General features: G+C 61.3%; 47 protein-coding genes and 2 riboswitches (2 of these 49 cut by a window edge). Of the genes, 26 read left to right on the top strand and 21 right to left on the bottom strand.

The annotated features are described in order from the left end of the window. The 5 genes from zigA to X566_RS16405 all read left to right on the top strand — a co-directional run. Positions 1-265: the end of a zinc metallochaperone GTPase ZigA gene (gene zigA / locus X566_RS16425; RefSeq protein ID WP_034469410.1), read on the top strand. 944 nt of this gene lie to the left of the window's left edge; 265 of the gene's 1,209 nt are visible here — the last part of the coding sequence; its start codon lies off the left edge, out of view; its stop codon occupies positions 263-265. 135 nt (positions 266-400) lie between these two features. Then, positions 401-614: riboswitch (cobalamin riboswitch) on the top strand. A 227-nt stretch (positions 615-841) separates the two neighbouring features. Beyond that, positions 842-2,680: a TonB-dependent siderophore receptor gene (locus X566_RS16420; RefSeq protein WP_244434810.1), complete on the top strand. Its 1,839-nt coding sequence runs from the start codon at positions 842-844 to the stop codon at positions 2,678-2,680. A 112-nt stretch (positions 2,681-2,792) separates the two neighbouring features. Continuing rightward, positions 2,793-4,736: a TonB-dependent siderophore receptor gene (locus X566_RS16415; RefSeq protein WP_081740276.1), complete on the top strand. Its 1,944-nt coding sequence runs from the start codon at positions 2,793-2,795 to the stop codon at positions 4,734-4,736. Continuing rightward, positions 4,730-5,752 carry an iron ABC transporter permease gene (locus tag X566_RS16410; RefSeq protein WP_051444269.1) on the top strand — a complete coding sequence of 341 codons (1,023 nt, stop codon included), beginning with the start codon at positions 4,730-4,732 and terminating at the stop codon, positions 5,750-5,752. The genes X566_RS16415 and X566_RS16410 overlap by 7 nt, the downstream gene beginning before the upstream one ends. Further along, positions 5,749-6,528 carry an ABC transporter ATP-binding protein gene (locus tag X566_RS16405; RefSeq protein ID WP_034469824.1) on the top strand — a complete coding sequence of 260 codons (780 nt, stop codon included), beginning with the start codon at positions 5,749-5,751 and terminating at the stop codon, positions 6,526-6,528. The genes X566_RS16410 and X566_RS16405 overlap by 4 nt, the downstream gene beginning before the upstream one ends. Positions 6,529-6,552: 24 nt before the next feature. On the opposite strand, the gene cobD is transcribed toward X566_RS16405, so the two are convergent. Next, positions 6,553-7,536: a threonine-phosphate decarboxylase CobD gene (cobD, locus tag X566_RS16400; protein ID WP_034469408.1), complete on the bottom strand. Its 984-nt coding sequence runs from the start codon at positions 7,534-7,536 to the stop codon at positions 6,553-6,555. A gap of 27 nt (positions 7,537-7,563) precedes the next feature. On the opposite strand from cobD, the gene X566_RS16395 reads away from it, so the two are divergent. Then, on the top strand, positions 7,564-8,397 hold the full coding sequence (locus tag X566_RS16395) for an ABC transporter substrate-binding protein (RefSeq protein ID WP_081740275.1): 834 nt from the start codon (positions 7,564-7,566) through the stop codon (positions 8,395-8,397). Between the two features lies 1 nt (position 8,398). Next, a complete protein-coding gene (gene cbiB, locus X566_RS16390) occupies positions 8,399-9,370 on the top strand; it encodes an adenosylcobinamide-phosphate synthase CbiB (protein WP_034469407.1) in 972 nt (323 codons plus the stop codon). Here cbiB and X566_RS16385 read toward each other — a convergent pair. The 6 genes from X566_RS16385 to X566_RS16360 are packed head-to-tail and all read right to left on the bottom strand — an operon-like array spanning position 9,343 to position 17,158. Then, positions 9,343-10,830 (bottom strand): cobyric acid synthase, encoded by a 1,488-nt coding sequence (locus X566_RS16385; RefSeq protein ID WP_034469406.1) that lies wholly within the window; start codon positions 10,828-10,830, stop codon positions 9,343-9,345. The genes cbiB and X566_RS16385 overlap by 28 nt on opposite strands. A 2-nt stretch (positions 10,831-10,832) precedes the next feature. Beyond that, complete coding sequence (gene cobO / locus X566_RS16380) at positions 10,833-11,465, bottom strand: cob(I)yrinic acid a,c-diamide adenosyltransferase (RefSeq protein WP_034469405.1); 633 nt, start codon at positions 11,463-11,465, stop codon at positions 10,833-10,835. Then, positions 11,462-15,178: a cobaltochelatase subunit CobN gene (gene cobN, locus X566_RS16375; RefSeq protein ID WP_034469404.1), complete on the bottom strand. Its 3,717-nt coding sequence runs from the start codon at positions 15,176-15,178 to the stop codon at positions 11,462-11,464. Before cobN ends, cobO begins: the two co-directional genes overlap by 4 nt. 8 nt (positions 15,179-15,186) lie before the next feature. Then, the gene (cobW, locus tag X566_RS16370; RefSeq protein WP_034469403.1) at positions 15,187-16,200 is read right to left on the bottom strand and encodes a cobalamin biosynthesis protein CobW; all 1,014 of its coding nucleotides are present in this window, start codon (positions 16,198-16,200) and stop codon (positions 15,187-15,189) included. 2 nt (positions 16,201-16,202) lie between these two features. Further along, a complete protein-coding gene (gene cobU, locus X566_RS16365; protein WP_034469401.1) occupies positions 16,203-16,733 on the bottom strand; it encodes a bifunctional adenosylcobinamide kinase/adenosylcobinamide-phosphate guanylyltransferase in 531 nt (176 codons plus the stop codon). Next, positions 16,730-17,158 carry a DUF1636 domain-containing protein gene (locus X566_RS16360; protein WP_051444268.1) on the bottom strand — a complete coding sequence of 143 codons (429 nt, stop codon included), beginning with the start codon at positions 17,156-17,158 and terminating at the stop codon, positions 16,730-16,732. The genes cobU and X566_RS16360 overlap by 4 nt, the downstream gene beginning before the upstream one ends. A 103-nt stretch (positions 17,159-17,261) precedes the next feature. Continuing rightward, positions 17,262-17,471, bottom strand: a riboswitch (cobalamin riboswitch). Between the two features lie 94 nt (positions 17,472-17,565). On the opposite strand from X566_RS16360, the gene cobT reads away from it, so the two are divergent. Further along, the gene (gene cobT / locus X566_RS16355; protein WP_034469397.1) at positions 17,566-18,627 is read left to right on the top strand and encodes a nicotinate-nucleotide--dimethylbenzimidazole phosphoribosyltransferase; all 1,062 of its coding nucleotides are present in this window, start codon (positions 17,566-17,568) and stop codon (positions 18,625-18,627) included. 10 nt (positions 18,628-18,637) lie between these two features. Further along, positions 18,638-19,390 carry an adenosylcobinamide-GDP ribazoletransferase gene (locus tag X566_RS16350; RefSeq protein WP_034469394.1) on the top strand — a complete coding sequence of 251 codons (753 nt, stop codon included), beginning with the start codon at positions 18,638-18,640 and terminating at the stop codon, positions 19,388-19,390. A 17-nt stretch (positions 19,391-19,407) separates the two neighbouring features. Here X566_RS16350 and X566_RS16345 read toward each other — a convergent pair whose 3' ends face one another. Beyond that, a complete protein-coding gene (locus X566_RS16345; RefSeq protein ID WP_051444267.1) occupies positions 19,408-19,920 on the bottom strand; it encodes a tyrosine phosphatase family protein in 513 nt (170 codons plus the stop codon). A gap of 472 nt (positions 19,921-20,392) precedes the next feature. Between X566_RS16345 and X566_RS16340 the strand changes: the two genes are divergently transcribed. The 4 genes from X566_RS16340 (at position 20,393) to panD (ending at position 26,854) form a co-directional block, all read left to right on the top strand. Continuing rightward, positions 20,393-21,628, top strand: a complete 1,236-nt coding sequence (locus X566_RS16340; protein ID WP_409337836.1) for an efflux RND transporter periplasmic adaptor subunit — start codon at positions 20,393-20,395, stop codon at positions 21,626-21,628. Positions 21,629-21,656: 28 nt separating this feature from the next. Beyond that, on the top strand, positions 21,657-24,821 hold the full coding sequence (locus X566_RS16335; RefSeq protein WP_051444265.1) for an efflux RND transporter permease subunit: 3,165 nt from the start codon (positions 21,657-21,659) through the stop codon (positions 24,819-24,821). Positions 24,822-24,871: 50 nt separating this feature from the next. Next, positions 24,872-26,110: an aminotransferase class I/II-fold pyridoxal phosphate-dependent enzyme gene (locus X566_RS16330; RefSeq protein ID WP_206538710.1), complete on the top strand. Its 1,239-nt coding sequence runs from the start codon at positions 24,872-24,874 to the stop codon at positions 26,108-26,110. A 387-nt stretch (positions 26,111-26,497) separates the two neighbouring features. After that, positions 26,498-26,854 (top strand): aspartate 1-decarboxylase, encoded by a 357-nt coding sequence (gene panD, locus X566_RS16325; RefSeq protein WP_034469392.1) that lies wholly within the window; start codon positions 26,498-26,500, stop codon positions 26,852-26,854. Positions 26,855-26,893: 39 nt separating this feature from the next. On the opposite strand, the gene X566_RS16320 is transcribed toward panD, so the two are convergent. From X566_RS16320 to X566_RS16290, 7 genes are all read right to left on the bottom strand, one after another. Then, positions 26,894-27,937: a histone deacetylase family protein gene (locus tag X566_RS16320; RefSeq protein WP_034469390.1), complete on the bottom strand. Its 1,044-nt coding sequence runs from the start codon at positions 27,935-27,937 to the stop codon at positions 26,894-26,896. Positions 27,938-27,961: 24 nt separating this feature from the next. Continuing rightward, on the bottom strand, positions 27,962-29,635 hold the full coding sequence (locus tag X566_RS16315) for an ABC transporter ATP-binding protein (RefSeq protein ID WP_051444263.1): 1,674 nt from the start codon (positions 29,633-29,635) through the stop codon (positions 27,962-27,964). Further along, entirely contained in the window at positions 29,632-30,471 is an 840-nt protein-coding gene (locus tag X566_RS16310) for an ABC transporter permease (RefSeq protein ID WP_034469388.1), read from the bottom strand. The genes X566_RS16315 and X566_RS16310 overlap by 4 nt, the downstream gene beginning before the upstream one ends. Beyond that, positions 30,468-31,460, bottom strand: a complete 993-nt coding sequence (locus tag X566_RS16305) for an ABC transporter permease (protein ID WP_152539937.1) — start codon at positions 31,458-31,460, stop codon at positions 30,468-30,470. The genes X566_RS16310 and X566_RS16305 overlap by 4 nt, the downstream gene beginning before the upstream one ends. Before the next feature lie 15 nt (positions 31,461-31,475). Next, on the bottom strand, positions 31,476-33,074 hold the full coding sequence (locus tag X566_RS16300) for an ABC transporter substrate-binding protein (protein WP_034469385.1): 1,599 nt from the start codon (positions 33,072-33,074) through the stop codon (positions 31,476-31,478). Between the two features lie 11 nt (positions 33,075-33,085). After that, a complete protein-coding gene (locus X566_RS16295; RefSeq protein ID WP_034469807.1) occupies positions 33,086-34,465 on the bottom strand; it encodes an aminotransferase in 1,380 nt (459 codons plus the stop codon). A 391-nt stretch (positions 34,466-34,856) separates the two neighbouring features. Further along, entirely contained in the window at positions 34,857-36,194 is a 1,338-nt protein-coding gene (locus tag X566_RS16290; RefSeq protein WP_034469383.1) for an aspartate aminotransferase family protein, read from the bottom strand. 145 nt (positions 36,195-36,339) lie between these two features. Here X566_RS16290 and X566_RS16285 point away from each other — a divergent pair, with 145 nt between their 5' ends. The 4 genes from X566_RS16285 to X566_RS16270 all read left to right on the top strand — a co-directional run bounded on the left by X566_RS16285 (position 36,340) and on the right by X566_RS16270 (position 40,699). Further along, complete coding sequence (locus X566_RS16285) at positions 36,340-36,891, top strand: cupin domain-containing protein (RefSeq protein WP_034469380.1); 552 nt, start codon at positions 36,340-36,342, stop codon at positions 36,889-36,891. A gap of 195 nt (positions 36,892-37,086) precedes the next feature. Then, positions 37,087-38,340 (top strand): D-amino acid dehydrogenase, encoded by a 1,254-nt coding sequence (locus X566_RS16280; protein ID WP_034469805.1) that lies wholly within the window; start codon positions 37,087-37,089, stop codon positions 38,338-38,340. 214 nt (positions 38,341-38,554) lie between these two features. Beyond that, entirely contained in the window at positions 38,555-39,562 is a 1,008-nt protein-coding gene (gene galE, locus X566_RS16275; RefSeq protein ID WP_034469378.1) for a UDP-glucose 4-epimerase GalE, read from the top strand. Positions 39,563-39,775: 213 nt separating this feature from the next. Next, positions 39,776-40,699 (top strand): WecB/TagA/CpsF family glycosyltransferase, encoded by a 924-nt coding sequence (locus tag X566_RS16270; RefSeq protein WP_051444261.1) that lies wholly within the window; start codon positions 39,776-39,778, stop codon positions 40,697-40,699. A 72-nt stretch (positions 40,700-40,771) separates the two neighbouring features. Here X566_RS16270 and X566_RS16265 read toward each other — a convergent pair whose 3' ends face one another. Further along, on the bottom strand, positions 40,772-42,844 hold the full coding sequence (locus X566_RS16265; RefSeq protein ID WP_081740274.1) for a GumC family protein: 2,073 nt from the start codon (positions 42,842-42,844) through the stop codon (positions 40,772-40,774). 307 nt (positions 42,845-43,151) lie between these two features. On the opposite strand from X566_RS16265, the gene X566_RS16260 reads away from it, so the two are divergent. The 3 genes from X566_RS16260 (at position 43,152) to X566_RS16250 (ending at position 47,223) form a co-directional block, all read left to right on the top strand. Next, a complete protein-coding gene (locus X566_RS16260; RefSeq protein ID WP_160170487.1) occupies positions 43,152-44,525 on the top strand; it encodes a lipopolysaccharide biosynthesis protein in 1,374 nt (457 codons plus the stop codon). Positions 44,526-44,575: 50 nt separating this feature from the next. Beyond that, complete coding sequence (locus X566_RS16255) at positions 44,576-45,685, top strand: glycosyltransferase family 4 protein (RefSeq protein WP_034469375.1); 1,110 nt, start codon at positions 44,576-44,578, stop codon at positions 45,683-45,685. 83 nt (positions 45,686-45,768) lie between these two features. Next, complete coding sequence (locus X566_RS16250; protein ID WP_244434808.1) at positions 45,769-47,223, top strand: hypothetical protein; 1,455 nt, start codon at positions 45,769-45,771, stop codon at positions 47,221-47,223. Positions 47,224-47,235: 12 nt separating this feature from the next. Here the strand turns inward: X566_RS16250 and X566_RS16245 are convergent, their stop codons facing one another. Continuing rightward, positions 47,236-47,577: a VanZ family protein gene (locus X566_RS16245; protein ID WP_034469370.1), complete on the bottom strand. Its 342-nt coding sequence runs from the start codon at positions 47,575-47,577 to the stop codon at positions 47,236-47,238. 350 nt (positions 47,578-47,927) lie between these two features. Here X566_RS16245 and X566_RS16240 point away from each other — a divergent pair, with 350 nt between their 5' ends. From X566_RS16240 to X566_RS16215, 6 genes are all read left to right on the top strand, one after another. Next, positions 47,928-48,869, top strand: coding sequence for a hypothetical protein (locus X566_RS16240; protein ID WP_051444259.1), 942 nt, complete (start codon positions 47,928-47,930; stop codon positions 48,867-48,869). Positions 48,870-48,893: 24 nt separating this feature from the next. After that, positions 48,894-50,009: a GNAT family N-acetyltransferase gene (locus tag X566_RS16235; protein WP_034469365.1), complete on the top strand. Its 1,116-nt coding sequence runs from the start codon at positions 48,894-48,896 to the stop codon at positions 50,007-50,009. Between the two features lie 17 nt (positions 50,010-50,026). Beyond that, positions 50,027-51,385, top strand: coding sequence for a lipopolysaccharide biosynthesis protein (locus tag X566_RS16230; protein WP_034469363.1), 1,359 nt, complete (start codon positions 50,027-50,029; stop codon positions 51,383-51,385). A gap of 117 nt (positions 51,386-51,502) precedes the next feature. Then, positions 51,503-52,450 carry a 2-hydroxyacid dehydrogenase gene (locus tag X566_RS16225; RefSeq protein WP_034469360.1) on the top strand — a complete coding sequence of 316 codons (948 nt, stop codon included), beginning with the start codon at positions 51,503-51,505 and terminating at the stop codon, positions 52,448-52,450. Positions 52,451-52,699: 249 nt separating this feature from the next. Further along, positions 52,700-53,239: a hypothetical protein gene (locus X566_RS25335; protein ID WP_244434807.1), complete on the top strand. Its 540-nt coding sequence runs from the start codon at positions 52,700-52,702 to the stop codon at positions 53,237-53,239. 491 nt (positions 53,240-53,730) lie between these two features. After that, positions 53,731-54,357, top strand: a complete 627-nt coding sequence (locus X566_RS16215; RefSeq protein ID WP_034469359.1) for a TetR/AcrR family transcriptional regulator — start codon at positions 53,731-53,733, stop codon at positions 54,355-54,357. A 61-nt stretch (positions 54,358-54,418) separates the two neighbouring features. Here the strand turns inward: X566_RS16215 and X566_RS16210 are convergent, their stop codons facing one another. The 4 genes from X566_RS16210 to X566_RS16195 all read right to left on the bottom strand — a co-directional run. After that, positions 54,419-55,669 (bottom strand): cytochrome P450, encoded by a 1,251-nt coding sequence (locus X566_RS16210; RefSeq protein ID WP_034469358.1) that lies wholly within the window; start codon positions 55,667-55,669, stop codon positions 54,419-54,421. A gap of 48 nt (positions 55,670-55,717) precedes the next feature. After that, positions 55,718-56,038, bottom strand: a complete 321-nt coding sequence (locus tag X566_RS16205; protein WP_034469357.1) for a 2Fe-2S iron-sulfur cluster-binding protein — start codon at positions 56,036-56,038, stop codon at positions 55,718-55,720. Positions 56,039-56,078: 40 nt separating this feature from the next. Continuing rightward, positions 56,079-57,308: an NAD(P)/FAD-dependent oxidoreductase gene (locus X566_RS16200; protein ID WP_034469356.1), complete on the bottom strand. Its 1,230-nt coding sequence runs from the start codon at positions 57,306-57,308 to the stop codon at positions 56,079-56,081. 239 nt (positions 57,309-57,547) lie between these two features. Next, on the bottom strand, positions 57,548-57,671 hold the 3' end of the coding sequence (locus X566_RS16195) for a hypothetical protein (protein WP_051444258.1). Its footprint extends 308 nt past the window's final position; only the last 124 of its 432 coding nucleotides appear in the window; its start codon lies beyond the right edge, outside the window; the stop codon is at positions 57,548-57,550.

The raw sequence follows: 57,671 nt of genomic DNA, 5'->3' as shown, positions 1-57,671 counted from the left end.
AATGGGATTCTGGTGGGCGAACATTCCCGTGGAGCGCTGGCCCAGCGATCCATACTGGCGCCAGACGTTGAAGAAGAATTGGAACGCGCTTTACGGTGATCGCCGCCAGGAGATCGTCTTCATCGGCACGGATATGGATGAACAGGCCATCCGCGCGCGGCTCGATGCATGCCTCGTCGCGGGGGAGCCCGGGATGAACATCAAGGCGTGGTCGAAGCTCAGCGATCCGTTTCCGAAATGGCGCCGCGCTGACGAAGCGGCCTGATCGACGAACGTTGCGATGGCCCATGCGATCCGGCGGATCTCAGCGTGGGCCATTTGCGATGTCTCTAAATTATCACACACCGCCGCGCTGCGCTCGCACTGTCTCCGCGGGCGTTTGACAGGTTAAAGTCGATTACCTATAGTCCGTCGCGACGGTTCCCCTTGGGGATTAAACGGGAACGCAGAAGCCGAACGCTCCGACACTGAGCACACGGCGATGCTGCGGCTGCCCCCGCAACTGTGAGCGGTGAATCTATCGCCAAAAGGCCACTGGAAAGGACCTTTCCGGGAAGGCGGCGGTGGATACTGATCCGTGAGCCAGGAGACCTGCCGTCGGACGTGGTCACACGCGAGCATATCGATCGGGGTGCGTCGGTAGGTGCCGAATCCGCTGTCTGTCACAGTGGTGAAGGACTTCGTTCGCGGTGACGTGCCACACGCTGCCGCTGAGGTCCTTATTGTTATGTCTTTTCATCATCTGCCGAAGGCGCGACGACTTCTGTTGTCGGCGTCATGCTTTGCGCTTTTGACCGCCGGCGTTTCGCCGGTGTTTGCACAACAACCCGAGCCATCAAACGTGCTGCCGACGATCGTCGTCAGCCCGACCGGCTTGCCGACGCCGCAAGACCAGGTGGCAAGCTCCGTCACCGTTATCACCGCCGAGGAGATCGAGCGTGATCAGCGCAGGACCGTGCCGGATGTGCTCGCCACGGTGCCGGGACTCAACATCGTGCAGGCCGGTGGCGCTGGCAGTCAGACCTCAATTTTCATGCGCGGCACCAACTCCAATCATACCAAGGTGCTGATCGATGGCATCGACGTCAGTGATCCGAGCAATCCCAATCGCTCGTTCGACCTCGGCCAGCTGCTGACCACCGACATTGAGCGCATCGAGGTTCTGCGCGGACCTCAGAGCGGCCTCTATGGTGCGGATGCGATCGGCGGGGTGATCTCGATCACCACCAAGCGCGGCAAAGGTCCGGCGAAGGTGACCGGACTGCTGGAAGGAGGCTCGTTCGGCACGTTCAACCAGGCGGCGGGCCTCAGCGGTTCACAATCAAACTTTGACTATGCCTTCAATGTTTCGCATTTTCGGTCGACCAATATACCGGTGACGCCGCCGAACCTGCTACCGCCGGGGCGGCGCGCGATCGGCGACGCCTATGACAACGTGACCGCATCGACGAAGCTCGGTCTCGACATCAGCGACAGCTTCCGCCTCAACTATGTCGGCCGTTACACCGAAGGCGAGCTGAGATACACAGGCGACGAGTTCCTGCCGCCGACATATGCGGGCGTTCCGAGCGGAGTGCAGAGCAGCCGTCACGTCAAACAGTTCTTTACCCGTGGCGAGGCTGTGTGGACGGGATTCGACGGGCGGTTCACGAACTACTTCGGCGTGAACTACACCGACCACTGGAACGAGAACAAGCTCACTCCGACATCCATTCCGACGGTCGACACCGGCACGCGCACGAAAGTCGATTGGCGCGGTGTCGCCCTGCTGATGCCGGGGCAGACGCTGGTCACGGGTGCCGAGCATGAGATTGAAACGATGCATGCGTCGGCGGTGAAGGCCGACAATTCGAACACCGGCGTTTATGCCCAGTTGCAATCGCAATTTTCCGAGCGCTTCTTCGTGGTCAGCAATGTGCGGCACGATATCAACGAACGTTTCGGAGATGCGACCACATTTCGTGTTGCGCCGGCGGTGATCCTGCCGGTGACGGAAACCAAGCTGAAAGCGAGTTACGGTTCGGGCTTCAAGGCGCCGACCCTCAATCAGCTCTTTGTCGATTTTCTCCCGACCTTCGTGGCGAACCCGAACCTCCGGCCGGAGAAGAGTCTGGGTTATGACGTCGGATTCGAGCAGCCGGTGTTCAACAATCGTCTGCGCTTGGGCGCGACCTATTTTCACAACGACATCACGGATCTGATTTCCGGCACGGGGATCGTGACCACGGTGCCCTATGTGGTGCGTACCAACGTCAACGTCGGCAAGGCGGAGACGTCGGGTGTCGAGGCGTTCGTCACGATCAGACCGGCCGACCGGCTGTGGCTCCGAGCCGATTACACCTATACGAAGGCCATCGACGCGATGACCGATCTCGAACTGCTGCGGCGGCCGCGTCACAAGGCGAGCGTTACCGCGTCGTGGAATCCGATCGATCCGCTGACCGTCTCGGCGACGGTGTTGCATGTCGGTTCGTGGATCGACGGCAATCGCGACTTCTCGATTCCGCGGCTCACCGCGCCGGGCTTCACGATCGTCAACCTGGCGGGGGATTATCGACTCAACGAATATGCGAAAGTCTTCGCCCGCATCGACAACCTGTTTGACGAACGCTACGAAGATCCGACCGGATTCCTACGGCCCGGCTTTGCAGTCTATGGCGGCGTTCGCTTGACGAATTGAGCCCGTGACACGCATGCAATTTCTTGGCGCCATCGATGCACCGGGCGACAGGAGTTTTCAAGCTTCGATCGGTGCCGGATGCCGCCGATCATTCGCCTTCTGATGGACGTCAATGAAACATAGAAAATCTCTTCTGGCTGCGGCGCTATGCTGTATTCCGCTGGCGGTCGCAAATGAAAGAGCATCCGCGCAATCGACGCAGACCCTGTCCGAGGTCGTGGTGACTGCGGACCGGACACCCAGCCCGCTGGAACGAACCGGCAGTGCTATCAGTGTGGTGGACGGTGCTACGCTTGCGACCACGAACTCCGCTTCGCTGGTCGACGCACTTCGCAGTGTGCCCGGTATCGATGTGAGCGAGACGGGAGGGCCGGGGGGAACGACGAGCGTTCGCCTGCGTGGAGCGAACACCGGGCAGACATTGGTGCTGATTGATGGCGTGCGCGCCAACGATCCGTCCAATGCGAGTGGCGATTTCGATTTCTCGATGTTTGCGCCTGGCTCGATCGAACGAATCGAGGTGCTGCGCGGCCCGCAGAGTGCGCTTTACGGCTCCGATGCGATCGGCGGTGTGGTCAATATCATTACGCGCAAGGGAAGCGGCCCTGCACGGGCCAGCGCGACGATCGAAGGCGGCAGCTACGGCACGGCGTCCGGCATGGGCGCCATATCCGGATCGCAAGGGCCGTGGTCGTATGCGGTGAACGGCGCGTTGCAGCGGAGCGATGGATTCTCGCGCTATGGCTACCGCATTCCGTCGATCGAGGCGCGCTTCCCAAATCTCGAGCGCGATGGATATGGCAGGATCGCAGGCTCGGCGCGGGTAGGATACGATGCGGGTGAGGGCGTTCGTTTCGATGCCGGTATCCTGTCATCCTACCTGAAGTCCGACTACGACGCGGCGACTGGCGCCTTTCCCGATACGCCGTCGGTGTCGACGCGCTGGTTCAGCCAGGCGAACGCCCGCACTGCGTTCGACACGTTCGACGGGCGCTGGACCCACAGCTTGAATGTGTTTGCCAATCGTAACGAGCGCAGTTTTGACGAAACGACGTATCGCATCAACATGCTGCCCGCAAACACGACGCGCATCATCTCCGATTTCACCGGCGATCGTGTGGGCGCCGAATATCAGGCGACGTTGCGGATGGATCAGTTCGGCTCGCTGGTCTACGGCGCGAAAGCCGAACATGAAACAGCGGCGACATTTGCGACCAATCGGTCGCCGGTGCCCGGACCGCGAAATGCCACACTCGATGCAAAGCAGGATACCCGTTCGCTGTTTGCGCTTTGGCAGGTGCCGATCGGCGAGCGGCTGAACGTCACCGCTGGCGGACGTGTCGATGACGTCGCGAATGTGGCTCGTTTCGCGACCTGGCGCACAACGGCCGCTTACGCGATTCATGAAACCGGGACCAAGCTGCGCGCCAGCGCGGGAACAGGTGCGAAGGCGCCGACACTGTTCCAACTCTACGCTCCAATCTATGGCAACCCCAACCTCAATCCGGAGGAGAGCTTCGGTTACGATGCCGGCATTGACCAGAGCCTGTTCGGCGGCCGGCTCAATGTTTCGCTCACCGGGTTTGCGAACAGCTTCCGGGATCTGATCGAATTCGACACTGCAACCTCGCGTTATTTCAACGTCGCACGCGCGGAAACGTCAGGCTTGGAAGTGGCGGCCGATGTGGAGATCATTCCAGCCTATGTCCACTTCAAAGCGGCGTATACGAACCTCAGGGCCAAGGACTTGCGCACAAACCGAACGTTGGCGCGCCGGCCGGAGCACACGGCACGCTTTGCCGTGAGCTTTACGCCAACGCCGAACTGGCTGATCGAACCCCGTGTCGTCGTCGTGTCGGATCGCTTCAGCAACGCCAACGAGGCGGGCCTGCTCGCCGCCTATGCCCGCGTCGATCTCTATGTGGATTATCGTTTGGAATCCGGTTGGAAAGTCTTCGCGCGTGGCGAGAACATCCTGAATAAGCGCTATCAGGAAGTTTTGAACTATGGAACAACCGGACCAGCGGTTTATGCAGGAGTGAGCGGTTCATGGTGACGGCGCCGGTGCGTCGACAGGTGGTGGAGACGGTGATCGAGCTCGGCCTGGTCGTGGCCGTGCTCGCCGTCGTCTCGCTTGCCGTCGGTCCGGTGAGGCTGTCGCCGTTGACGGTGATCCAGGCCCTGTTTGGCGGTGGGATGGAGGAGCAGCGTATCATTGTGCAGGAGATCCGGCTGCCGCGCGCGATCCTGGCGGTGGCGATTGGCGGCATCCTGGGTCTATCCGGTGCGGCGTTGCAAGGGTTGTTGCGGAATCCGCTGGCTTCGCCGTCGCTGTTCGGTGCGCCCCAGTCGGCCGCGTTCGGCGCTGTGCTCGTCATCGCGATGGGACTTGCCGACGTGCGCTCCTTCGTGCTGCCGATGACCGGCGTGGTGTTCGCCTTTCTGTCGGTCTTTGCCCTGCTGGTCGTGGCGGGGCGCAATGCCAGCCTGCTGCTGTTGATCCTTGCCGGGCTTGCGATCTCGAGTTTGGCTGGAGCATTGACCGCGCTGGCGATGAACCTGTCGCCGAATCCGTTCGCCGCGCTGGAGATTGCGTTTTGGCTGCTCGGCTCATTGGAGGATCGGAGCTTCCGCCATGTAATCCTCGCTCTGCCGTTCATCATTGCCGGCACCGTCGTGTTGCTCAGTCTGCGGCATGCTCTGCGCGCGCTGAGTCTCGGCGAGGAGACTGCGCAAAGCCTCGGCGTCGATGTCAGGCGGCTTCGTCTTGCTGTGGTGGCCGGTGTTGCTCTTGGCGTCGGGGGAGCCGTGTCCGTTGCAGGAAGCATCAGCTTTATCGGACTTGTCGCGCCACATCTGATCCGCCCGCTGATCGGGCATGATCCGGCGCGGTTGTTGGTGCCGAGTGCGCTCGCTGGCGCCGCGTTGCTTCTGGCCGCCGATATCGCTGTGCGTGTCATTCCGTCGACGACGGACATCAAGGTGGGTGTGCTGACGTCGATCATCGGCGTGCCGTTCTTCCTCTACCTGATCGTGAGGGAGCGGCGTTCACTGGGAGGAGGTTGGTCGTGACCGCAGACTTCCTCGCGCTGGAAACGGTCAGTGTGCGGCTGTCGGGACGCGCGATCGTGCAGGATCTCTCGGTGTCCTTGCCGCGCGGTTGCCTCGCCGCTCTGGTGGGGCCCAATGGCGCGGGCAAGACGACCTTGTTGAAGGCGATCGCTGGGCTACTGCCCTTCGAGGGTTCGGTTCGCGTCGATGGCCGCTCGGTGTCGGAGATGCCGATCCGCGAACGGGCGACGCGCCTGTCGTATCTGCCGCAAGGGCATGTCGTATATTGGCCGCTTCCGGTGCGGGATGTGGTTGCCCTGGGCCGCTACCCGCACGGTGCGACCGATCCGGCACGGCTGGGAGAGAGGGATGCAAGCGCGGTGATTCGGGCCATGGCCGACGCCGATGTCACGGCATTTGCCGACCGGCGCGTGACCGATCTTTCAGGCGGTGAACGCAGCCGTGTGGCGCTTGCGCGGGCGCTTGCAGTCGAAGCTCCGATTGTCCTTGCGGACGAGCCGATCGCGTCGCTCGATCCTCGCCACCAACTCGACGTGATGCGGCTGCTGCGTCGCGTGGCCGATGCCGGGACGCTCGTCGTGGTCGTAACCCACGATCTCGGGCTGACCGCGCGTTTTGCGGATCGCGTGTTGGTGTTGTCCGGAGGAAGGCTCGCAGCCCATGGAACGCCACAAGAAGCGTTGACTGATCTGGTTCTCGCAGAGGTGTTCAAGATCGGTGCGTATCGCGCGCGTGTCGGCGAGGCAGAGATCATCGTGCCCTGGTCCGAAGCATGAGCGGGCGGATCCAGTGCGATGACGTCAGCCCAACGCGTCGGCGAGGCGCGCGAAGTCCCGTTCGTTTCCAGGCAGGCCGAAGCGAAGAAGGTTCTTCGCATGGTCGAAACGGCGACACCAGATGTGGCGTCTTGCCAAGCGATCGTGCAGCGCGAGCGCGTCTTGGTGACGGACCAGGCGAAACAACGGCGTTCCGCCGACGACGGTACAACCCGCCGTATGCAGCAGCGCATCCAGGCGTGTGGCGTCGGATGCGAGCCGTCGGCGCGTCGTCTCGGTCCAATCATCGTCGCGCAAGGCCGCCGCGCCGATGGTAAGAGCCGGGGTCGATACAGCCCAGGGACCGAGCGCGCGGCGAATACGGCCGGCGATTTCGGAAGGTGCGATTGCAACTCCCAGCCGAATCCCTGCCAGTCCGTAGAATTTACCGAACGAACGCAGCACGACGATGGGCAGTCCAGAACAAAGGCTTGCCGCGGTTTTGTCCGGTTCGGTATCCATGAACGCCTCGTCGACGACGAGCCAGCCGCCGCGCTCCTGCAATGCGATGGCGGCGTATTCGATGACCTGGAACGGTGTTATATGTCCGTCGGGATTGTTGGGATTGACGATGACGGCATGCTTTGCGGAATCTGGCAGGCCATCAAGCGTGTCGCAGGTCAGGACCTGATGTCCGCCGTCGGCCCATGCCTGGGCATGTTCGCTGTAGGTGGTCGTTGCGATCGCAACTGCGCCGGCGGGTGCAAGGCGCGGAAGCCACTGGATCAGCGCTTGCGTTCCGGGAGCGGCTACGGCTTCGGCGCCGGACGGGATACGATACCGCATGCGCGCGGCGTCGAGACATACGATCTCGTCACTGAGTGATGGAAGGCGATGCAGGGACGACAGCAGCGGCGCGTCAGGAACGGGCCAGGCCGTGGGGTTGATGCCGGTGGACAAATCTATCCATGCGTGCGGCGCCCCGCCATATTGCGCTATCGCATCCGTCAGGTCGCCGCCATGTTTCATGCTGGCGTTTTGACATTGTTTTCGGCGATGCGCGAGCGGAGTTTGCGAGCCTTGCTGGTGTTTTGCGCAGCGATGGCTACGCAGTCCGCGTGGGCCGGGCCACGAATTGCCTCGATCAACGTTTGTACCGATCAGCTTCTTTTAGCGTTGGCCGATCCAGAGCAGATCGTCGGTCTTAGTCCTTACTCCCGCGACGCCGCGCGGTCGTGGGCTGCCGCGGATGCGGGCAAGTTCCCGAAACTTTCGGGTGAGGCCGAGGATGTGTTGGTGCTGAAGCCCGATGTGGTCGTCGCTGGCCGCTTCACCAAGCGGGCAACCAGGGAGTTGCTGAAGGAGAAGGGGCTGCGCGTGGTCGAGTTCGATGCTGCGCGAACGATCGACGACGTGCGGGCCCAGATCAGTCGGATGGGAGATATCGTTGGGCATGCGGAGCGTGCGCGGGCCGAGATCGCGAGGCTGGATGCGTCCCTCGCACGCGCCCGAGCCATGGCGGGGCAGCACCCCTACAGTGTGTTGGCGGTCTCGCGCCGCGGCTGGGTTTCGGGCGGGGACAGCGTGATCAGCTCACTGCTGACGGCGGTCGGCCTGTCGAACAAGGCAAGCGCGTTAGGGCTTCGTTTGGGCGGCTTTGCATCGCTTGAAAGTATTGTCAGTTTGAAGCCCGATCTGATCCTGCTGTCCGACACTGGCAGTTTCGCCGAAGACCAGGGGCGGGCGTTCCTGCTGCACCCTGCGCTCGAGCGGTTGTACCCGCCGGCAAAGCGGATCGTTCTTCCCGAGCGACTGACCGTATGCGGCGGGCCGATGCTGGCGGATGCGCTGGACCGCTTGACGGCGGAATTGACCCACATCGGGCAATGATGTGCTGATCTGGCCGGATACGCTGCTGGTGTTGTTGGGTGCGCTGGCGATCGATGCCGTCGTCGGTGATCCCAATTGGTTGTGGCGACGGTTGCCGCATCCGGTGACGGTGATCGGGGCTGTGATCGGCTGGTTCGATCGCGCGTTCAATTCGCCATCGGGGGCGGACGCTTGGCGTCGCGGTTGCGGTCTTGCTTGCACGATAGCTCTCGTGTTGGGGGCAGGAGCGATCGGGGTCCTCATGGAACGCGCGCTGCAGGCGATCGGCGGCGGCGAAATCCTGATCGCGTTGATCGCTGCGACCTTTCTCGCGCAGCGGAGCTTGTATGAGCATGTGGCTGCCGTTGGGGATGCGTTCGAGAGCGGCGGTCTTGCTCAGGCCCGGCGGGCGGTGGCGATGATCGTCGGCCGCGATCCTGCCTCGCTCGATGAAACGGGCGTTTGCCGCGCGGCCGTTGAATCGTGCGCTGAGAATTTCTCCGACGGCGTCGTCGCGCCTGCGTTCTGGTTTGCGTTGTTCGGCTTGCCTGGGCTTCTGATCTACAAGGTGGTCAACACCGCCGACTCCATGGTCGGCCATCGCACGGAGCGGCATGAGGCCTTCGGATGGGCTGCTGCACGTCTTGATGACGGCCTGAATCTCGTTCCGGCAAGGCTTTCGGGGTTGCTGATTGCGGTTGCGGCTCCCGCTGTAGGCGGGCGCTTCATTGCAGCCCTGCAACTGATGGTGCGGGACGCCCGGCTGCATCGCTCGCCGAATGCCGGCTGGCCCGAGGCAGCGATGGCGGGTGCGCTAGGTCTCGCTTTGGCAGGTCCGCGACGATATGCGGAGAAAATGGTCGACGATCCGTTTCTCAACAGGGATGGCCGGAAGGATGCCGATCCAAAGGACATCCATCGCGCGCTGCGCGTCCTGATCGTGGCAAGCGTCCTGCATGCCGGGCTTTACGCGCTCCTGGTGGTTGCGTTCTGACGGCTCCTGGCGATCGCGAGGATCGCATCGATATCGAGATGCGCCTCCAGATGATCGGCGAGGGCGTCAAGGGCTTGTTCGATCCGGCTTTCGTAGGCGAGTGAGGAGTCGGCGCCGAACTGCGCCAGCCAGGCGCGGCGGAACGCGTCGCTCGTGAACAGACCATGCAGATAGGTGCCTTGCACGCGTCCGTCGGCAGAGATGGCGCCATCTCTGCGCCCCTCGATCGTCACGACCGGACGCTGGCAATCGGCGCCCTCGGTGCGGCCGAGATGAATCTCGTAGCCTGCGACCGGTGTTCCTGTGGCGCAGTGGAGGCCCTGCACCTGCGTCGTTGATTTCTCGCCGGACATAATCGTCGTGACGTCGAGCAGACCGAGTCCATCGACTGTGCCGGCCGGGCCATCGAAGCCGTCCGGATCGGCGATGGTCCGGCCCAGCAGTTGATAGCCGCCGCAAAGGCCGAGCACATGACCGCCGTGCCGGACATGGGCTTTAATGTCGATGTCCCAGCCCTGCGCGCGTAGGAAGGCGAGATCGCCAATCGTCGACTTCGTGCCTGGCAGGATGACGATCTGTGCGGCGCGAGGGATCGGCTCGCCTGGGCGCACGAAAACCAGATTGACGTTCGGCTCCATGCCGAGCGGATCGAGGTCGTCGAAGTTGGCGATCCGCGATAGCACCGGGACGGCGATCGTCAGCGATGTCTTTGCAGTGCCTGAGCCTCGCTCGAGATCGACCGCATCCTCGGCAGGCAGCCAAGCGGCGGGCGGCAGCCATGGAATCACGCCGAGGGACGGCCAGCCGGTCTTGCTGGCGATGGCGGAAAGCCCCTCCTGGAACAGGCCTGGGTCGCCGCGAAATTTGTTGATCAGGAAGCCGCGGATGCGCGATCGCTCCACCGGTTCAAGCACGGCATGCGTGCCGACCAGGCTTGCAATGACGCCGCCGCGATCGATGTCGCCGGCGAGAACGACGGGGACATCGGCCGCATCGGCAAAACCCATATTGGCGATGTCACCATGCCGAAGATTGATCTCCGCCGGACTGCCGGCGCCTTCGACGAGCACGATGTCGTTTGCGGCAGCAAGGCGCTCGAAGCTGTCCAGCACGGACGCGAGCAGGCCGGCGCGGCCGCCGGTGTAGTCGCGCGCGCGCAGTGTGCCGGCACGGCGGCCCTGAACGATCACCTGGGCGCCAGTGTCGGTCTCAGGCTTCAGCAGAACCGGGTTCATGTGGATGCTCGGCGGACGCCGGGCGGCGCGCGCCTGCACCGCCTGCGCCCGGCCGATCTCTCCGCCTTCGACGGCGATGGCCGCGTTGTTCGACATGTTCTGCGGCTTGAATGGAGCGACGCGAAGGCCGCGACGCACCAGGGCGCGTGCCAGCCCGGCGACAATCATCGACTTGCCGGCGTTCGAGCCCGTCCCCTGGATCATCACGGCGGGCGTGCGCACCATGATCAGAACTCGATTCCCTTTTGCGCCTTGATTCCTTGGCGGAACGGGTGCTTGACCAGCGTCATATCGGTGACAAGATCGGCGATCTCGATCAGGTCGGCGTGGGCATTTCGGCCCGTCACAACGACGTGCTTGTCCGCGGGTTTGTGCTCGCGCAGGAACGTAACGACCTCGGCTACGGAGAGATAGTCGTATCGCAGCACGATGTTGAGCTCGTCGAGCAGGACCAGCCGGTGCCGATCATCGAGAATGAGCTCTTTCGCGCGGGCCCATGCAGCTTCTGCGGCGGCGATATCCCTGGCGCGATCCTGCGTTTCCCAGGTGAAGCCTTCGCCCATGATATGCAAGGTCGCGAGTTCTGGAAATTTCGCGAGCAGCTTGGCTTCGCCGGTATCCCACGTCGGCGACTTGATGAACTGCACGACCGCAACCGGCCATCCGTGACCGATATGCCGGAAGACCATACCGAGCGCTGCGGAGGTTTTGCCCTTACCAGTGCCGGTGTTGACAATGATGAGGCCCTTTTCGCCGCTCTTCGTGGCCATGATCTTGTCGCGCGCCGCCTTATGCTTGCGCATCTTCTCATGATGACGGGCGTTGACGGCGTCGTCGTCGGCGGCGGTGGTGGCGGTCATGCGATTGCTTCCTTGACGGTTTGACGGATTGTAAGCGCCGCCAGAAGGTCTGTGGCGCTGTTCGAACGCGGTCGCCAGAGGCCGCGCCGCACGGCTTCCTGAAAACGCAGAGCTGTTTCGTTCAAGGCCGCCGGATTGGCTTCCGCCATGAACGTTCGCACGCGTTCGTTTTCGATGAATGCCGAGAACAACTGGTCGAAGTGATGATTGCCCACGGCATCCGTGCTGGCAGCGAAGCCGAACAGATAGTCAACGGTGGCCGCGATCTCGAACGCGCCCTTGTATCCATGGCGCATGATACCGTCGATCCATTTCGGGTTGGCGGCACGGCCGCGCACCACACGGGATATCTCATGGGAAAGGCTTCGAGCGACCGGAGTTTCCGCGCGCGACGTATCGAGATGGATCACGCGCGGCGCGGCGCCGCGGAGGGTTTCGACCGTCGAGGCCAGGCCGCCCATGAATTGATAGTAGTCGTCGGAGTCGAGGATGTCGTGCTCGCGATTATCCTGCGCCTGGGCAACGACCTCGATGGAGGCGAGACGTTCGCTCAACAGATCGCGTGCGTTCGTCCCCTCGGCACCGCCGCCATAGGCATAACTGCTCCATGCGAGATAGCTGTCGGCGAGGTCGGCGCGGCTCTGCCAGCCGCCTTCGTCGATCAGGGCCTGCAGGCCAGCGCCGTAGGCTCCAGGTTTGGCACCAAACACGCGCAAGCTCGCACGACGTTCTGCTTCGTCATGGGCCATGCCGGCGGCTGCGAGCTTCCGGCGCGTGGCGCGGACGTGAGCGGCGAGGGGATTGGCGTCGTCCGGCTCGTTGAGTGCCGCGATCGCCCGGACGGCACTGTCGATCAAATCCATCTGCGCCGGGAATGCATCGCGGAACAATCCCGACACGCGCAGCGTGAGATCGATGCGCGGCCGTCCAAGCTCCGACAACGGAATGATCGTGAAACCGGTGATGCGGCCGGTGCCGGGCTCCCACTGCGGCTGCGCGCCGATCAAAGCGAGGGCTTGCGCAACATCGTCGCCGCCGGTGCGCATGTTCGCCGTGCCCCAGGCCGAGAGTGCGATCGAGCGGGGCCAATCGCCAGTCTCTTGCCAGTACGCCTCGATCAGCCTTTCGGCAGTGAGCTTGCCGATCCTCCATGCCGAAGGCGTCGGTACGGCGCGGGTATCCACCGCAAAGAAGTTGCGGCCGGTCGGCAGGACATCCGGCCGCCCTCGGGTGGGGGCCCCGGCCGGCCCGGGTGTGACGAAGCCGCCATTGAGGCCATGCAGCAGGGCTGCAGTTTCGCGTGTGCCACTGCAGGTGACGGCGGGGCGCAGTGTCGTGTCGATCCACGCGAGGATCGCGTTCGTGCCGGTCCAGGCGGGATGCACGGGTGTCGTCCCTGCGACCAACTCTGCTGCCAGGGCCTCGATGCGTTCAACCGTATCGCCATTGGTACGCCAGATCGGTCTGGGCAAAACCCTCTGCAGGACCGATGGCCGAGGGCCCGTATAATCGTCGGCGAGATTGCGGTCGAGCGGATCGAAACCGGTCAACCCGAGGTCCGCGGCAATCGCGCGATGCAGCGAGCCGTCCTCGCGGCGCATATCCGAGCGCGGGACACGTGCGATCGAGACGAGCAAGTCGGTCTGCTGCCGTCCCTCGGGGGCGCGGCCGAAGACGTGAAGCCCGTCGCGGATTTGCATTTCCTTCAGGTCGCACAGATGCGCGTCCAGCGCTCGCAGCGTCTCGGTGGTCGAGGTGTTGCGGGCGAGATTCAGGTCTGAGTCGATCTGCATGGCGCGCGCGAGCGAAACAATGTCGTCGGCGATGATGGCAGCCCGTCTAGGATCGAGATCGGCTGCCAGCGCATATTCGTCCACCATCGCCTCAAGCCGTGCGAGATCGTCATGCAGCTCGGCGCGCGTCAGCGCAGGGGTGAGATGATCGACGATGACGGCCGCGGTGCGTCGTTTGGCCTGAATGCCTTCGCCGGGATCGTTGACAATAAACGGATAGAGATGCGGAAGCGATCCGAGGATCGCGTCGGGCGCGCAGTCTTGTGCAAGACCGGTACTTTTGCCGGGCAGCCACTCGAGATTGCCATGCTTGCCGAGATGTACAATCGCGTGGATGCCGAACGCGTGCCTGAGCCAGAGATAGAACGCCAGATAGTGGTGCGGCGGGATCAGGTCCGGATCGTGATAGGTCGATTTCGGGTCGATGTTGTATCCGCGCGCCGGTTGGATACCCACGACGGCATTGCCGAAACGATGCAGGCCGAACCTGAATGCGCCGGCTTCGACGTGCGGGTCCTCCGCAGGGGTTCCCCAGCGCGCGACGACTGCGTCGCGTAAGGTCTGGGGCATGCGGGCAAATGCCTGCGCATAGGCGTCAACGGGCCAGGATACGCCGCCGACTCTCGCCACGCGATTGTCGAGCGCGTTCGTCGGCCCGCGCTGCAGCAGGCTCATCATCGTCGGCGCATCGTTAGGGGCAGCTTCGATTGCGTAACCTGCGGCGCGCATGGCCTGCAGAAGTCCGCTCAGGCTTTGCGGCGTATCGAGGCCGACACCGTTTGCAAGCCGTCCATCGCGGTTCGGATAGTTCGCCAGAACGATCGCGACCTTTCGTCCGCCCGGTTGCAGGCGGCGCAGATTGATCCAGGCGGCCGCATGCTCGGCCGTGGCCTCGATCCGGTCTGGTACTTCTTTCAACAGCGTGGGCGCAAATCCGGAAGGGGCCGGAGCACGCTCCTTGAACGCGACCGCACGGGAGAAAATCCGGCCGTCGACTTCGGGAAGAACCACATGCATGGCCAGGTCCCGCGGGTTGAGCCCACGCGCAGATTGTTCCCAATGGTTGCGTGAAGAGCCGGCGAAGGCGACCTGCAGGACGGGACAATCGAACGCGGCAAGGACGCCATCGTCGTTGCCCGCTGTTGCGGTGGCGAAAGCCGTCGCGTTGATGATGATGTCCGGAGGATGGGCGGCGAGCGCGGTCTTTACGAATGCCGTGGAGCGTGCGTCCTTCAGGCTGGTGACATAGAGGCAGACGGGACTGACGCCGCGCGTGTCGAGCGCATTGGCAAGCGCGTCGACCGGAGCCGTGTCGGCGCTTGAGGCCAAGGCCCGATAGAAGATGATGGCTGCTCTCGGCCGTGCATCCGTCGGCGGGTTGCCCCAGAAGCCTGCGGCAGGCATCGGTCGAGGCTGCGGCGGGAGTGCCCCATGGCCGATCAGATGCGCTGCGAACTGCAGAGCATGTGTTGCGTTATCGATGCCGCCCTCGGTGCAGTATCTCCAAAGTGTTTCCGTCTGTGGCAAGGGCAGAGTCCCGCGCGCGGCGAGATCCGGATTCCACGTATGCTCACCCGGTATGCACGCAAATGCACTGTCGCGGCGGAGCGCATCGCTGCGAAGGCTATCAACGCCGTAGGGCCAATAGCCTTCTCCGCCCAGCATCCGGAGCAGCACGATCTTCGCCGCCCGCAACGTTCTCTCGACGTAGAGATCGACCGACGCCGGGTGTCCCAGCGCCAACAGGTTGGTCAACTGAATCGATGGAAAGTCTGCCGGCAGCTTCGCATGGGCTGCCGCGAACGTCGCAAGGTCGCTGTCCGCAGCCGAGAGGATGACGATGTCAGCGGTCTGCTGACCGAGATCGCGCGCAATCTCTCCATCGTCGATCGTGCCCTCGGACGCGAGCTTGAGGTGCATGGCTGCGGTCAGCTCGTGAGAGTCTGCTGGACGGCCTTATGGTCGAAGCCCTTCAAACCAATGACCACGAGATGCTCTGACGTCCGGACGTCGGGGCGGGCGAAGGACAGTTCGACGCGGTCACCGACGGCCTGCACCACCACCGAGGCGGGCTTGTCCTTGACGCGCGTGTGTCCCTTGATGCGCAGGATACCGGGGAGCGCGATGGCGGACGCAATCTTCTGCCGGACCGTTTCGAGCGAGTCGGACGCCGGGGCTGTGACAACGATGCTCTCGAAGTCATCGTGGTCATGCTCTTCTTCCTCGCCGTGATGACCTTGCCGCGCTGCCATATCGGACTCCGCCTCCGCACCCAATCCGATCAGAACCTCCGGCGCGACGTCGCCCTTCGACCGGACGATCCGGACGCCGGGACGCACGATACGGGAGAGGCGGGTTTCGATATCCTTCAGGACGTCGGCCGCGACGAGGTCCGTCTTCGACAGAACGATCAGGTCCGCGCAGGCGAGTTGATCCTCGAACACTTCCTCGATCGGGTCTTCGTGATCCAGCGAGGGATCGGTTTCACGTTGCGCCTCCAGCGCGCTTTCATCGAGAACGACCCGACCTTCTGACAGCGCCAGCGAATCCACCACCGTCACCACGCCATCGACGGTCGCACGAGTGCGGACGGCGGGCCAAGCAAAGGCCTTCAAGAGCGGTTGCGGGAGGGCAAGGCCCGAGGTCTCGATGACGATCGCATCGAGCGTGCGGTCGCGCGAGAGCAGCTTGTCCATCGTCGGGATGAAATCATCGGCGACGGTGCAGCAGATGCAACCGTTCTTGAGCTCGACGATGTCGCCGTCCGCGCAGGCCTTCGATCCGCAATCTTCGATGAGACTGCCGTCGAAACCGGCATCGCCGAATTCATTGACGATCACCGCGATCTTCTTTCCGTCCGTTTGGGTCAGGAGCGACCGCAGCAATGTCGTTTTTCCGGCCCCCAGAAATCCGGTTAGGACGGTGACAGGTACGCGCGTCATATTCAGTTCCTCGATTGGCGTTTGATCCACAGCGGCAGGCCTGCGGCGACGAAGACGACGTCGGATGCGCAGGCTGCGATTCGTTGGTTGAGGCGGCCCTGCTCGTCGCGAAAACGCCGGCCAAGCGACGTATCGGGGACGAGGCCCATGCCCACTTCGTTCGACACGAGCACGGTTGGGCAGATCGGGTTTTCCAGCCAATCGCAGAGCTGTTGGGTGTGCGAGACGATGTCGTGGCCGCCCAGCATCAGACTCGAAAGCCAGAGCGTCAGACAATCGACCAGGATGACACTGCCGAGGCGTCCTTCGCGGGAGCAGGCAGCGGCCAGTTCGAGAGGCTCTTCGACGGTCCGCCAGCGATCGCCCCGCTGGGCACGATGCTGAGCGATGCGCGCGCGCATCTCGTCATCGCCAGCGGCTGCCGTGGCGATATAGATGGCATGCAGGCCGCTGTCGCGAACGAGCTGTTCTGCGAAGGTGGATTTACCGGAGCGAGCGCCACCCAGGACCAATGTGGTTTTCAGAGCGGTCATTTGGGCGGCCCGCCATCCTCGGGAGACCAGATCGCAGGCGGAATACGGGCGACCAGACCGCGGCGCAGCACCTCGGGGCGCTCACGCCAGGGGACCAGCCCAAACGTTGCGCGGGGATAGGCTTCGATGAAGGCGGCGAGGGCAGCGGCTCCGCTTGCCGTCTGTAGATCGCCGAAGATGAACGTGTAGCCGTCGGGAGCGGTGATTGCGGCGGTCGCGGGCCGCTTGCAGACGCCGAGGCACTGAACGGCGCGGACTGTAACATTGACGGTTTCACCGACTGCGGCGCGCGTTGCTGCTAACAGCGCCTGTCCCGGGAGCGTGCCGTCATCCGAAGATGATCGGCATGTCGTACAGATGCTAACGACGATGCCGTCTCGTGAATCGTGCGCACCGGCCTTTTCGATGGGGATGTCGCGGTCCATCAGATGCTTCCGTCATGTCCGCCGGAGCGGACTGCGAGCTTTGTTGGATCGCGTCGGCGGTGCCGTTTGCGCTCCCGTCCGGTGCACCCCGCCCCGACGCCTCCAAAGCACTGGTGATGATGGCAGGTCTCCTGGCTTACGGGTCACGGCCCACTTGCCGCCTTCCCAGGAGTGTCCCACGCAGGACTCCCAGTGGCTATGGCGTTGGACTCACCGCTTACAGTTGCGGGGGCAGCGCCGGTTTGAGATCTCTCCGCACCGGCTTCCCTTTTCATCGCCCTTTAACGAGCGAACCATCGCCGATGACGCTATCGGCCAAGCGCTGTCAGGTCAACTGCGGCGCGGGGGATCGATCTGCTCTTGACCCCGCAACCGTTCCTGCCACAAGGGGCGGGAAGGGGAATGCAATGAGTGTTGAAACCGAACTGCCGCCGGCGTGGAAGCATCCGCAGGTTGGGCCCGTCGATCGAAGCCTGGAAGCAGCCTTGCGCCAGACGGTGGACGGCAAGGCAAAGCCGCCCGGCTCGCTCGGGCGAATCGAAGTGCTCGCTGTCCAATTGGGGTTGATCAGCCATCCGGCACAACCGCGGATCGATCGGGCGACCCTCGTGGTGTTCGCCGGCGATCACGGTCTCAACGAGGACGGCGTATCGCGCTACCCATCGGCCATCACGGCCGCCATGGTGCAGCTGTTCCTGTCGGGACGTGCTAGCGCCAATGCCTTCGCCAAGGCATGTGGGGCGGACATTCGCGTTGTCGATGCAGGCGTTGCCGCAGACCTCGAGCCGCACCCTCAGCTCATTCAAGCGAAGGTTCGCCGCGGCACCGCGAACGCAGCGCGAGAGCCTGCGATGTCTCCCGAGCAGGCGCGCCAGGCGCTCGCGGCGGGTGCCGACATTGCGATCGACATCCTCGCAGGCGGAACGGATGTTCTGTGTATCGGTGAGATGGGCATCGGCAACACGGCATCGTCCGCACTGATCATGCATCGGTTGACAGGTGTCCCGCTTGATCATTGCATCGGCGAAGGAGCTGGGCACGATATCGCCGGCCTGGCGCGCAAGCGCGCGGTGCTGCAACGTGCTGCCGCACGAACGCCGGTGGCGGATGCTTTCGGTGTTTTGGTCGAGTTTGGCGGGCTGGAGATTGCAATGATGGCCGGCGCGATCATCGGCGCTGCCTCAAAACGCAGGCCTGTTGTGGTGGACGGTTTCATCGCCACGGCAGCGGCACTGGTCGCCATAAGGCTCTGCCCGGCAGCGCGTGACTACTGCATCTTTGCACACCGCTCGGCGGAGCAGGGACATCGTTTGCTGCTAGAGGCGCTGCAGGCCGAGCCGCTGCTCGATCTGGGCTTGCGGCTCGGAGAAGGGACCGGTGCGCTGCTTGCGGTGCCGCTGTTACGCGCCGCCGCTCGGCTGGTGACCGATGTCGCCAACCTTGCCGACATATTGCCTGCCGGCTCCTGAAGGAAGACGGATGCGGAGCTTCCTCAACGCCGTGCAGTTTCTGACGCGCGTGCCGGTGCGGTCACCGGGCAAGCTCGACGAGGACTGGCTGCTGCGGGCGGCGAAGTTTTTTCCGCTCGTCGGTGTCTTCGTCGGTTGCATCTCGGCGCTGATCTTCGTTCTCACCGGGATGGTCTGGAGCGGTATCGTTCCGGCCCTGCTCGCGACCACTGCCAGCATTGCTTTGACAGGCGCTTTGCACGAAGACGGGTTGTCCGACACGGCCGATGGCCTTGGTGGTGGAACCACGTTGGCGTCGCGGCTGGCCATCATGAAGGACAGCCGCATCGGCGTGTATGGCGTGCTGGCCGTCGGATTGGGCATCGCCTTGCGCGTCGGCGCGCTGGCGACGTTGGCTGAGCCAGTCGGCGCGGCAGCGCTGATCGCATGCCACACCGCCGCACGATTTCCGCCGATGATCGCCTTGCGCACTTTGGATCACATTGGAGATCCTGCGTCGGCCAAGGTGAGCTATCTCGGCCAGCCGATCCGTGCGGGAGAAATCGCGTTCGGTGCGGTTATCGTCTTGGCGGGATTGTTGCCACTGCTGGCGTTTTCCGCGTTGGCGGGCGGGGTGGGGCTCGCGCTTGGTGGTTTGCTCGTGATCTGGCTCTGCCGTCACGCGCGGCGTCTCGTCGGCGGCTATACGGGCGACATCCTCGGCGCGGTCGAGCAGGTGTTTGAGATCGGCTTCATGCTTGGTGTTGCTGCGGTGCTCGGATAGGAGCGGGCGGCGCAGCCTTAGTTCGGCCAGGCGATCGGCAGCGTGTAAGGCATGCCCTCGAAAGCGTCAGCGCCGCGCCCGATGCGTTCGATGGCCTCCACCATGCGGCCGCCGCGCTCGAAAAACGCGTCGGCGAGGGCAATCATCAGCGAATTCGGAGTGGCGAACGGCGCGCGGGCACGCAGCGTTGCCGCAATCGTCTCCTCGTAACCGGGATTGCGATCGCAGGCGATGATGTAGGCGGCCGCACTGGAACGGCTGATGCCCGCCCAGCAATGGATCAGCAACGGGTGTTCGGCAGGCCAGCTTCGGCTGAAGCTGACGATCTGTTGGATCAGAGCGGTGCTGGGAACGATCAGGTTGGGCAGGGCCTCACGGATATCGTTGAACGATAAACGCAGTGTCTGGGCATTGCCGGATTCGATGATGCGGGGTGTGTCCTGGTTCGGCGACAGCAAACTGAGAATATGCGAGGGTTTGGTGCGCGCGATGGTCGGTGTCAGGTGTCCCAGGGAACATGCGCAAATCATTTGATCGAAATCTGCCCTTCAGGTCCGTGTAGCTTTCAACGCCAGGCCACTAGTGCCAAGCCGTTGCCCGGCTGGTGGACTATCATTTGCGCGTCCCCGATGTCCAAGATGGGGCGAACATAGGTGGGGGCGAATCAGAAGCCGCAGGCACTGCCCTCCGGCTATGGTGCGGCTGGCGGCTTTCCGTCCGAGTCGTTTCGGGCGAGGTGCACGGTGGGCGGCTGACCGCCGACGAGTGGCTCCAAATGGGCGGAAATCCGCCAACTAGCTCCGGCGGCGTACGGCTCGGTTCTCGCAAATATCTGAAACCGCTGATTTAATTTCCCCCTCCAAGCGCGCAGGTCTGGCATGGCAATTGCGATCTAAAGAGATCGCAATTGCCGCGCTGACGGGTGTCTGGCTGCGGCGACGACTGGTCTGGAAGGTTGCTGTGCTGGGTTTGCAGGAAAAAACTGAAGGGACGGAAGTGGCGCTGGAGGCTGCGGCCAGGACAAAGCGCGGCTTCGTTCGCCCGACTGCCGTGCTGGTGCTGGTGGCGCTGGCGGTGTTCATCGTGGCGTGGATCGTCGGTGTCGGTCGGAACGGCCCGACCACTGCCACCGCGCTTCCGCAGCCAACGCGCGACACCGGCATTTTTCGCCCGAGCGAAACGCAATGGGCGACCCTGTCGATTGGCGAAGTCAAATCGGAAGTCTTCCGCGCCGAGCATGTGACGGAAGGGAAGATCGCGGTCGATGAGGACCGCGCGACGCCGGTCTTTTCGCCGTTCGCCGGACGGATCTCGAAGCTGCTCGTGGGACCGGGCGACAAGGTTGAAGTGGGACAGCCTCTCTTCATCGTCGAAGCCGCGGATTCCGTTCAAACTCAAAATGATTTCATCGCTGCGCTCGCAGCCTTCAACAAGGCGACGACGCAACTCAAGCTGGCGCAGTCCGTCGAGCGGCGGCTGCACGATCTGTTTGACGCCAAGGCCATCGCGCAAAAGGATTGGCAGCAGGCCCAGGCGGATGCGGCCGCTGCCGAGAACGATCTGCGGTCTGCGCGAACCGCTCTGGAGGCGGCCCGCAACAGGCTTCGTCTGATCGGAAAGTCGGAGGCCGAGATCGATAACTTCCGCGCCACCGGCATCGTTTCCTCCAGCGCGACCGTCTATGCGCCGATCGCTGGAACCGTGGTCCAGCGCAAGGCCGGGCCGGGGCAATACATCAATGCCGGTTCGACCGATCCCGTATTCATCGTCGGCGATGTCGGCCATGTGTGGCTCGTCGCCTATGTCAGGGAGGCGGACGCGCCGAAGATCGAGGTCGGGCAGACGATCAGGTTCAGCGTCCTGTCCGATGCTTCACGCGTGCGCGAAGCGAAGCTGTCTTACGTCGCGACCAATCTCGATCCGACCACGCGACGGTTGCTGGTGCGGGCCACCGTCGACAACACCGACGGCAAGCTGAAGCCCGAAATGTTCGCAAATGCGAGCATCCTGATCGGAGACGATGAGTCGTCGCCGGCGGTGCCGCGTAGCGCGATTATCTATGAGGGCGAGACCGCCAAGGTCTGGGCGGTCGGTGAAGGCCGTAGCCTGGTGCTCAAGACCGTGAAGACCGGGCTCGTGCAGGAGAAGCTCATCCAGGTGTTGAACGGCCTCAAGCCCGGAGACCAGGTGGTGACACGCGGCAGCTTGTTTATCGACAAGGCTGCGGGCGCGAGCTGATGCGCCACGACCAGAAGCCTCGCCATACATGAACTTGATCATCGCATTCGCGCTCAAACAACGCATCCTGATGATGATGTTGTTTCTGGCCACCATTGCCGGTGGCCTAGTTGCATTTCAGCAGCTGAACATCGAGGCCTATCCGGACCCGACGCCGCCGATGGTGGATATCGTCACGCAGGTTCCTGGACTCTCCGCTGAGGAAATCGAGCGCTACATCACGATCCCGATCGAGGCACAGACGGCGGGTCTGCGGAATTTGCGCTCGATCCGAACCATCTCGCTCTACGGTTTGTCCGACGTCAAACTGCAGTTTTCGTTCGAGTACACCTATGAGGAGGCAATGCAGCAGGTGCTGAACCGGCTCGGTCAGCTACCGCCATTGCCGAACGGTGCACAGCCGCAGATATCGCCCGTCAGCCCGATCGGCGAGGTGTTTCGTTACAAGCTTGCCGGTCCGCCGAACTACAGTGTCATGGATTTGAAGACGATCCAGGATTGGATGCTGCAACGTCGGTTCCGTGCCGTTCCCGGCGTAATCGATGTCATCGGTTGGGGCGGAAAGACCAAGCAGTACGATATCGAGGTCGATCTCAACAAACTTGGCGCATATGGCCTGACCTTGCCGCAGGTGTTGCAGACCATCGGCAACAGCAACCTGAACGTCGGCGGCAATATCGTCGATATCGGCGCGCAGGCGGCAGTGGTACGCGGCATCGGCCTCATCCGCAGTGTCGACGAACTCGCCAACACCATGTTGACCCAGAACGGCGGTGTGCCGGTTCTGGTGCGCGACATTGCCACCGTGACGATCGGGGCTCGGCCACGCCTTGGCATCGCCGGCAAGGACAACGACGACGATATCGTCGAGGGCATCGTGCTGATGCGGCGTGGCGAGAAGAGTGCGCCCACCATCGAGCGGGTGCACCGTGAGGTGGAGCGCATCAACAACTCCAACATCCTGCCGCCGGGCGTCCGGATCGAGCGCATCTATGACCGGAAAGATCTGATCGAGATCACCACGCATACAGTGCTGCACAACATGGCCGTCGGCATCGGCCTGATCTTCGTGTTGCAATGGCTGTTTCTCGGCAATCTGCGCAGCGCATTGATCGTCGGCGCGACGATTCCGTTTGCGCTCTTCTTTGCCGTCGGGTTGATGATCTTGCGTGGAGAATCCGCCAACCTGCTATCCGTCGGCGCGATCGACTTCGGTCTGATCGTCGATGGCACGGTCATCATGGTCGAGAGTATCTACCGGCGGCTCGCCGCGCATGATGAACATGCGTTCCGTTCGCGGCTGACCTATCAGGCGCCGGGGAGCGATCTGACCGGTAAGCTGCTGTCGATTTTCCACGGAGCGACAGAAGTCAGCCGCTCCATCCTGTTCGCTGCGACCATCATCATTGCCGGATTCCTGCCGCTCTTCACCCTGTCGGGCGTGGAAGGACATATCTTTGGCCCGATGGCTAAGACCTATGCCTATGCGCTGGCTGGCGGATTGCTCGCAACGTTCACGGTCGCGCCCGCCATGTCGGCGATCTTCCTGCCGGAGCAGGTCAGGGAGACCGAAACGCTGCTCATGCGTGTCCTGCACCGCATCTATACGCCGGTGCTGGCATGGGCGGTGAGCAACCGTGTGCTGGTGCTGATCTTCTCGGTGGCGCTGATTGGAGCGTCGTTTGCAGGTGTCCGCATGCTCGGACTCGAATTTCTGCCGAAGCTCGAGGAGGGCAATATCTGGGTTCGCGCAACCTTGCCATCGACGATCTCGCTGCCGGAGGGAAATCGCTATGTCAACGAGATGCGCAAGCTCATCGCCAGCTTCCCCGAAGTCGAAACGGTCGTCTCGCAGCACGGCCGGCCGGACGACGGCACCGACGCCACCGGCTTCTTCAATGCTGAGTTCTTTACGCCGCTCAAGCCGTTCGACAAGTGGCGCCCCGGACTGACCAAGGATGATCTGACGCGCGAGATGCTGGTCAAGCTGGAGGCGCAGTTTCCAGGTGTCGAGTTCAACTTCTCGCAGTACCTCCAAGACAACGTGTCGGAGGCTGTTTCCGGCGTGAAGGGCGAGAACTCCATCAAGCTCTACGGATCGGACCTGCAGGTCCTCACTGAGACGGCCAACCAGATTAAGTCCGTGCTGGCGACAGTGCCCGGCGTGACGGACCTTGCCGTGTTCACCTCGCTTGGACAGCCGACGATCCAGATCGACATCGATCGTGCGCGCGCTGCTCGCTATGGGTTGTCGCCCGGCGACATCAACGCGACGGTTCGCATTGCTGTCGGCGGCGATTCCGCCGGCGAGCTCTACGACCCCGGCAGCGATCGACATTTCCCGATCGTCGTGCGCCTGGCGCCGCAATTCCGTGCTGATCCGCGCGCGATCGAGAATATCAGGATCGGGCTTCAGGGCCCGTCGGGAACCACTCAGATCCCATTAAGCGAGATCGCAACCGTCCGCCTGCTGTCGGGCGCGGCCTATATTTATCGCGAAGGGCAGGAGCGCTACCTGCCGATCAAGTTCAGCGTTCGTGATCGCGACCTGGGCAGTGCGATCGACGAGGCGCAGCGCAAGGTGAACGAGCAGGTGAAGCTGCCTGTCGGTTCGCGCCTGGAGTGGGTCGGCGAGTTCGGCAATCTTCAGGATGCCATCGCACGGCTGCAGATCGTGGTGCCAATCAGCCTGGGCTTGATCGCGCTGCTCCTTTGGATCAACTTCGGATCGTTCGTGGATACGATGCTCGCCATGAGCGTGATCCCGATGGCGATCATCGGTGGCGTGGTCGGCCTCTTGATCACGGGTACGCCGTTCAGCGTATCGGCGGCGATCGGCTTCATCGCGCTGTTCGGGATTGCCGTCATGGACGGCATCATCATCATCTCGCAGTTCAACCTGCTGGTCACCAGCGGCGTCAATCGCGTCGAGGCTATTCTTCGCACGGGCCACTTGCAGATCAGGCCGGTGCTGATGACCTGCGTCATCGCCGGAGTCGGTCTGTTGCCCGCGGCGCTCTCGAACGGAATTGGCTCGCAGGTTCAAAAGCCGCTGGCGATCGTGGTGGTCATGGGCATGACGCTCGCTCCGGCGTTGATCCTGGTCATTCTGCCGGTCCTCGTCGTCAGCTTCTCGCGGCGGCGTCCGCACGCTGCCGAGCGCGTGGCCGCAGCACCGGTCCCTGCGGAATAGTGGCTGCGATCATCGAACGACAATCAACAGAACCTGGGTGGTTAGATAGCGTGAGCGAATTTGCAGAGTTGGGCATGTGGTACGGCCTGCGTGGTGCACGTGTCGGTCAATGCGTGACGACGCTGCCCAACCCAAAGTTCACGATGCACGACTCAGAGTATGTTTCCTTCAGCACGAACAACTATCTGGGCATTGCGTCGTGTCCGCGGATGAAGGCCGCGGCGATTGCCGGCGTTCAAGCCTATGGCGTCGGCAACTGTGAATCGCGGTTGCTCTCCGGAAACCTGCAGATCTACAACGATCTTGAGGAGAAGCTTGCCCGCTCGAAGGGGCAAACCCGCGCGCTGCTGTTCGCGACGGGATACCTCGCCAATCTTGGCACGCTGTCGACGCTTCCGCGTGCGGCCTCCTTTGCGCGACCGCTCGGATTTTCTCCGTCGCGAGATCATTCCTACGCCTATTTCAGCGACGAGTTCAATCACATCAGCATTCGCGAAGGCATCAAGGCCTCTGGCGCAGCGCGTGCAACGTATCGGCATCTTGATCTGTCGCATCTGAGCGATCTGCTGCAGCGCTCCAAGGCCACGACCAAGATCATCGTGACGGACGGGGTGTTCAGCCAGGACGGCGACATTGCGCCGATCCCAGAGCTGCTGCAGCTTGCGGAGCGGCATGACGCATTGCTCTACATCGATGATGCACACGGTACCGGCATCCTCGGTCCGCATGGCCATGGTGTGCTCGATCATTTCGGGGTTTCGAGCGACCGGATCATTTACATGGGTACGCTCAGCAAGGCCTACGGCGCGATCGGCGGATTCGTCGCGACCAATGCTGTGATCGTGGAGATCTTACGGCTGACCTGTTCGGCATATGGTTTCACCTCGACGCTGCCGCCGGATCAAGCGCTGGCGGTCAAGGCGGCCATCGATATCGTTGCCGACGAGCCGGAGCGGCGTGAGCGTCTCTGGACCAACCAGCGCCATTTCGTCAAACGTATGTCGCACCTCGATGACGTGCTCTTGGCGACGGAAACGCCGATCGTGCCGGTGCTTGTTCGCGACGCGGAGAAAGCCGACCAGATCACGGCTCTGCTGCACGAGGAGCGAATTCACGTCGACGCCATCAAGTTTCCGGCGGTCGCCGTCGACGGAGCGCGGATCCGCATCCAGATCAATGCGGACCATTCGATCGAAGACATTGACCGGCTGGTTGCGATCCTGAGCGACAACACCGACCTGCTGGCATCGGTGTCGCCGATGCGTTTGCGCCGCGCCTCGCGTCGCTGAGCTAGATCGCCTAAAGGCGCCAGTTAGGCATTCTCCGCCAAGCGAGCTTAGCGAGGTCAGGCGGGCCGCAGGCCGTCGCCAGCGTCCGGATCCCGCTGCAGACAGGCCGCCCGATTGGGATTCTACACGCCGAGCGTGGGATTTCACGTCAAGCCCTTTGACAAGTGCATGAGAAATCAGCAAAGGCGCCCCGCTTCGGGCGGTGCCGGGTGTGATTTATGTTGCGCGGGGCCTCCGAAAAGCGCTTTAAGCGCGCTCGGACCGACGGCCAGCTTCGCAGCCGAGACGGCTGAAAGGCAGGAGACCGGTCCGGGTACCCGTCCGTGCGGCCGCGCCGATTTGGCCGTGCTGCCGCGGACGTCAGGATAGCAAGGGTAGGTTCGTCTTATGCAAGTCACCATGATGAAGGGGAAGATCCATCGCGCGCGCGTGACCGAGGCGGATCTGCACTATGAAGGTTCGATCTCGATCGACCGGACGTTGATCGACGCGGCTGGCTTCCTCATCAACGAGCGGGTCGACATCTACAACATCGATACCGGCGCCCGCTTCTCGACATATGTGATCGAGGCTCCCGCGGGCTCCGGCATCATCGGTCTGAACGGCGCCGCGGCCAGATTGGCGATGACCGGCGACAAAGTCATCATCGTCGCCTATGCCTCATTCGATGAGGCAGAGGCCAAGCGTTTCGAGCCGCGGGTCGTGCTGGTTGACGAGCGGAACGCGCCGCTCGCCAAGAAATAGCCGTCGGCGCGCCGCAGCGTGCGGGCATCCGCACGCGCGTCAGACCGTACGGTTGCCGAGAAAGCCGTCGAGGAATGCATCCAGGTTGTCGGCAAGCTTCTCGACATTATAGCCGCCTTCCTGGATGAGCAGGACCGGCAGATTGACTGCGCCAACGAGCTGCCCCGTCTTGCGGAAGCCTTCGGTGGTGACCGCGAGCAGCTTCTGCGGGTCGTCAATGAAAGCGTCGAAGCCGAGTGAAATCAGCAGCACGGCGGGATCATAGGCCCTGATGGCGGCAAGGCCATCCTGGATGGCTTGCAGGAACACCTGATCGGGCGAGGCCAGCGGCAGCGGCAGGTTGAGGTTGTAGCCAAGGCCGAGGCCCTGGCCGCGCTGATGGCGATACCCGGCGTAGAACGGATAAGCGTCGTTCGGATCGACATGGATCGAGACGAAGAATACGTCGTTCCGTTCGTAGAAAATGCCTTGCGTGCCGTTGCCATGGTGAACGTCGAAATCGAGGATGGCTACGCGGCCGACTTTCTCGATCAGATGCTGTGCCGCAATCGCGGCATTGTTGAAGTAGCAAAAGCCGCCGGCGAGATCGGCATAGGCATGATGTCCGGGCGGACGGCACAAGCCGTAGGCCTGCCGTGAGCCGGCGATGATCGCTTCGGCCGCTTCGACGGCGACATGTGCCGATGTCACTGCGGCGTCGAATGTGTGCTCCTGGATCGGAACGCCGGAACCCGAGAGATAATATCCGAGCTGCCCCTGAAAGCTGGTCGGCCGCTCGTTCATCTGGCGTACGGCAAACCCGTGGGCGGCGACGTCACGCGACGCGTTGCCACCAGCTGCGACGATCTTGTGCCAGTTGGCATAGGCGTTCTGCAGGAAGGCGATGTAGTCGGGCGTATGAATCTTCGCGACCGGAGCGAGCCCGAAATGACGCGGCTCCCTCACGTCGTGGTTCCTGGCGCGAACGAGGCCAACCAGCGCGTCCGCGCGCTCGCTGATTTCCATGTAATTCGCGGGAACCCCGCGATAGACAGCGGTCCGAGGCGAATGCAGTTTGTGGCTGTCCGAGTAAACGACAAGCATGGGCGTGTTCCTGTTTGCGGTTCTTCAATGGGGGCGTGCCGGCTTGGAGGACGTGGCGGAGATCGAAGGCGCTTCATGCGTGGTGCGACCACGCTCCCAGGCCAGGCCGGGGATCGCCGCCAGCAGCGTACGCGCATAGTCGGACGTCGGTCGATCCAGAATCGCCGCCGCGGGTCCTTGCTCGACAATGCGCCCGTGCTGCATGACGGCAATCCGGTCTGCCACGGTCGCTGCGACCCGCAAGTCGTGGGTGATAAAAAGGATCGAGAGACCTAAAGTGCGTCGGATATCGGCAAGCAGCGCCAGGACCTGCTGTTGCACAGAGACGTCCAGCGCGGACACTGGCTCGTCCGCGACGAGAAGGTCGGGCTTCAAGATCAACGCACGGGCAAGGCCGATGCGTTGCCGCTGCCCGCCGGAAAAGGCGTGAGGATAGCGAGCCGCCGCCGATGCATCGAGGCCGACGAGCGAGAGAAGGCGTAGCATGTCCGCCTTGGCTTCCGCGGGTGTCGCGCCGTGCACGATCGGCGCTTCGGTGATGATCCGCTCGATCGTGTGGCGTGGGTTAAGGGAGGAAAACGGATCTTGGAACACCATCTGAATCTTGGGCGCCAGCCGGCGGCGTGCGCGCCGCGAGAGGGACGACAGGTCCTGGTCGTTCAGCCGGACGTGCCCGGCATCGGGATTGAGAAGGCCGGTGACGATTTGTGCCAGCGTGGACTTTCCGGAGCCGGATTCGCCGACGATGGCGACAACCTCTGAGCGGTGAACAGCAAGGCGGACATCATCCAGGGCGCGCACACTGTCCCGCCGGGTGCCGAGCCAGTTGGCGCGCCCCTTGTAAACCTTGGTCAGGCCATCGATTTGCAGGACCGTCGGGCCTTCCGGTCTGGAGGTGGTGACTGACGGCGACAGCTGCGGAACGGCAGTGATCAGTCGTTGCGTATATGCATCGCTCGGGCTGCGAAGGATCGTGTTCACCGGTCCCTGTTCGACGACTTGACCGCTCTTCATGACGACAACGCGGTCGGCGATCTCCGCCACGACGCCGAAATCGTGCGTGATGAACAGGACAGCGAGATCCAGTTCCCGGCGCAGCGTCGCAAGCAGCGCGAGAATTTCCTTCTGGGTCGTCACGTCGAGTGCGGTTGTCGGCTCGTCGGCGATCAAGAGCTTGGGATTGTTTGCCAGAGCCATCGCGATCATCACGCGTTGTCGCTGTCCCCCGGAAAGCTCGTGCACATAGCGTCGGCCGATCGTATCCGGCGACGGCAGCCTCATCATCTTCAGAAGGTCGAGGCCGCGCGCCTGCCGTTGCGCGGAGGAAAGCGTGCCGTGGGCGGCCAATGCGCCATCGATCTGCGCACCGATCGTTAGCACCGGATTGAGCGATGTCATCGGCTCCTGAAAGATCATGCCGATCTGGACGCCGCGAACATTGCGATACTCTCTCTCGGAGAGACCCGTCAGCTCCTTTCCGTCGAAGACGATGCGGCCTGTCGCTATGGGCAGGTTGTCTGGGAGTAACCCCATCGTGGCTTGGGCCAGCACCGATTTTCCGGAACCGGACTCGCCGACGACGCACACTGTCTCCCCGCGTGCCAGCGAGAGCGACACGTTCTCGATCGCGTAGGGCCGGTCCGATCCTGCCGGAAGCGCTACGCTCAACCGATCGATGGAGAGCAGGATATCCGTCATGCGCGGGCCGCTTGCGTTTTGCGCGGATCGAGCCAGGTGCTTAGGCCGTCGCCGACGAGGTTGAGCGACCACACCGTGAGAAAGATCGCGAACCCTGGAAATGCCGAGAGCCACCAGTTGACGCGGATAGCGGTCCGGCCGGTTCCGATCAGGTAGCCCCAGGAGACGGCGTTGCGGTCCCCCAGGCCGAGAAAGCTGATGCCGGACTCGATGAGAATCGAGGTCGCCATCACCACCGAGGCACTGACAAGCAGTGGCGACATGGTGTTCGGCAGAACATGGGTGAAGAGAATGCGCGTGTCGGACAGGCCGCCAACCTTGGCAGCACGCACGAAGTCGCGGGTGCGCAGGCTGAGGACCTCTGCGCGGACGAGGCGCGCGACCGAAGGCCAACTGACGATGGCGATGGCCACTATGACGGACAGGCGCGACGGCGATACGACGGCGACCAGGACAATGGCGAACAGAAAGCTCGGAATGGCCTGGAAAAACTCGGTCACGCGCATGCTCGCGTCGTCAACGAGGGCGCCGTAGTACCCGGATAGCGCGCCTATGACGGTGCCGATGGCGACGGCTAAAAGGGTTGCGAAACCGGCAATCGTCAGCGTCACGCGGGAGCCATGAACAACTGCTGCCGTCAGGTCGCGGCCGAGCATGTCGGTGCCCAGCAGATAGCCGGCTGACATCGGCGGCAGGTTTGGACGAGCGACCATCCGGAACGGATTGCCGGGATATAGAAGGTCAGCGGCCACTGCGATCGCTATGACGGCAAGAAAGACCGACAGGCCGAGCAGTGTCGAGGGCCGCGACGCGAAGCTTCGTAGCAGGCCGATCATGTCGTGGGGGCTCCGGCCTCAATGCGTGGATCGACCAGCACGTAGAGGATATCGGCAAGGAAGTTGAACGCCATCACGACAACCGACGAGACAAAGAACACCGAAAGCAACAGGTTATAGTCGCGCTGCAATAGCGCGTCGAAGGCGAGGCGGCCAATTCCGGGCCAAGCAAACACGGTTTCAATGACGATCGAGCCGCCGATCAGATGACCCGCCTGCAGCGAGGCAAAGGTAATGACCGGCAGCAACGCGTTCCGCAGAATGTGCTGGCGCCAGATCCGTCCGGCAGGAAGGCCGATGGCCCGTGCCGTCCGGACATAATCGCTGCCCATGACATCGATGACGGCGGCACGGGTGATGCGCAGATAGATCGAGATATAGAAGAGAGCGAGGGTGAGGGCCGGCAACGTCAGGTGCGCAATGATGTCCTTGAGCATTGCAAATCCGCTTAGCGGCGCGCCAACTGTAACCATCCCGTAGGAGGGGAGCCAGTTGAGCCAAACTGAAAACAGGATGATCGCCAGCAGGCCGGTCCAGAACAGCGGCATGGCGAAGAATGCCGTCGAGATGGTCGTCAGGACGACATCAAGCGTGCCGTGTGGCTTTCGTGCCGCCAAGGCGCCGAGCGGTATGCCGATCAGAAGCGACAGGATGAAGGCCGTGAGCGTCAGCAGTAGCGTCGCGGGCAGGCGTTCGCTGATGATATCCCAGATCGGTCGCCGCTCACGGAACGATAGTCCGAGATCGAGCGTCGCCAGCGAGCGAATGTAGACGCCGAGCTGTTCAGGGATCGATCGATCCAGACCGAAATCCTTGCGGATCTGATCGACGAAGGCTGCGTCGGCGGCCCCTTGTTCGCCGGCGAGAACCAGCGCCGGATCGCCCGGCGCCAGTCGCAAGATGCCGAAGTTCAGGACGATGACGGCAAGCAGGACCGCTAGGCTTTTCACCAGCCGCCAGAACAGAAACTGGATACGTTCGAGATTCACAGGTCAGCGAATTCGTTAGCGATCCACCCAGACATCGGCGAAATTCTCATTCGTTCCGAGCCCCGTGCTGGTGAGGTTGTGAACTTTCTTACGGTAGATGGTCGGAAACACCATCTCATGGGTCCAGACCATTGGCACCTCCTTGGTGACGATGGCCTGAAAGCGCGAATAGAGTTTTGCACGCGCTGCAGGGTCGTTCTCGTGGGCTGCCTTGACCAGGATATCGTCCACCTCGGCATTGGAGTAGCCTTGTACGTTGCCGCCGGTGGTCCCGGTGTTGTCGCCGTTGACGGTCAAATATGTCTGATTGATTCCGATCGACGCGTCGCCGAACGTGTAGACGAAATTATGTCCCACATCGTAGTTGAACGTGGTCATCCGCTGAAACCATCCAGCGACGTCCACTGAAGCGATATTCGCCTTGATACCGACGGCGCCCAACGCCTCCCGCGTATATTCGGCTAGCCGCTGCCACATCTCGCCATAAGGCAGCGGGATGAGATCGACTTCTGCACGCACGCCGCCTGGACCAGGCTTGAGGCCAGCTTCGTCGAGCAGCTTCTTCGCCTTCTCCGGATCGTAATCGTATTTGGTCTCGACGGACGTATCGCGATAGGGCTTGGCGCTGTAGAACGGGCCGTTGATCTCGCGTCCGAAGCCGGCATAGATCGTTTCAATAATGAACTTGCGATCGATGGCATGGGCGACGGCTTGCCGGACGCGAACGTCGTTGAACGGCTTGCGGCGGTTGTTCAGGTGCAAATAACCGATCGGCTGCAGGAACTCCCACCCGGCGTCGGTCAGCTCGACATTGGGCTCGCTGGCGAGGCGTTTGATGTCGAAATTCTCGACATCGCCGGCGCGCAGGACATCCACCTTGCCGGTTTCAAAGGCAATCGAGCGGCTGTTGGCGTCGGGAATGACGTGGAAGTAGATATCGTCGAGATACGGCTTACCCTTGTCCCAGTAGTTCTCATTCTTGACCAGGCGGATGAAGCTGCCGCGACGCCACTCACCGACCTTGAACGGGCCGGTGCCAATGAATTGCTGATTGGAGGCGGCGTTGCGATAGTCGGTTACGCCCTCATAGAGGTGGGCTGGCATGATGGTGCCGCCGGTCGCCTCGAAAATCTGGATGAACCCGGGAAAGGGCGCCTTCAGCTTAAAGACGATGGTGTAATCATCGGGTGCCGTGATGCTCTCGGCTTCCGAGAGCACCAGCTTGGAGCGGAAGAACACCGCCGGGAGAAATTTCTGGAAGCTGAACAGGGCATCGGCGGATGTAAACGGTTTTCCGTCGTGCCAGGTGACGCCTTTGCGCAGATTGAATGTGTAGGTGAGGCCATCCGGCGAGATCGTCCACGATTCGGCGAGAACGGGCTTGGGCTCGAGCTTGGGCGAGAAGGTGATCAATCCCTCATAGATCTTGCTGCCAACGAACGACGTGGGGCCGAGCCGATTAATGCCAAGATTAATGGTCGGTGGTTCCGGTTGCACGATCAGGTTGAGAGTGCCGCCGCTTTTCTGCGCATGCGCAGTGCAGACGGTCATGGCAAGACCGAGGGCAAGACCGATGGCTGCAGTGAGGGGCGTCCAGTTACGTCGCATTGCCATTGTATGGTTCCTTAGAGCCAGCCTTGCTTGCGCGCGTGCGTCAGTCCATCGTCCAGAGCCCGGCGCAGTCCGTCAAGCAGTTCTTCGATTTCGGCGTCGTTGATGATCAGCGGAGGGCAGACGACGACCGCGTCGCGGATCGCGCGCACCACGACGCCGTGTTCGAGCGCGCGGTTCTGGACATATGCACCGAAGCCGAGTTTCGGATCGAAGCCGCGTCGCGCCGCTTTGGACGTGGTCAGTTCGACGGCGCCAAGCAAGCCGACGCCACGCACTTCGCCGACCAGCGGATGGTTCTGCAGCGCCTGCAATCCCGACTGCAGCCGTGGCGACACCTGCTTGACGTGGCCGACGATGTTGCGCTCTTCGTAGATGGCCAGTGTTTCAAGGGCGACAGCGGCGCAAACCGGATGGGCCGCATAAGTCACGCCGTGTGAGAACGCACCATTCTTTGCACTTCCGTCGGCGACCGCATTATAGATGTCGTCGGTCATCAAAAGTGCCGAGATCGGCAGATAGGAAGATGATAGGGCTTTGGCAACGCTCATCATGTCCGGCTTCAACCCATAGGTGAACGAGCCGAACATTTCGCCGGTTCGGCCAAAGCCGGTGATGACTTCATCTGCGACAAACAGAATGTCATACTTCTTCAGGATTGCCTGCACGCGTTCGAAATAGCCGGGTGGCGGAACGATGACGCCGCCCGAGCCCATTACAGGCTCAGCAAAAAACGCGCCAATCGTATCTGGGCCTTCCTTCTGGATCAGGTCTTCCAGATTGGCTGCGATGCGTTCGACGAACTGCTCTACGGTCTCGTTGTCGCGTGCGTAGTGATAATAGCTCGGAGAATCGGTGTGGCGGAGCTGCGCGATCGGCAGATCGAAGTCGGCATGCACATGCGGTAGGCCGGTGAGGCTTCCGGCGGCAACTGTCACCCCGTGATAGCCCTGATAGCGGGCGATGAGCTTCTTGCGCGCAGGCCGGCCACGCTGATTGTTGTAGTACCAGACGATCTTGACAGCAGCGTCGTTTGCCTCCGAGCCAGAATTGGCGAACAAGGCGTGGTTGAGGCCCTGAGGGGCGATGCTGGTGAGCTTCTCCGCGAGCAGAATTCCCGGCTCGTGCGAGCGGCCGCCGAAGATCTGCGAATAGGGCAGCTTCGCAAACTGGCGTGCTGCGGCCTCCGCAAGTCTCGGTTCCGAAAAGCCGAGCGATGTCGACCAGAGGCCGGCCATTCCTTCCAGGTAACGGCGCCCTTGGTCGTCGTAAATGTAGACGCCTTCGCCCCGCTCGATGACGAGCGGCCCGTTCGCCGCGAGTGTCTTGAAGTTAGTGTAGGGATGGACGACGTGATCGATATCGCGTTGGCGCAAGGCTTTGCTGGTGGTCATTTTGGCTGCCATTGATGCTGATCAAGTTCCTCAGCTTGAGGTGACGTTTCGAGACCGTCAATGGCAGATTACGACCGACAGGATTGCAGAGGAAAAGATCAAAATGTTCGCGCGTTTTCGGATGCACCGAGCGCCAAAAACGTGTGAATGCGTGTGTGCGGAGAACGAAACCGCTTCACGGCAAGCGATGCGAGATTAGGCAGTTTCAGTTTATGCTGAACAAAGAAAGTTCATTTCATTGACGTGCGTTTCGATATTGCGCATTCGTCCTGCGAAACTGCGGTTCGTGTATCTGCGCCGAAAGTTTCCGGTGGACGCGGCAGCTATCGGTGCTGCGCACGCCGCCCTTTGATCGCGGAGATTGAAGCGATAGCGGCGGCGGTTGCCGCACTCAAACCGCTCGTTTCAACGCATTGCCAAGCGTGGTGACGATCTGATCGATCTGTCCGACATCCACGATCAGTGGCGGCGACAAGGCGATGATGTCACCCGTCACGCGGATCAGGAGACCGTTGGCGAGGCAATCGAGAAACACATCGTAGGCGCGCGCGCCGGGTGCATCGGGACGCGGTGCCAGTTCGATGCCCGCGAGGAGACCTAGCGCGCGAATGTCGATGACGTGCGGCAGGCCGTTCAAGCCGTGCATCGCGCTCTGCCACGCCTCGGTGATGGCCGATCCTCGGGTTAGCAGGCCTTCGGTCTCATAGATGTCGAGCGTTGCAAGGCCCGCAGCGCAAGCGGCCGGGTGACCGGAGTAAGTGTAGCCGTGGAACAACTCGATCTGATGGCCCGGGCCATGCATCAGCGCGTCGTAGATGTCACGTTTGGCGAACACCGCGCCCATCGGAATTGCACCATTGGTCAGGCCCTTCGCTGTCGTGACGAGATCCGGCGTGACTCCGAAATAGTCGGTCGCAAACGCTGTTCCCAGGCGGCCGAATCCTGTGATCACCTCGTCGAAGATCAGGAGAATGCCGTGACGGCTGCAGATGCTGCGCAAGCGTTTGAGATAGCCTTTCGGCGGCAGCAGCACTCCAGCAGAGCCGGCAACTGGCTCGACGATCACGGCCGCGATCGTTTCAGCGCCGTGCAGGGCAATCTTACGCTCGAGATCGTCTGCGAGTTCGGCGCCGTGCTCCGGCAGACCTTTTGCAAAGGCGTTGCGGATCGGATCATGCGTGTGGGGCAGGTGATCGCTTCCCGGCAGCAGCGGAAAAACGCGCCTGTTGTTCACAAGACCGCCGACCGAGATGCCGCCGAAGCCTACGCCGTGGTAACCGCGCTCGCGCCCGATCAGGCGGGATCGTGTGCCTTGGCCGATTGCACGCTGATAGGCGAGAGCGATTTTCAAAGCGGTATCGACCGATTCCGAGCCGGAATTCGTAAAGAACACGCGATCGAGTTGAGCGGCGCTACCACCTGGCGCTATTCCGGCCAGTCGCTGGGCGAAATCGAAGGCGATCGGATGGCCCATCTGGAATGATGGCGCGTAATCAAGGGTTCGCAGTTGCCGATCGACAGCATCGGCAATGCTCTTGCGTCCATGACCGGCATTGACGCACCACAACCCTGCCGTCCCATCCAGCACATGCCGGCCATCGATTGTCGTGTAGTGCATGCCTTCCGCCGAACTCAGCAGGCGCGGCGCGGCCTTGAACTGCCGGTTGGCGGTGAACGGCATCCAATAGTGGTCGAGTGTTGGATAGTTCTGAGGCATGTGCTGGTTCATGGCGGAAGCTCCTGGCAGGCGGCGAGCAGGGCCATGATTTGGATCATGCAACAAGCCGTTTTCTTTCTCGTATTATCCTATTGAAATTGTGCCACTTCAGGAGAAATGTTCTGGTTTATTAAACATCCGAAACAGGCGGTGGAGCATGACGACAATCGATATCGGCGGCCGGTTGCGCTTCATTCGGATGCGGCACGCGCTGTCTCAGCGTGAACTGGCGAAGCGCGTAGGCGTCACCAACTCGACGATTTCACTGATTGAATCCAACCAGACCAATCCATCGGTCGGCGCGCTCAAGCGCATTCTCGATGGCATTCCCATCGGGCTGGCGGAGTTCTTCGCAATGGAGCCGGACAAGGCGCAGAAGGTTTTTTATCAATCCGACGAATTGGTCGAGATCGGCAAAGGTAAGATTTCATACCGCCAGGTCGGCGATCATCTGTTTGGGCGCGCGTTGCAGATCCTGAAGGAACGATACGAGCCGGGTTCGGACACTGGCAAAGTCCCGCTGGTGCACGATGGAGAGGAGGGGGGTATCGTCCTGAGCGGCCGGCTGGAAGTCACCGTCGAGGATCAGCGCAAGATTCTTGGTCCCGGCGATGCCTATTATTTCGAAAGCCGCCGTCCGCATCGCTTTCGCTGCGTTGGACCGGTCGCCTGCGAGGTGGTCAGCGCATGTACGCCTCCGACTTTTTGAAGAGGTGCAAACCGGAGTGTTGAGGTTGTTTCAGATGTGCGCCATCGCTGAAGCAGCGTCCTGGTGTCCATCGATGGTTCACCCGACAAAACGCTTGTCGTCGATTGAGGATTATGCGGTCTATCATCGGCGTCGTGGATGCCGCATCATAGAGCGCGAGAGTTCCGGTGACTGAGGCAAAGGTTGGAGGCCGCTGTGCGCGTGATCGTTCTTGGGGGCGGCGTCATCGGTGTGACGACGGCCTATTACGCGGCGAAGGAGGGGTACGAGGTCACGGTGATCGACCGCCAGCCGGGCCCGGCGCTGGAAACAAGTTATGCCAATGCTGGTGAAGTGTCGCCCGGCTATGCTTCTCCGTGGGCAGCGCCCGGTGTCCCGTTCAAGGCGGTGAAATGGCTGTTGATGAAACACGGGCCACTGGTAATCCGGCCGCGTCTCGATCCGTCGATGTGGCTCTGGGTGGCGCGTATGCTGCGCAACTGCACGCACCATCGTTATGCGCTGAACAAAGGACGTATGGTGCGGCTGGCTGAATACAGCTGCGATGTATTGAGAGATCTACGAAACGAAATCGGAATCGCCTACGACGAGCGTGCGCGTGGTACCTTGCAGTTGTTTCGGACGCAGCTGCAGCTCGACGGCGTCGGTGCCGACATCGATGTGCTCAAGAGCTATGGCGTCGCCTACGAAGTGCTCGATCCCGAAGGATGTATTCGTGCCGAGCCGGCGCTGGCGGCGGTGCGCGACAAATTCGTCGGCGGCTTGCGTCTGCCGGGCGACGAGACCGGCGATTGCAGAATGTTCACCGAGCGGCTCGCCGCGCAAGCGGAAGACTTGGGCGTTGTGTTTCGTTACAACACGGAGGTCACGGCCATCGCTGCAAATGCCGGAGAGATATCTTCGATACGGACGTCGGCAGGTGATCTCGCGGCGGATGCTTATGTGGTGGCGCTCGGCAGCTATTCGCCTCTACTGCTGCGGCAGATTGGACTTCGTATCCCTGTTTATCCCATCAAGGGTTATTCCATCACAATTCCCATCGTCGATCCTGCGGGTGCGCCGGAATCGACCGTCATGGACGAAACCTACAAGGTGGCGATTACGCGGCTTGGTGATCGCATTCGCGTCGGCGGAACGGCTGAGGTTGCGGGCTACAACAAGACGCTCTATCCGTCCCGCCGCGCGACGCTGGAGCATTCAGTCGGTGATCTGTTCGGGCGTGGCGGCGATCTGTCACAGGCGACGTTCTGGACCGGACTTCGGCCCATGACTCCGGATGGACCGCCGGTGATTGGCGCGACCAGATATCGGAATCTTTACCTCAACACGGGTCACGGAACGCTCGGCTGGACAATGGCTTGCGGATCGGCGCGCGTGCTTGTCGATCAGCTCTCTGGCCGCTCGCCGGAGATCGATGTCTCTGGCCTTGCGATGACGCGATATGCTTGAACCTCGCCGGCGCTCGTTCCAGACTGTTAACTGCGTTTGCACCTGATTGGCCAAGGGCCATCGCCCGGCACGCCCTGTTGACGATATTTCTTCATCCTAAGTTTGGGCTGGCCGGTGCTGCGGATTGCAAGTCCGCGAGCCGCCACGCAAGATGGATATAGGATCGCTCGGACTGTTTTGTCCGGCAGATCAAGCGAATGATTGATGAGTTGTCATGGCGAACAAACGGATTTTGGTGACCGGCGGCGCCGGCTATATCGGAAGCCATATGGTCCTGAGCTTGCTTGACGCGGGAGAAGCTCCGGTCGTTCTTGACAACCTATCGACCGGCGCACGATTTGCCGTGCCCCAGAACGTTCCTTTCTACAAGGGCAATTGCGGCGATGCCGATCTGGTCGGTGCGATCATCAAAGAGCAAGGCATCGATACCATCGTTCATTTCGCCGCCAGCATTATCGTCTCCGAGTCGATGGCCGATCCGTTACGCTACTACGCCAACAACACTGTCAACTCGCGCGCGTTGATCGAGACAGCCGTGCAACATGGCGTCACCAATTTCATCTTCTCATCGACCGCCGCCGTGTACGGTGAGCCTGAGGTGGTGCCGATCCGCGAGGACAGCCCGACCTTGCCGATCAATCCCTATGGCCGTTCGAAGCTCGCGATCGAGTGGATGCTTGCCGACACGGCGAAAGTCTCGCCGCTCAAATATTGTGCTTTGAGATACTTCAACGTTGCGGGGGCGGACCCTGCGGGCCGGGCAGGACAAAATTCGCCGCAGGCGACGCATCTGATCAAGATCGCGGTGCAGGCCGCTGTTGGCTCGCGTTCGGGAATGGACGTCTATGGCACGGATTACCCGACAGCGGACGGCTCGTGCATTCGTGATTACGCTCACGTCAGCGATCTCGCTCAGGCCCACCTGGATTCGCTCCGCTACCTGCGCAATGGCGGCGACAACCTCGCCTGCAACATTGGATACGGAAGCGGCTATTCCGTCCGCGAAGTTGTTGACGTGGTGAAGCAGGTGTCCGGCGTCGATTTCGAGGTGCGGTTGAAGGGGCGGCGCGCAGGTGATCCTGCGATCCTTGTGGCAGCCAATGATCGGGCGAAGAATGTGCTTGGCTGGAAGCCTCGTCATGACGATCTCGCCGAGATCGTTCGGCACGCGCTCGATTGGGAAAAGCGGCTGATCGCGAGCGATCGCAGGCGTGCAAAATAACTGGGGCTTGCAGTCAATCGGACGGTGTTCCATCCCGGCGCAGGTATGATCCATTTTGGGGCGAGCAGGCGCGCGGATTTCCGGTTTTGGAACAGGGAAAGAGAAGTAAATTCAGATATTTACCTTACTTAACGCCGTGTTCCGAATATCATTGATTTAAGTCTGAAGCTTCTCTTTGATGCCGCCGGAAACACCCTGCCGGATGCATCAGCCATGTCGCTTCAAACGTCTGAGCCAACTGCCTCATGTGCGCCACGCAAGCGTGAAAGGCGAAATGCCGAGCGCCGGGTTTCGGCCTATATGCCGCCCGCGCAGTTGCGCGAGTTGATCGGTGGGGACGATCGCAGAGTGGCGCCGGACCGCCGTCGAAATCCGTTTCGACGCTGGCGCCGGATTCGCTTGGGCGGTCTTCCGGTCGCCGTCGTTGACCGGGCGCGAAGCGCGAAGGTGATGGTGGATGAGGCGCTGCGGCGGAAGGGACTCTGGCGTTATCCGGCGTATCTGACATCGACCAATGGCGAAGTCACCTATAACTGCGCGGTGAACAGGGAGTTGCGTTCGCTGTTCATGCAGGCCGATGCGATCCACGCCGATGGCATGCCGCATGTGTTCGTCTCGCGGCTGAAATGCAAGGTGGCATTGCCCGAGCGCGTTGCGACGACCGACCTGTTCAATGACGTCAATGCGGAAGCCGAACGCCGTGGTGCCACTGTGTTCATGCTGGGCGCCACCGAAGCGGTCAACAAGGCGGCGGCCGAGACAGTGCAGAAGCAGTTTCCGAACCTGAAGCTCGTCGGCCGCCGGAACGGCTTCTTCAACTCCCTCGAGGAAGAAAAGGCTGCCTGCGAAGAGATCGCAACGCTCGCTCCGGACATCCTCTGGGTTTCGATGGGCGTGCCCCACGAACAGTCCTTTGTCGTTCGCAACCGCCATCGGCTGACGTCCGTCGGCGTCATCAAGACCTCCGGCGGACTGTTCGATTTTGTTTCCGGTGCCAGAGTGCGGGCGCCGTCGTGGATGCAGAAGGTCGGCCTTGAGTGGCTGTGGCGGGCGTGGCTGGAGCCCGTGCGGCTGGGGCAGCGCTACATCAAGACCAATCCGCCGGCCCTCTATCTGCTGCTGACGCGCTCCGGCTGATCCGTTCGGCCCGTCAACCTGCTTGCCCGAAGCGCGATGAGGTCTTCAGCCTTATCGCGCTTTAGTTTTGCTTCAGGCCGCGGCGGGCTGTTGATCGATGATGACACCGGTCTCGATCTTGCGATTGCGCGCGAGCGCATCCAGGGCATCGGCCAGGCGCCTGGTGTCGTGTGTACGTCCTTCGACGACAAAGACTGCGAAGTCGACGTAGTCTGCCAAATGCGCGATGTCCTTCGTGGACTCGACAGACGTACCGTCGATGACGATCACGTCGAACTCCGATTTCATGTCCCCATGCCGCGCCCGGTCAGAGCTGTCGGGCTCGGACAGAAGCGAGCTCAACGACGAAATCGTCGTGCGCACGGGGACCGCGTCGATCCCGGTCGCAAGGAACGCAGACGTTTGCGACGCTGATCGCTGTTCGACTTGGATCAGCACGCTCAACATTCCCTGTTCAATGGCAAGTGCGTTCAGTGCATCGGCAATGGCGGTTTCGCCGGCAGGAGTGCTGCCGGTAAGGAATAGCACAACCTGCCCCCGGAGACCGCGGGACAGGGCGATCCTCTCCAGAAGTTCCGTCAGGTTGGCTTTGATCTCCGGCGAGGTGCCGTGCGTGCGGGGCGATCTGAATTCGCTCGCATAGGCCTTGGTCGGGATCACGCCCCAAACCGGCAGGTCGAGTGCGGCCTTGACCTTCGGGTCTTCGGCAAGGGCGGGCGAGGTAAGAACCGGCAGCTTCAAGGGCAGCATCGGCAATCTCGCACCCGTGATCGCAAGAGCGAGGGTAGCAGTGACGGCAGCCAACACCGAGGCAAGCGCAATGCCTGCAAGCAAGAGGGAGGTCGGCGGGCGATTGGGTCGGGCGGGGGCCGTCGCCAGCGAAACCACCTGTGTTTGCGAAGTCTGGAGCGAGCGTTGTTCGCTTGTCGTCTTGTAGCGGGCGAGGAATTGTTCGTAGATGCTTCGGTTTGCGTCGGCCTCGCGCTGCAGATCTTGCAACCTCACCGCAGCCTGGGCCGTCGTCAGCATCTCGGCCTCGACCGTCGCCAGAAGGCCTTCGAGCTGCTTCTGTTGATCGCGAAGGGTTTCGTAGTCGGATTTGGCCGCCTGAACGATACGCCGTCGTTCAGCCTCGATCTGGCGCCCCAATTCGTCCCGCTGATTGAGCGCGATGACGAGATCGGGATGCCGATCGCCGAACACGGCCCGCTTCTGTGCGATCTGGTCATTCAACTGCGTGCGCTGTGCGCGTAGCGTCGTCAACAATTCCGAACGCAATCCCATGGAGGCATCGACGTTCGCGCGCATATCTCGCTGCACCTGGTCATAACGCGCTTTGGCCTCTTCGGTGCGCAGTTTCGCGGCGGAGACTTGCTGGCTGAGCTCCGTCGCGCGGATCTGCCGCGTGGTGCTATCCCTTCCGGCGTCGACAATCCGATGCTCCGCCTTGAAGGCGGCGATGGCATCCTCGGACGTCTTGAGGCGATCGCGGAGGGCGTTCAAGCGATTGTTGAGCCAGTCGGCAGCTTCCTCAGTGGCAAGGGCCCGGGATTTCGCCTGGCTGGCGACGAACGCTTCGGCAATGGTGTTGGCGTATCGCGCGGCCTTGTCCGGATTGTTTGATGTGAACGAGATCGCAACCACGTAGGTAATCCCGCGGCGCGCCACGTCGAGGCGGCCACGAAACCGCGTCAGCAGCTTGGCGATATTCGTTTCGCCGCCCGATATCTCGGAATCGTTGGCGACATCGAGTTTCTCGATGATCGGAATCATGAATCCGTCGGATTTTGCAATTTCGATGATGCTTTGCAGCGCCGTCGTGTCCTGGCCGATGCCGGGCAGCACATCCTGCTCATTGGTGATCCTCTGCTCGCGCGGGTCCACCAGCACCAGTGATGTCGCGGTGTAACGGGCGGGAAGGACCATCAGCAGCACGGCGCCCAGCGTGAACAGCGCCAGCGCAGCCGCAATGATCTGGATGAGATTTCGACGGAGAATGCCGAAGAGGGCAGAAGGGGACAGCAGGATGCTGGCTGCGGAGCGCCTTGCGTCGGGAGCCTGGGTGTACGTGCCGCTTCCCCGCGGTGTGGGATTGGAGGGCAGCCGGTCAATCGGCCCCGTTGCCGCCTGCCTGCCCGACATCATACGCACTCCAGCTCAAGTCTCGTCCAAATCAGCACGCTCGGAGACGCGCCGACGGTAAGGATTTATGGTTAATCGACTGTTACGTTTGCGTGATTGAAGCCCCTTGAACGCGCATTCGTGTTGCGGCTCGTTATCGGGGATTGTAGGTAAATGCGTAAATAACGGCGGTTGCAACAGGGGCGGCCGCATCTCCGGCAGGCTTAACAAAAGCCTAATGAACAGGGCCGGTTTTAGATCAATCAAAATACAAAGGGTAAGGCCTTCGGTGGCTTATTACCCCACGTCTACGTGGTTGGGACGACCAGCCGTGTGTGTGGAGAAGTTTTCATTGTTGCTCGTGATACAGACCTCTGTGAGAGCACTCGCCAGGCGGGTTGGCGGCGATATCGCGCAGGCCTTATCCGGATCGATCCTGATCCAGGTTGGTGCCGGCGCTGCCTCCTTTGCGATGCTGTCGTTGGCTGCGCGTGCGATGTCGGCTCACGATTTCGGCCATCTCGCGATGTGGCTCAGCATCACGCAGATGGGAGGCGTCTTCGCGGTCTTCGGGCAGGAGATGTTCGTCCTCAGGTCGTTGAATCAATACGCGGCAGCGGACTCTCCCGAGCTTGCACACGGCGCGGCGCTGTTCTCGTTGCAGATCGTCAGCGTCATTCCGGTTCTGACCGCGACATGCCTGTTTCTCACCGGCTCCTTTCTGCTGCAGGAAAGCAAGAGCCTGATGGTCGCGGCGTCCCTGTATCTGGTCGCAAACTCCATCATTGCCTTTGGCAGTCATCTCGCCCGTTTCGCGGTGAGAACACTGCTGACCGATGGAACGCGCGAACTGCTGTGGAAAGGGCTGGTCGTCCTGGTGCTGCTCGTGATCGTGGGGAAAAAGGGCTCGATCGGTGAGACGGAATTTCTTTCGGTCGCCTGCGGTGCGCTGGCTATTGCGATCACAGTGCAGGGGATCATCGTCTACACGGCCTTTCCACGCCATCTCCTGGCAACCAAGCCGGCATGGCGGACCGGCGAATGGCTGCGTGCATCGTCGCATTTCTGGATCACCTCGATCCTTGAAGCCCTGAATCAGTACTTCGACGTGCTGGTGGTTTATTGGCTGCTCGATGCCCAGTCAGCCGGCGTCTACTTTGTCGCGACGCGTCTTGCGAATGTCTTCGGCACGCTCCTTTCGGCTGTGCATGCGTTTGCCACACGCCGGATTCCCGGCCTCTACTTCAACCGGAATATGGAGGAATTGAACCGCGTTCTGCTGAGCATGGCGGAAGTTGTTCTTCTGTGCGTGATCGGCGGGCTGCTCGTCGTCTGGGTGGGCGGCGGGCTGCTGTTGGGGTTGTTCGGTCCCTCCTTCGCCGGCGAGAAATGGACACTGCTCGTTCTGGTCACTGGCACGTCGCTCTATGCGGCCGGCGGGCCGGCGCCGGCGATCCTGATGATTGCAGGCTTCGAGGGCCGTTATCCGTGGATTTTGGCGGGAAGCATCGCCCTTAGGCTGGTTGGTTTCATCGTCCTCATTCCCTTCTTCGGCCTGATGGGCGCGGCGATGGCGGCGACGTTATCGTTACTGATTATGACGGTAACTATGAACGTCCTGTGCCGACGTTGGACCGGTATCGATCCCTCGGTGCTGGCTGTGGTGCGAAAGTTTCGGCGTTCGCGGATGATTGCCGCAAATTAGCTATTCATGAAGCACTGCACGATAGTTAGGGTGTTGATCGAGATATCACGATGAGCGCTCGCCCTAAACGAATCCTGCTGGTTCAAACGCAAGCTGAAAATGCCGGAGCGCAGGAGATCACGCGTCTCCTCGGTGGCGGCCTGGCCGCCCGGGGATATGACGTCCATAACCTGTTCTTCTTCCGCAAGTCGACCACTTTCACCGAGCCGCCGAATACAGCATATTGCGTCGATCAAAGGCCGTCCTCTCCGGCTTCGTTCCTCAGCTTCTGCAGGGCGCTTGCCCGGCAAATCCGTCACGCCAAGCCCGATATCGTTCTGACGTTTCAGCACTATGGCAACATCCTTGCCGGTCCGATTGCGAGGCTTGCGAGTGCGGCGCCGGTCGTTGCCAATCAGGTGTCGGCGCTTCCGACGATGAGCCGATTGGTGCGGACGGCTGACTACTGGCTCGGCATGGCCGGGTGCTTCAAGGCCGTAACGGTGAACTCCCTCGATGTGAAGCGCGTGTACGAGGCCTATCCCAAGCCGTACAGCCGCAGGCTTGTCTACGTTGCGCATGGCTTCGAGGAGAGGGTGTCTAAGCTGACACCAGAGCAGGCTCGCCGGGAGTTTGGTCTCCCTGCTGACGTAACGTTACTTGGTTGTGTTGCGAGACTGCATCCGCTGAAGCGGCTCGATATTGCAATTCGGATGCTGCCGTTGCGTCCGGCTTGGCATCTCGCATTGCTCGGGCAAGGGCCCGATCGCGAGCGGCTTGAAAATCTGGCCTCCGAGCTTAAAGTTGCTGACCGGGTTTACTTCGTTGGCGAAGTTGCTCCCACGCGGATCGGTGATTTTCTCGCAGCGCTCGATGTCTTCGTCTTTCCGACGATCGCGGAGACCTTCGGCTTGGCGGCCGTGGAGGCGGCGCAAGCCGGCGTTCCGGTTGTTGCGAACGGATTGCCCGTTCTGCGCGAGGTCTTATCTGTCGAGGACGAGCCCGCAGCTGTGTTTGTCGATGCGAGCAGCCCGGAGAACCTGGCGGCCGCGACGGCAAGCGTTCTGGAAAGCGAAAGCTTGAAAGCCGCGTTGCGGCAAAGTTCGCAGCGGCTGAAGAGCAGATACTCTGTTGATGCAATGGTTGACGACTACGAACGGATCTTCGAACAAATCACCTAACACCTCGCCGGCAAGAGCATTTGCCGGGCATGTTTCAAATGATTCTTGAACTCCGCTTTGACCGGTCTCGCCCGCGGACTTGGATGGAACGCGCCATTCGCGCCCTCTCCAAGGATGATACTGCGGTGCAGATTGCATGGGTCGATGACAGCGCGCCCAAGCCCGCCGGTTTGGACTTTCTGTTCGACCTGGAGCGCATGTTGTTGAAGCGAGGCGCTGTCGACGGCTCGCGCGCTACATCGGTCGGGGTGATCGACCGTGGTTCGTCCGCCGGGCAGACCGCCGACGTCGTCATCGATTTTTCTTCCGAGCTCGTCACGCCTACAGGCCTGTCCAAGCAGCGGTTCAAACCGCTCTATAACGGCATAGCGGGCGAAAACGGCCTGCTACAGGCGATCCTGGACGGCGATCTGCCGAGGATCGATATCGTTGACGAAAGCCGGTCTGTCGTCGTTGCCAGTGCTTATCCGTCAGCGGAGGCCGCGCAAGGCTTGAGCGGTGCGCTGGATACGGTAATGGCACGCACGATCACCTTGCTAAGCGGACTCCTGTCGGGCGGACTGGCGGTTTCTGATCAACATGTCTCTCGTCGGTCCGTCGATGCTGCCGAAGTACGTTCGCCTGTCCCTTACGTATTGGCTGGGTTGACCCGATCGCTCGCACGAGAAATCTACCGGCTGTGTTGTTATTCACCGCACTGGCACGTCGGATGGCGCATGGTCGATGGCGGCGGTGTTTGGGAGCGAGGAGATCTGTCGGGGGTGGCTTGGCGTGTCGCTCCAGATCCCGGCATGCGCTTCTACGCGGATCCATTTCCGATGACGTGGCAGGGCAAGACTTTCGTCTTCGTGGAGGAACTCGATCACCGCGTCGGCAAGGGTTTCATCTCGGCGATCGAATTCGACCAAACGGGTCCGACGGCCGCGGCGATGCCGGTGTTGGAAGAGAGTTGGCACCTGTCGTATCCATTCCTGATGGTCCATGACGGTTCACTCTGGATGATTCCGGAAGGCATGGCGAGCCACGAGGTCGCGCTCTATCGATGTGTCGATTTTCCGCATCGATGGGAGCGGCATGCGACCTTGCTGTCCAATCTCCAGCTGTCAGACGCGACCGTTACTGAACACAACGGACGATACTATATGTTCGGCACGCTTTGGGACGGTGCCGGTGGCTACTCCGATACGTTGGCTATCTATCATGCGGATAGCCTGTTGGGACCTTGGCATCCTCACGCCAAGAACCCCGTACTGATCGATCGTTCCAGCGCGAGGCCAGCTGGTGCATTCGTGAAGAGGGGAGATCGCCTGTGGCGTCCGATTCAAGATTGCAGCGAGGGCTACGGCAGCGGTCTTGCGCTGGCCGAGGTCGTCGAGCTTTCTCCGGATGCATTTCGTCAGACGGTGCATCGGAGGCTGAAGCCGAGCCAGCAATGGCCCGGCCGCAAGCTGCATACACTGAATCGGTGCGGTCGGCTTGAGGTCATCGACGGAACGACCATTCGTCCGAAGCTGTTTCCGCACCTGTTCGTAAAGTGACGCGAACGACAATTATCGTTGAAGGCTGAAGCGTTGCAGCAGCCAGCCGAGGATCAAGCCGAGCGTTCCTCCCGACATTTTGACGACCGCGTCGAACAGACGGCCATGGCGCGAAGGGGAGGCAATCTGCAGAATTTCCAGCAGGAATGCGGCTCCCAGGACGATGATCAGCGTCAGCCAGAAATGTCTCGGATAGGCCGCGGCAAACACGAGCCCGATCGCAGCGAACGCAAAGAACCGCTCGATGTTCGGCGGCATGCCGCTTTCCGGTCGGAGCTCGATGGGGCTGAGCGTCGCAAACGCGATCATCGCCAGGCTCGTCCAGGCCAGAATGCGGAAGATGGTCGGGTTCATGTGTCCCATTGATCGCTAGCGACTATCGATATTCCGATGGCCCCTATTCGCGTCAGGGACCGTGCGCCTTGGTGCGCGTGTGTAGCCTATCCGGCTCTTCGTTGGCATGAACTTCCGGAACATCGTAAACGAGTTTCCGAAAATTTCCTTCAAAGTTTATGCATCTGGAACTTCCCAACGTTTCGTTTCATGTGGGGTTAATAATTGTTGGTTCGGATTGCTCTCTCTTAACCTAAACCGGAACATCACTGATCAATAACGCGCGCAGAGAACGCAGACACGTTAGAATGCTATCCCAATAATCGCTGCAAGAACTCAACGCAAAAATCCGCGGCGGACTGGAGCGCGTCATGAATTCAATGAGCATGAACACGGACATTATTGCCAACTGGCAGCCGCAGCATGAGCGCCTCTTCGGCCATCATGCAATCAAGCTGCAGCATCGCCTTGCAGAGACGGGCCTTTTCACCAGAGAGGCGCTTGGCCGCCTGATCGAGCGTTGTCCGAAGGGAGAACTCGGTCTCGAGTCGATGGGCACGGAAACCGACAATCCTCATCGGTTGTATGGTGAGTTGGGTGGAGCAACCGGCCTTGAAGCGATCGAAGCCATCGAGAAGGGACGTATCTGGATGAACATCCGTCGCGTGATGGATTGGGCTCCGGAGTATCGCGACTTGCTCAACAAGGTGTTCGATGAATTCCAGGCGCGGATGCCAGGGTTCACTACCTACAAGCGCAATATCGGCGTGCTCATTTCGTCACCGAACGCAAAGGTCTACTATCACGCCGATATTCAGGGGCAGTCGCTTTGGCAGATTAGCGGCGTCAAGCGCGTCTATATCTATCCTCAGTCGGAAATTTTTCTGAATCCGAGAAACATCGAGAAGATCCTGTTGCGCGAGACGGCGGAAGATATGCCGTATCAGAATTGGTTCGATGATTACGCGACAGCTTTCGATCTGCATCCGGGAGAGATGCTGACTTGGCCGCTTTATGCTCCGCACCGCGTGCAGAACCACGACTGCTTGAACATCTCGGTCACCATGGAGCACTGGACGGATCCGATTTGGCGGTCTTATGCCGTTCACTACGGCAACGGAGTCCTGCGACGGGCCTTGGGACTTCAGAAGCTATCGACGACCAGCGATGGATTGTCTGTTTATCCGAAGGCCGCCTCAGCGCTGGTTTGGAAGAAGCTTGGTCGGCAGATCAAGGGCGACGTTATCAAGCGTCGGGATTTCCGGATCGATGCTTCGTCACCGAATGGCCGTAGAGACATTGCCGAGGCTTGATCGGCAGCAGGTGGGGCGACTTTCATGCTGGCAATCAGCGCTGACTTGTTGCGCCTCGACGTCGTTGTCGGCGTAGAGGAGAGTTTCGACTTTCTGTCCGAGGAGTACCGTAGTTTCTTCAACCTGCATCGGGGGACTGTTTTTCAGTCTCCCGTCTGGATGGACTTGATCCACAAGCGGCTCGTGGCGAATCTGTCGGCCAGGCAGCACACTATAACGGTTCGTCGGCCCGACGATGGGGCGCTGTTGGCTGTGATCCCTACAGTTGTGCAACGCGCAGCGAAGGTCGATGTGTTGCAGCCTGCCGATTTCGGCGTCTGCGACTACAATTGCGTGGTGGGAGACCGGATCGTCCTCGAAACGCTTGCGAACGATCCGTCGGCTGTCGCGCGTTTCGACGCTCTCGTCGACGACGCGCACGTCCTGCTGTTCCGAAAGATCAGGGACGACGGGTTCGATCCCGCGCGGCTCTTTAGCCGGACGACCACGACCCGCTGCGACAATGCCGCGTATCACAGCGAGGTAGGGAATGACTTCGAAGTTTGGCAGCGCCGCACCGTTCGGCGTAAGTTTTCGAAGGAGCTGGGGCGCCTCGCGCGTCAGCTCGAGCGGGAGGGCGGATCTTATGAGCACCGGCCGGCCCGCACGGAGCAGGAGGTGCGGGAGGCTTTCGCGTTCTTGAGAAAGGTCAGGGGTGGTCGTTTCGATTCCGATCTTCTATCGCAGAACGTCTACTGGAGTTTCTATTTGGATTTTGCGATCGCCGGCTTGAGTTGCGGCGAGTGCGTGACCTATGTGAGCTATCTGGGCGGGAAACCCGTCGCCGTTCTGTTCGGGCTCGCGGGGGAGGGGCAGTTCCATGCCGTGCTCAACGGGTTCGATGCCGAGGGGTATGGCAAGTACTCGGTCGGTCTGCAGATCATCTACCGCGTTATCAAGCTGCGGTTCGATCAAGGGTTCCAGCGCTTCGATATGGGGCTGGGTAACACAGGTTACAAATCGCATTTCAGGGTCGAGGAAACGACGCTTCATAACTTCACGCGGGCCAGCACGCTCAGCGGCTCAGCGTTTTCGTTCATCTATCACCGGGCAAAGCCGATCAAGAATGCGTTGAAGCGCTATGTGCCACAACTGCGCTAGTCGCGAGGTCAGCTAACGTGAACGCTCAAGGCGCGGTCCACCGGTTGTTCGGCTTGCTGAATGTTGCTGCGGTGCGGAGCATGGTCAGTGTGTTCGGCCTGAAGGCCGTTATCACCGTGTTGAACTTTGCACTGATTACTCTTGCTGCCCGCAAGTTGGGAACGAACGAGTTCGGCAGCTATTCGGTTCTGTTCTCTGCGGCAGGGTTGTTGAGCATCGTTGCGACGCTCGGCCAGCAGGTGCTGGTGATGCGCTTCTGGAGTGAGTACACGTCCAACGCGCGGAGCGATCTTCTCAAAGGCGCCATGATATTCAGCCTCGCCGTCTGTCTGGCGGGCTGTGTTCTGGTCGGTGTTCCGTTCTATGCGTGGGCATCTGCGACTTACTCCGTCCCAGTCGGACTTGCTGTGACGTGTTATCTCGTGGCGCTGTCGATGGTTCTGACCTCGTCGCATCTCGTGAGAAGCGCAGTGGGGGTCGAGGCCGGCGATGGCATCGGCAATCTTCTCTTGCTTGGCCCGCCTACGGCATATCTCGGGCTGTGCATGGTATCGGGGCAGGCCGCGGATCTCGCTCTGCTGTTCACGATCATGGCCGCCGGCGCAGGAATCGCCGTGCTTATCCATGCGGGAGTGACGTATCGGACAATCGTCGCACGATTTCCAACGATCATTCGCGACAGGGCGGCTTTTCAGGTGCGGGAATGGAGTAGCCGCTCGTTCAAGCTCTGGATGTCGAATGGGCTCGAGGCCTCCAACCAGTACCTCGATGTCCTCGTCGTCGGCTATCTCTTGAGTCCGACCGTGGCGGGCGCTTACTTTGTCGTATCGCGTGTTGCGAATATCTTCTCGATCGCGACCGATGCGATCCACATGTTCTCGACCCGGTATATTCCGGGACTGTTCTACCGGCGGCAATTCGATCAGCTGAATCGGATGCTGGACATGGTGGCGTGGGTCATTCTTGCCGTTGTTTTCGGCAGCATGGCTGTTATCGTCGCGGGTGGTCCGTGGCTTTTGGGCATCTTCAACAGCACCTATGCATCCTATCATGGAGCCTTGATCATGTTGTCGATCGGCGTGGCGGCCCTCGCGTCAGCCGGCCCATCCGGATCGCTCCTGATGCTGACCGGACATGAGGGGCGCTACTTGCTGATCGTCGGTGCGATCGTTGCCATACGTGTAACCGGTCTGCTCGTGTTGATCCCGCTGTTCGGCGTGATGGGTGGTGCAACGGCGACGGCGTCTTCGCTGTTGCTGATGGCTCTGCTGTTGCGAGGCTCAGCAAAGACGCTCGTCGGCATTGACGGTTCCGTGCTGCGGCTTCCAGGATACCTGCATCGTTTTCAGCAGAATTCGCTGCGACCGGCGGAATAGGCGTTCGCTGTCGGCGACCCGGATCAGCGACGATCGCGGGCCTTGTATATCGAATCCAATATCGGCGATATGACGGGTCGCGGAGCGGACCGCGCTGCCGCATGAAATAGGGGTATCATGAAAGCTGTGTTGCAATACCGCGCGAGCCCCGAGTTCGCGCGCCGTCTTGCCGCTGTGGCGCCGGATTGGCTTCAAGTGACGATCGTCGAGGAGGTGGATAAGGCCCGTTTCGCGCGTGAGATGCACGATACGGACGTTCTGCTGCATGCGCTAGAGCCGGTAACGGCCGAGGTGATCGCCAATGCGCCGCGGTTGAAGCTGATTCAAAAAATCGGTGTTGGCGTGAACACGATCGATCTCAAGGCCGCTGCCGCCGCCGGGGTGAAGGTCGCGAACATGCCGGGGACGAACAGCCAGGCGGTGGCGGAGATGACGCTAGCTTTGCTGTTCGCGGTACTGCGTCGGATCGTATTTCTTGATGCGCAGACGCGGCAGGGACAAGGTTGGACGCTGCCGCTGGATGCCTTGGATAGGGTGGGTGAGATCGCAGGCCGGACGGTTGGCTTGGTTGGCTTTGGCGAGATTCCGCAGCGCCTGCTGCCGGTGTTCGAAGCGCTCGGTGCCACTGTCGTCTATACAGCCCGGACACGAAGGCCGGATGCGCGGGCCCGCTGGTGTTCTTTGGACGAGTTGCTCACGGTCTCTGACATCGTGTCTTTGCATGTCCCATTGACCGAGCAAACGCGCCATATGCTCAACGGCGATAGCTTCGCCTCGTTCAAGCGCGGCAGCATTCTGATCAATACCGCGCGCGGCGGCTTGGTCGATGAAATCGCTCTCGCTCGGGCTTTGCGCGATGGTCAACTCGCAGGGGCGGGCCTTGACGTGATGGCGTCCGAACCTCTGCCGGCGCACGATGGTTTGACCTCATTGCCCAACGTGGTGCTTGCACCGCATGTGGCATGGCTTACGCCGGAAACGCTCGACCGCAGCCTGATCGTGGCGATGGAGAATTGTAAACGACTTCGAGCCGGACAGCCATTGTTGAATGAGATTCGCATCTGAGCTCTCGTGCGCAGCGCATTGATGGCATGTGACAATCGGAAGCGCGAACGTCTGGCGCGTCGTTGCCGGGTGTTTCTTTGCACGGTCAGCGTGTGAGGTCTCCACAGGGGAACCTGAGCTCATTGTAATTCGCCTATTGAAATCCAGCCCCGTTGAAGATGCCGGGATCTGTGTCCGAAATAGCCGGTTTGCAGCGTTGTCAGAACCGCAGAACATGTTAGAAGGCCCGCCTTGGTTAAGGAGCGGGTTTTGGCGAAGACAAAGGTCAAGAAGGCGGTCAAGCGAGCCGTCGGCAAGAAGGTGGCTGCGGCGCCCAAGGTGCGTGCGGTAAAGGCAGCGAAGCGGACCAAGACCGCTGCGACCACCAAGACCTTGCCGAAAGCAGCTTCAGCGAAAACGACGTTGTCGAAAACGGCATCGCCCAAAGCAAAGAAGACTGCGAAGAAGCCTGCTGTTGTCATCGGATCTGCGCCCGCTCCGGAAGCCGTTGTCGTTGCGCCGCTGGTTGAGTCGGCGAAGGCACCTGCATCCGAAGTCGTGGCGCCCGCGGCGCGGCCGGAGATTCTCACGGTCAAGCGACCAACCGCCGCTGGTGGCCGCGTCAAGACAACTCAGCGTGCGGATTTGCCGCCGACGGAAGGCTACACGCTTCTGGTCGATGGCCACTTCAAGAACGGGTTCGAGGACCCGGAAATGGCGCGGGCCGCCGCCACCAAATTGCTCAGCAAGTTTCCGAAGCTGAGGATCGAAATTTATGACGCCGTCAGCAAAACGCGCACGCGGGTTTAGAACTCATCACGCCGATGCCCTGAATCATTCCGGGACACATCTGGGATACGTGGGCTGCCGTCATTAACAAAGCGAACGCTCCGCGAACAAGACGAGTCCGAATCGGGATGCGCGATTCGTCGGTTTGAAGGTGTTGGTAATCGGTAAACAGACCCGCGATCCTGCCGCCTGTTTGAAGGCCGTTCCAGGTGACCAGTCGCAGATATCGTTGGTCGCAGCAGCGCTCGGCTTTGAGGTTTGCCGTAGGGCGGGGAGGCGTCAACGCTTCTGCGGGCGTGCAAGGACATGCCTTGCTGCAGGGTGGGAGCCGAAAGAAGTGATCGTCCAAAAGCTGCCTTCGATGAGAGGCGGTTCTAACGTCGCCGATTCGGGACGCAGCAGCCCGGTGCGAGCTTGATCGACTTGACGGTCCAAAGGTATACACGACGCGGACGTGTTCCGTGGGCTAGAATGCCTGGCAAGGATATCTGAAGACGAGCATTGGCACGGCTTTGAGCACTGTAACTGAGCTTTCGGCAGGCAAGCGCGAGCAGACTAAGGCCCGCAACAGGGAGGCCATCCTTGCGGCTGCGAAGCAGGTGTTTGCCGAGAAGGGTTACGAGGCGGCAACCGTGCGCGATATCATCCGGTGCACGGATTTGGCGTCCGGAACCTTCTATAACTATTTCAAATCCAAGGAAGAGATTGCGGAAGCGCTGGCGATTGACGCCTCAAGCAAGTTGCGTGTCATTCTGACCGAACAGCGTCGTCGGACGAAGGACTTTCCAGATTACCTGAACGGGATCTTTGGCGCGTATTTTCATTTTTTGATCGAGGAGTACTCGATCGAAGGGACTGACGGGCGTCATGTCATGCGGCCACCGGCAACACAAAGCGTTACACCGGCACAGAAGGCCGTGTTCGAAGAAATTCGTTCGGCCATTTCGCAGCGGCTCGGCAAAGAGCTCCCGGTCGGTTCGGACGTTGAGCTCATAACGGCATCGATTACCGGGATCGCGCGGAACGTCGGACTGCAGATGCTCTATCGCAAGCCGCAGGATCCGGATGGTGCGGCCCGATTTGCCGCGGGTATGATCCTGCATGGGCTTTCGATCGTCGAAGGGCGTGGGAGTCAATAGCAGTTCGGCCAGCCTTCCGAAGAAGACTGGCCGATGAAGAAGCCAAATTGGGAAGCGTCGCTCAAGCGGGGATGCGAACCGGCAGTTCGGTGATGCCATGCACGAACGCCGAGTAGATGCGTTTTGGCTCGCCAACCAGTTCGATCTTGTCGAAGCGCTTCAGGATCTCTTCCCATAGAATGCGCAGCTGAAGCTCGGCCAGTCGGTTACCGACGCAACGGTGCAGCCCGAAGCCGAACGACAGATGCTGCCGCGGCCGCTTGCGGTCGATGATGAATGCATCGGGGTTTTCGATCGCATCGCTGTCGCGATTGCCCGAGATGTACCACATCACCACCTTGTCGCCCTTCTTGATCTGTTTCCCGCCGAGGACGGTGTCCTGCACGGCCGTACGCCGCATATGGTTCAGCGGCGTGTGGAAGCGGATCACCTCGGGCACCATGGATTCGACGAGGGCATGGTTCTCGCGGAGCTTCTGGTACTCCTGCGGGTTCTGGTTCATGAACAACACGCTGGCGCTCATGGAATTACGCGTCGTGTCGTTGCCGCCGACGATCAGCAGCGTCAGCGTGCCGAGGAACTCCTTCGGCGACAGGTTCTTGGTTGCGGGGCCGTGCGCCAGCATGGAGATCAGGTCGGAGGTCGGCGGCTTCTGCGCCCGCTCCGCCCACAGGCGGGAAAAGTATTCCAGGCACTCCTGCAGCACTGCCGTCCGCTTTTCTTCGGAATCGATCTCGCCGCCGGCATTGATGTCGGCGGTCGATACGTCCGACCAGTAGGTCAGCTTGCGTCGATCTTCGAAGGGGAAGTCGAACAGGGTCGCGAGCATGCGCGTGGTCAGCTCGATCGAGACGCGATCAACCCAATCGAAGGTTTCGTTGCGCGGCAAGCTGTCGAGCACGCTGCAGGTGCGCTCGCGGATGATCTGCTCCATCTTTGCGAGATTGGCCGGCGCGACGATCGGCTGGACGACCTTGCGGTGTTCGTCATGGCGCGGCGGATCCATCGAGATGAAGCTCTGCCTGCGGAACTCGACCGGCCGATCGACGATCGAGATGCCGCCAAGCGCCGATTCCGACGAATAAATCTGGTGGCTGGTCTCCACCGTCATGATGTCCTTGTATTTGGTGACAGACCAGTAGGGCCCGAACCGGCTCTCCTTGCAGTAGTGAACCGGATCTTCCTGCCGGAGCCGCGCGAAGTAGGGCATCCAGACATCGTCCTGGAACAGCTTCGGGTCCCCTGGATGCATCTCGTCAAGCGGAATGGTCCGTGCGAGAGTTTCGTGATCGATCTTGGCCGCGACATTCATTGGCGTTCTCCTTGGCGTTTCCAGGCGCTTGTTGAGTGGCACTGTGGATCAGTGCTGGGCCTCCGGCAGTCTTACGACGAGCCCGTTCAGGTCTTCACTGACGTTGATCTGGCACGACAGACGCGAGTTGTCCTGCAATGTGGCGGCAAAGCCGAGCAGGCGACTTTCCTCTTCGCCAGCCGTTCCGGTTTTCGCGAGCCACTCGCCTTCGACGAAGACGTGACAAGTGGCGCACGCGCATTCGCCGCCGCAATCGGCATCAATGCCCGGAATGTTGTTGTCCACGGCGTTGCGCATCAATGACTTGCCGATCTCGCCGTCAATCTGATGCTCGGTTCCGTCGTGTTCGATAAACGTCAGTTTGGGCATTTTCTCCGTACTCTTCTTCGTCGTTGCTCTTGCCGCGCGTCTAGGCGGCGATCTCTTGCATGGGCAGGGTCGCGTTGCTCAACCTGTCGCGAGCCACGCGCTTGCCCTGTGCGATGAGTTGCTTGCCGGCCATGAATTCGACCGAGGCATTGATCGCCTCGACGGCACGGACGGTGTTGTCGCCGGCGAGATGAAACACGGCAAACCGTGCGCGATCCGGATCGCCGCGAATGACGCTCTCGGTTTGCTCCAGGCGCAATCCGGCGATCTGGATTCTGAGGTCAAACTGATCCGACCAGAACCACGGCACTTCAGGTTTGGGAAGGGGGCGCTGGCAGATCGCCGATGCCGCCTGCTTTGCCTGCTCCAAGGCGTTGGGCACGCTCTCCAGCCGGCCACAGGTGCCGTAAAGCGGCAGCGGCCGATTGGTGCAATCGCCGATCGCGAAAATGCTTTCGTCGCTGGTCCGCGCAGACTGATCCACGGTCACACCGTTGCCGCACAAGATGCCGGCGGCGCGCATGAGCTCGTCGTTTGGGTTTGCCCCAATCCCGATCAGCGCGGCCGTGCAAGTAATTTGACGGCCATTGGAAAGGCGCACGCCGGTCATCTTGCCGTCGTGGCTTTCGAAGGACTCGATGGTGCAGCCGAGTTCGATCTGCACACCTTGGGTTCGGAAGTAGCTTTCGATGAACTTCGCAAATGGCTGGCTTGCGACCCGTGCCAGCAAACGCGGTTCGCGCTCGATGACCACGACATTGAGGCCGAGCCGGCGTGCGGTTGCCGCGACTTCAAGGCCGACATAGCCGCCGCCGACAACCACGAGGGTCGCGCCCGGCTGCAGCGTCTGGCGAATTCGCTCGGCGTCGGCGCTGGTTCGCAAATAGAGAACGCCCTCGATGTCTTGGATATGTGACATGCGCCGGGCGCCGGCGCCGGTGGCAACGATCAGGTGGGAGTAGGCCAGAGCCTCGCCGTTCTCCAGGGTCACGGTACGCTGCTGCCGGTCGATGCCGACTGCGCGGGTGCCGAGACGCACGGTGATATTTTGATCGGCGTAGAACTTCGCTGGGCGAAGAAGCAGGCTAGCTTCGGTGGCCTCTCCCTTCAGCAGGGCTTTGGAGAGTGGCGGGCGCTGATAAGGAAGTGCGCTTTCTTCCCCGATCAATGTGATCGGGGCTTTCCAGCCAAACTGTCGTAGAAAAGCGGCCGCAGAACCGCCCGCGTGGCCGGCGCCAACGATAATGACGTGTGAGGGCGTTCCGTTCATCACAACACTCCAACGTCAATAATGCGTAAGATGACGCTGGCGTCAAGTTTTACTTAGTCTTGTTCGCAGGACCGCTATTGCTGCGTCGCAGCAAGTCCTCGACTCGGTTGCACGTTCTCGATTTGATGGGAATGGCGCGGTCAGTTCAGCCGCGGTGTAAAGTCCAGCTCGCCGGGCGATGGATACGCCCGGCGTGTTGGTGTGCAAGCTCGCCGATCGCCTAGATCAGCGAGCAGGGATCAGCGAGCCAGCTCTTGCGTCGGCGTCGCTGGAGCATGGTGCTCATGCTCAGCGGACGTGGATGCGTCCTCCGCATGCGGCATCTGGATGACGGTGGCAGTCTGACCGGTGACGACACGGGTC

Origin of the sequence: Afipia sp. P52-10, assembly GCF_000516555.1 — a bacterium.
GTDB lineage: Bacteria > Pseudomonadota > Alphaproteobacteria > Rhizobiales > Xanthobacteraceae > P52-10.
Note: the sequence above shows the minus strand (reverse complement) of the source record. Positions and strands in the feature narration are given on the sequence as shown.

Excerpts from the sequence above, each read along its gene's own strand:
- X566_RS16415 (WP_081740276.1), top strand. The coding sequence starts at position 2,793 with ATGAAACATAGAAAATCTCTTCTGGCTGCGGCGCTATGCTGTATTCCG.
- X566_RS16410 (WP_051444269.1), top strand. The coding sequence starts at position 4,730 with ATGGTGACGGCGCCGGTGCGTCGACAGGTGGTGGAGACGGTGATCGAG.
- cobD (WP_034469408.1), bottom strand. The coding sequence starts at position 7,536 with ATGAAACATGGCGGCGACCTGACGGATGCGATAGCGCAATATGGCGGG.
- X566_RS16395 (WP_081740275.1), top strand. The coding sequence starts at position 7,564 with ATGCGCGAGCGGAGTTTGCGAGCCTTGCTGGTGTTTTGCGCAGCGATG.
- X566_RS16385 (WP_034469406.1), bottom strand. The coding sequence starts at position 10,830 with ATGGTGCGCACGCCCGCCGTGATGATCCAGGGGACGGGCTCGAACGCC.
- cobO (WP_034469405.1), bottom strand. The coding sequence starts at position 11,465 with ATGACCGCCACCACCGCCGCCGACGACGACGCCGTCAACGCCCGTCAT.
- cobN (WP_034469404.1), bottom strand. The coding sequence starts at position 15,178 with ATGCACCTCAAGCTCGCGTCCGAGGGCACGATCGACGATGGAGAGATT.
- cobW (WP_034469403.1), bottom strand. The coding sequence starts at position 16,200 with ATGACGCGCGTACCTGTCACCGTCCTAACCGGATTTCTGGGGGCCGGA.
- cobU (WP_034469401.1), bottom strand. The coding sequence starts at position 16,733 with ATGACCGCTCTGAAAACCACATTGGTCCTGGGTGGCGCTCGCTCCGGT.
- X566_RS16360 (WP_051444268.1), bottom strand. The coding sequence starts at position 17,158 with ATGGACCGCGACATCCCCATCGAAAAGGCCGGTGCGCACGATTCACGA.
- cobT (WP_034469397.1), top strand. The coding sequence starts at position 17,566 with ATGAGTGTTGAAACCGAACTGCCGCCGGCGTGGAAGCATCCGCAGGTT.
- X566_RS16350 (WP_034469394.1), top strand. The coding sequence starts at position 18,638 with ATGCGGAGCTTCCTCAACGCCGTGCAGTTTCTGACGCGCGTGCCGGTG.
- X566_RS16345 (WP_051444267.1), bottom strand. The coding sequence starts at position 19,920 with ATGATTTGCGCATGTTCCCTGGGACACCTGACACCGACCATCGCGCGC.
- X566_RS16335 (WP_051444265.1), top strand. The coding sequence starts at position 21,657 with ATGAACTTGATCATCGCATTCGCGCTCAAACAACGCATCCTGATGATG.
- panD (WP_034469392.1), top strand. The coding sequence starts at position 26,498 with ATGCAAGTCACCATGATGAAGGGGAAGATCCATCGCGCGCGCGTGACC.
- X566_RS16320 (WP_034469390.1), bottom strand. The coding sequence starts at position 27,937 with ATGCTTGTCGTTTACTCGGACAGCCACAAACTGCATTCGCCTCGGACC.
- X566_RS16315 (WP_051444263.1), bottom strand. The coding sequence starts at position 29,635 with ATGACGGATATCCTGCTCTCCATCGATCGGTTGAGCGTAGCGCTTCCG.
- X566_RS16310 (WP_034469388.1), bottom strand. The coding sequence starts at position 30,471 with ATGATCGGCCTGCTACGAAGCTTCGCGTCGCGGCCCTCGACACTGCTC.
- X566_RS16300 (WP_034469385.1), bottom strand. The coding sequence starts at position 33,074 with ATGGCAATGCGACGTAACTGGACGCCCCTCACTGCAGCCATCGGTCTT.
- X566_RS16295 (WP_034469807.1), bottom strand. The coding sequence starts at position 34,465 with ATGACCACCAGCAAAGCCTTGCGCCAACGCGATATCGATCACGTCGTC.
- X566_RS16290 (WP_034469383.1), bottom strand. The coding sequence starts at position 36,194 with ATGAACCAGCACATGCCTCAGAACTATCCAACACTCGACCACTATTGG.
- X566_RS16285 (WP_034469380.1), top strand. The coding sequence starts at position 36,340 with ATGACGACAATCGATATCGGCGGCCGGTTGCGCTTCATTCGGATGCGG.
- galE (WP_034469378.1), top strand. The coding sequence starts at position 38,555 with ATGGCGAACAAACGGATTTTGGTGACCGGCGGCGCCGGCTATATCGGA.
- X566_RS16270 (WP_051444261.1), top strand. The coding sequence starts at position 39,776 with ATGTCGCTTCAAACGTCTGAGCCAACTGCCTCATGTGCGCCACGCAAG.
- X566_RS16265 (WP_081740274.1), bottom strand. The coding sequence starts at position 42,844 with ATGATGTCGGGCAGGCAGGCGGCAACGGGGCCGATTGACCGGCTGCCC.
- X566_RS16255 (WP_034469375.1), top strand. The coding sequence starts at position 44,576 with ATGAGCGCTCGCCCTAAACGAATCCTGCTGGTTCAAACGCAAGCTGAA.
- X566_RS16250 (WP_244434808.1), top strand. The coding sequence starts at position 45,769 with ATGGAACGCGCCATTCGCGCCCTCTCCAAGGATGATACTGCGGTGCAG.
- X566_RS16245 (WP_034469370.1), bottom strand. The coding sequence starts at position 47,577 with ATGAACCCGACCATCTTCCGCATTCTGGCCTGGACGAGCCTGGCGATG.
- X566_RS16240 (WP_051444259.1), top strand. The coding sequence starts at position 47,928 with ATGAATTCAATGAGCATGAACACGGACATTATTGCCAACTGGCAGCCG.
- X566_RS16235 (WP_034469365.1), top strand. The coding sequence starts at position 48,894 with ATGCTGGCAATCAGCGCTGACTTGTTGCGCCTCGACGTCGTTGTCGGC.
- X566_RS16225 (WP_034469360.1), top strand. The coding sequence starts at position 51,503 with ATGAAAGCTGTGTTGCAATACCGCGCGAGCCCCGAGTTCGCGCGCCGT.
- X566_RS16210 (WP_034469358.1), bottom strand. The coding sequence starts at position 55,669 with ATGAATGTCGCGGCCAAGATCGATCACGAAACTCTCGCACGGACCATT.
- X566_RS16205 (WP_034469357.1), bottom strand. The coding sequence starts at position 56,038 with ATGCCCAAACTGACGTTTATCGAACACGACGGAACCGAGCATCAGATT.
- X566_RS16200 (WP_034469356.1), bottom strand. The coding sequence starts at position 57,308 with ATGAACGGAACGCCCTCACACGTCATTATCGTTGGCGCCGGCCACGCG.